Annotated in this window: 62 protein-coding genes (2 of these 62 running past the window's edge); 27 read left to right on the top strand and 35 right to left on the bottom strand. The window is 62.0% G+C overall.

Going from position 1 to position 54231, the window contains the following annotated elements:
• The 3 genes from smc to AC2A1F_RS01590 all read left to right on the top strand — a co-directional run.
• Positions 1-2048 carry the 3' portion of a chromosome segregation protein SMC gene (gene smc, locus AC2A1F_RS01600; RefSeq protein WP_484207027.1) on the top strand. It extends 1393 nt beyond the left edge of the window, so only the last 2048 of its 3441 coding nucleotides appear in the window; the start codon falls outside the window, past its left edge; its stop codon occupies positions 2046-2048.
• A 167-nt stretch (positions 2049-2215) separates the two neighbouring features.
• On the top strand, positions 2216-2488 hold the full coding sequence (locus tag AC2A1F_RS01595; protein WP_484207026.1) for a BrnT family toxin: 273 nt from the start codon (positions 2216-2218) through the stop codon (positions 2486-2488).
• Positions 2448-2729 carry a BrnA antitoxin family protein gene (locus AC2A1F_RS01590; RefSeq protein ID WP_484207025.1) on the top strand — a complete coding sequence of 94 codons (282 nt, stop codon included), beginning with the start codon at positions 2448-2450 and terminating at the stop codon, positions 2727-2729. The genes AC2A1F_RS01595 and AC2A1F_RS01590 overlap by 41 nt, the downstream gene beginning before the upstream one ends.
• On the opposite strand, the gene soxR is transcribed toward AC2A1F_RS01590, so the two are convergent.
• Positions 2726-3166, bottom strand: a complete 441-nt coding sequence (gene soxR / locus AC2A1F_RS01585) for a redox-sensitive transcriptional activator SoxR (RefSeq protein ID WP_484207024.1) — start codon at positions 3164-3166, stop codon at positions 2726-2728. The two genes, AC2A1F_RS01590 and soxR, sit on opposite strands and share 4 nt — an antisense overlap.
• Before the next feature lie 124 nt (positions 3167-3290).
• On the opposite strand from soxR, the gene AC2A1F_RS01580 reads away from it, so the two are divergent.
• Positions 3291-4136 carry an arylamine N-acetyltransferase family protein gene (locus AC2A1F_RS01580; protein ID WP_484207023.1) on the top strand — a complete coding sequence of 282 codons (846 nt, stop codon included), beginning with the start codon at positions 3291-3293 and terminating at the stop codon, positions 4134-4136.
• Here the strand turns inward: AC2A1F_RS01580 and ubiA are convergent.
• Positions 4115-5029 carry a 4-hydroxybenzoate octaprenyltransferase gene (ubiA, locus tag AC2A1F_RS01575; protein ID WP_484207022.1) on the bottom strand — a complete coding sequence of 305 codons (915 nt, stop codon included), beginning with the start codon at positions 5027-5029 and terminating at the stop codon, positions 4115-4117. The genes AC2A1F_RS01580 and ubiA overlap by 22 nt on opposite strands.
• Before the next feature lie 47 nt (positions 5030-5076).
• Between ubiA and AC2A1F_RS01570 the strand changes: the two genes are divergently transcribed.
• From AC2A1F_RS01570 to AC2A1F_RS01560, 3 genes are all read left to right on the top strand, one after another.
• Positions 5077-5826: a 16S rRNA (uracil(1498)-N(3))-methyltransferase gene (locus AC2A1F_RS01570; RefSeq protein WP_484207021.1), complete on the top strand. Its 750-nt coding sequence runs from the start codon at positions 5077-5079 to the stop codon at positions 5824-5826.
• A gap of 93 nt (positions 5827-5919) precedes the next feature.
• Positions 5920-7293 (top strand): glutamate--cysteine ligase, encoded by a 1374-nt coding sequence (locus AC2A1F_RS01565; protein WP_484207020.1) that lies wholly within the window; start codon positions 5920-5922, stop codon positions 7291-7293.
• Positions 7293-7592 (top strand): putative quinol monooxygenase, encoded by a 300-nt coding sequence (locus AC2A1F_RS01560; protein WP_484207019.1) that lies wholly within the window; start codon positions 7293-7295, stop codon positions 7590-7592. Before AC2A1F_RS01565 ends, AC2A1F_RS01560 begins: the two co-directional genes overlap by 1 nt.
• 4 nt (positions 7593-7596) lie before the next feature.
• On the opposite strand, the gene AC2A1F_RS01555 is transcribed toward AC2A1F_RS01560, so the two are convergent.
• The 5 genes from AC2A1F_RS01555 to AC2A1F_RS01535 all read right to left on the bottom strand — a co-directional run bounded on the left by AC2A1F_RS01555 (position 7597) and on the right by AC2A1F_RS01535 (position 13310).
• A complete protein-coding gene (locus AC2A1F_RS01555; RefSeq protein WP_484207018.1) occupies positions 7597-8931 on the bottom strand; it encodes a methyltransferase family protein in 1335 nt (444 codons plus the stop codon).
• Positions 8932-8973: 42 nt separating this feature from the next.
• Positions 8974-10332, bottom strand: coding sequence for an outer membrane protein assembly factor BamB family protein (locus AC2A1F_RS01550; RefSeq protein WP_484207017.1), 1359 nt, complete (start codon positions 10330-10332; stop codon positions 8974-8976).
• Between the two features lie 19 nt (positions 10333-10351).
• Complete coding sequence (locus tag AC2A1F_RS01545) at positions 10352-11122, bottom strand: tetratricopeptide repeat protein (protein WP_484207016.1); 771 nt, start codon at positions 11120-11122, stop codon at positions 10352-10354.
• A 158-nt stretch (positions 11123-11280) separates the two neighbouring features.
• Complete coding sequence (locus AC2A1F_RS01540; RefSeq protein ID WP_484207015.1) at positions 11281-12447, bottom strand: glycosyltransferase family 4 protein; 1167 nt, start codon at positions 12445-12447, stop codon at positions 11281-11283.
• Positions 12444-13310, bottom strand: a complete 867-nt coding sequence (locus AC2A1F_RS01535) for an alpha/beta fold hydrolase (RefSeq protein WP_484207014.1) — start codon at positions 13308-13310, stop codon at positions 12444-12446. Before AC2A1F_RS01535 ends, AC2A1F_RS01540 begins: the two co-directional genes overlap by 4 nt.
• A 74-nt stretch (positions 13311-13384) precedes the next feature.
• Here AC2A1F_RS01535 and AC2A1F_RS01530 point away from each other — a divergent pair, with 74 nt between their 5' ends.
• A complete protein-coding gene (locus AC2A1F_RS01530) occupies positions 13385-14794 on the top strand; it encodes a protein adenylyltransferase SelO (protein ID WP_484207013.1) in 1410 nt (469 codons plus the stop codon).
• Positions 14795-14921: 127 nt separating this feature from the next.
• Entirely contained in the window at positions 14922-16337 is a 1416-nt protein-coding gene (gene astD, locus AC2A1F_RS01525) for a succinylglutamate-semialdehyde dehydrogenase (protein ID WP_484207012.1), read from the top strand.
• Here the strand turns inward: astD and AC2A1F_RS01520 are convergent, their stop codons facing one another.
• Together AC2A1F_RS01520 and AC2A1F_RS01515 are read right to left on the bottom strand one after the other, a co-directional pair.
• Entirely contained in the window at positions 16338-16556 is a 219-nt protein-coding gene (locus tag AC2A1F_RS01520) for a hypothetical protein (RefSeq protein ID WP_484207011.1), read from the bottom strand.
• Positions 16557-16676: 120 nt separating this feature from the next.
• Positions 16677-17156, bottom strand: a complete 480-nt coding sequence (locus AC2A1F_RS01515) for a glycine zipper 2TM domain-containing protein (protein WP_484207010.1) — start codon at positions 17154-17156, stop codon at positions 16677-16679.
• A gap of 207 nt (positions 17157-17363) precedes the next feature.
• On the opposite strand from AC2A1F_RS01515, the gene rarD reads away from it, so the two are divergent.
• The gene (rarD, locus tag AC2A1F_RS01510; RefSeq protein ID WP_484207009.1) at positions 17364-18254 is read left to right on the top strand and encodes an EamA family transporter RarD; all 891 of its coding nucleotides are present in this window, start codon (positions 17364-17366) and stop codon (positions 18252-18254) included.
• 4 nt (positions 18255-18258) lie between these two features.
• Here the strand turns inward: rarD and pyrC are convergent, their stop codons facing one another.
• Positions 18259-19305 carry a dihydroorotase gene (gene pyrC, locus AC2A1F_RS01505; protein WP_484207008.1) on the bottom strand — a complete coding sequence of 349 codons (1047 nt, stop codon included), beginning with the start codon at positions 19303-19305 and terminating at the stop codon, positions 18259-18261.
• Between the two features lie 40 nt (positions 19306-19345).
• Here pyrC and ygfZ point away from each other — a divergent pair, with 40 nt between their 5' ends.
• A complete protein-coding gene (gene ygfZ, locus AC2A1F_RS01500; protein ID WP_484207007.1) occupies positions 19346-20092 on the top strand; it encodes a CAF17-like 4Fe-4S cluster assembly/insertion protein YgfZ in 747 nt (248 codons plus the stop codon).
• Here ygfZ and AC2A1F_RS01495 read toward each other — a convergent pair.
• Entirely contained in the window at positions 20076-20663 is a 588-nt protein-coding gene (locus tag AC2A1F_RS01495) for a TetR/AcrR family transcriptional regulator (protein ID WP_484207006.1), read from the bottom strand. The two genes, ygfZ and AC2A1F_RS01495, sit on opposite strands and share 17 nt — an antisense overlap.
• Positions 20664-20700: 37 nt before the next feature.
• On the opposite strand from AC2A1F_RS01495, the gene AC2A1F_RS01490 reads away from it, so the two are divergent.
• Entirely contained in the window at positions 20701-21585 is an 885-nt protein-coding gene (locus tag AC2A1F_RS01490) for a metal-dependent hydrolase (protein ID WP_484208145.1), read from the top strand.
• A 131-nt stretch (positions 21586-21716) separates the two neighbouring features.
• On the opposite strand, the gene AC2A1F_RS01485 is transcribed toward AC2A1F_RS01490, so the two are convergent.
• From AC2A1F_RS01485 to rplU, 3 genes are all read right to left on the bottom strand, one after another.
• Positions 21717-22286: a GNAT family N-acetyltransferase gene (locus AC2A1F_RS01485; protein WP_484207005.1), complete on the bottom strand. Its 570-nt coding sequence runs from the start codon at positions 22284-22286 to the stop codon at positions 21717-21719.
• A 233-nt stretch (positions 22287-22519) separates the two neighbouring features.
• On the bottom strand, positions 22520-22789 hold the full coding sequence (gene rpmA, locus AC2A1F_RS01480) for a 50S ribosomal protein L27 (RefSeq protein WP_292629892.1): 270 nt from the start codon (positions 22787-22789) through the stop codon (positions 22520-22522).
• 24 nt (positions 22790-22813) lie between these two features.
• A complete protein-coding gene (gene rplU / locus AC2A1F_RS01475; protein ID WP_292629893.1) occupies positions 22814-23110 on the bottom strand; it encodes a 50S ribosomal protein L21 in 297 nt (98 codons plus the stop codon).
• Between the two features lie 250 nt (positions 23111-23360).
• Here rplU and AC2A1F_RS01470 point away from each other — a divergent pair, with 250 nt between their 5' ends.
• Positions 23361-23891 (top strand): hypothetical protein, encoded by a 531-nt coding sequence (locus tag AC2A1F_RS01470; protein ID WP_484207004.1) that lies wholly within the window; start codon positions 23361-23363, stop codon positions 23889-23891.
• 40 nt (positions 23892-23931) lie between these two features.
• Here AC2A1F_RS01470 and AC2A1F_RS01465 read toward each other — a convergent pair whose 3' ends face one another.
• The 15 genes from AC2A1F_RS01465 to coxB form a co-directional block, all read right to left on the bottom strand.
• Positions 23932-24375: a molybdenum cofactor biosynthesis protein MoaE gene (locus AC2A1F_RS01465; RefSeq protein ID WP_484208144.1), complete on the bottom strand. Its 444-nt coding sequence runs from the start codon at positions 24373-24375 to the stop codon at positions 23932-23934.
• A 1-nt stretch (position 24376) separates the two neighbouring features.
• Positions 24377-24613 (bottom strand): MoaD/ThiS family protein, encoded by a 237-nt coding sequence (locus AC2A1F_RS01460; protein ID WP_484207003.1) that lies wholly within the window; start codon positions 24611-24613, stop codon positions 24377-24379.
• A gap of 4 nt (positions 24614-24617) precedes the next feature.
• Positions 24618-25622 (bottom strand): GTP 3',8-cyclase MoaA, encoded by a 1005-nt coding sequence (gene moaA, locus AC2A1F_RS01455; RefSeq protein WP_484207002.1) that lies wholly within the window; start codon positions 25620-25622, stop codon positions 24618-24620.
• Complete coding sequence (locus AC2A1F_RS01450) at positions 25619-26389, bottom strand: SDR family oxidoreductase (protein ID WP_484207001.1); 771 nt, start codon at positions 26387-26389, stop codon at positions 25619-25621. Before AC2A1F_RS01450 ends, moaA begins: the two co-directional genes overlap by 4 nt.
• Complete coding sequence (locus tag AC2A1F_RS01445) at positions 26389-26775, bottom strand: dihydroneopterin aldolase (RefSeq protein ID WP_484207000.1); 387 nt, start codon at positions 26773-26775, stop codon at positions 26389-26391. The genes AC2A1F_RS01450 and AC2A1F_RS01445 overlap by 1 nt, the downstream gene beginning before the upstream one ends.
• A gap of 51 nt (positions 26776-26826) precedes the next feature.
• Positions 26827-27786, bottom strand: a complete 960-nt coding sequence (locus tag AC2A1F_RS01440) for a class I SAM-dependent methyltransferase (RefSeq protein WP_484206999.1) — start codon at positions 27784-27786, stop codon at positions 26827-26829.
• Positions 27779-29197, bottom strand: coding sequence for a threonine synthase (gene thrC / locus AC2A1F_RS01435; protein ID WP_484206998.1), 1419 nt, complete (start codon positions 29195-29197; stop codon positions 27779-27781). Before thrC ends, AC2A1F_RS01440 begins: the two co-directional genes overlap by 8 nt.
• A gap of 163 nt (positions 29198-29360) precedes the next feature.
• On the bottom strand, positions 29361-29957 hold the full coding sequence (locus tag AC2A1F_RS01430; protein WP_484208143.1) for an SURF1 family protein: 597 nt from the start codon (positions 29955-29957) through the stop codon (positions 29361-29363).
• On the bottom strand, positions 29957-30328 hold the full coding sequence (locus tag AC2A1F_RS01425; protein ID WP_484206997.1) for a DUF983 domain-containing protein: 372 nt from the start codon (positions 30326-30328) through the stop codon (positions 29957-29959). The genes AC2A1F_RS01430 and AC2A1F_RS01425 overlap by 1 nt, the downstream gene beginning before the upstream one ends.
• Positions 30328-31149 (bottom strand): cytochrome c oxidase subunit 3, encoded by an 822-nt coding sequence (locus tag AC2A1F_RS01420; RefSeq protein WP_484206996.1) that lies wholly within the window; start codon positions 31147-31149, stop codon positions 30328-30330. Before AC2A1F_RS01420 ends, AC2A1F_RS01425 begins: the two co-directional genes overlap by 1 nt.
• Before the next feature lie 123 nt (positions 31150-31272).
• On the bottom strand, positions 31273-31860 hold the full coding sequence (locus AC2A1F_RS01415; protein ID WP_484206995.1) for a cytochrome c oxidase assembly protein: 588 nt from the start codon (positions 31858-31860) through the stop codon (positions 31273-31275).
• Between the two features lies 1 nt (position 31861).
• Positions 31862-32047, bottom strand: a complete 186-nt coding sequence (locus AC2A1F_RS01410; RefSeq protein WP_292629905.1) for a hypothetical protein — start codon at positions 32045-32047, stop codon at positions 31862-31864.
• A complete protein-coding gene (locus tag AC2A1F_RS01405; RefSeq protein ID WP_484206994.1) occupies positions 32047-32973 on the bottom strand; it encodes a heme o synthase in 927 nt (308 codons plus the stop codon). Before AC2A1F_RS01405 ends, AC2A1F_RS01410 begins: the two co-directional genes overlap by 1 nt.
• 165 nt (positions 32974-33138) lie before the next feature.
• On the bottom strand, positions 33139-34830 hold the full coding sequence (gene ctaD, locus AC2A1F_RS01400) for a cytochrome c oxidase subunit I (protein ID WP_484206993.1): 1692 nt from the start codon (positions 34828-34830) through the stop codon (positions 33139-33141).
• Positions 34831-34860: 30 nt separating this feature from the next.
• A complete protein-coding gene (gene coxB / locus AC2A1F_RS01395; RefSeq protein ID WP_484206992.1) occupies positions 34861-35898 on the bottom strand; it encodes a cytochrome c oxidase subunit II in 1038 nt (345 codons plus the stop codon).
• 269 nt (positions 35899-36167) lie between these two features.
• On the opposite strand from coxB, the gene pyrE reads away from it, so the two are divergent.
• The 9 genes from pyrE (at position 36168) to AC2A1F_RS01350 (ending at position 42601) form a co-directional block, all read left to right on the top strand.
• Complete coding sequence (pyrE, locus tag AC2A1F_RS01390; RefSeq protein WP_484208142.1) at positions 36168-36752, top strand: orotate phosphoribosyltransferase; 585 nt, start codon at positions 36168-36170, stop codon at positions 36750-36752.
• Positions 36752-37516 carry a pyridoxine 5'-phosphate synthase gene (locus AC2A1F_RS01385; protein WP_484206991.1) on the top strand — a complete coding sequence of 255 codons (765 nt, stop codon included), beginning with the start codon at positions 36752-36754 and terminating at the stop codon, positions 37514-37516. The genes pyrE and AC2A1F_RS01385 overlap by 1 nt, the downstream gene beginning before the upstream one ends.
• A 10-nt stretch (positions 37517-37526) precedes the next feature.
• Complete coding sequence (gene acpS, locus AC2A1F_RS01380) at positions 37527-37943, top strand: holo-ACP synthase (protein WP_484206990.1); 417 nt, start codon at positions 37527-37529, stop codon at positions 37941-37943.
• Between the two features lie 12 nt (positions 37944-37955).
• On the top strand, positions 37956-38903 hold the full coding sequence (gene lepB, locus AC2A1F_RS01375; protein WP_484206989.1) for a signal peptidase I: 948 nt from the start codon (positions 37956-37958) through the stop codon (positions 38901-38903).
• 7 nt (positions 38904-38910) lie between these two features.
• Complete coding sequence (locus AC2A1F_RS01370; RefSeq protein ID WP_484206988.1) at positions 38911-40005, top strand: AI-2E family transporter; 1095 nt, start codon at positions 38911-38913, stop codon at positions 40003-40005.
• A gap of 22 nt (positions 40006-40027) precedes the next feature.
• A complete protein-coding gene (locus tag AC2A1F_RS01365; RefSeq protein WP_484206987.1) occupies positions 40028-41164 on the top strand; it encodes a DUF3089 domain-containing protein in 1137 nt (378 codons plus the stop codon).
• A gap of 20 nt (positions 41165-41184) precedes the next feature.
• Entirely contained in the window at positions 41185-41628 is a 444-nt protein-coding gene (ruvX, locus tag AC2A1F_RS01360; RefSeq protein WP_484208141.1) for a Holliday junction resolvase RuvX, read from the top strand.
• A 68-nt stretch (positions 41629-41696) separates the two neighbouring features.
• Positions 41697-42200: a PaaI family thioesterase gene (locus AC2A1F_RS01355; RefSeq protein ID WP_484206986.1), complete on the top strand. Its 504-nt coding sequence runs from the start codon at positions 41697-41699 to the stop codon at positions 42198-42200.
• The gene (locus AC2A1F_RS01350) at positions 42197-42601 is read left to right on the top strand and encodes a PaaI family thioesterase (RefSeq protein WP_484206985.1); all 405 of its coding nucleotides are present in this window, start codon (positions 42197-42199) and stop codon (positions 42599-42601) included. Before AC2A1F_RS01355 ends, AC2A1F_RS01350 begins: the two co-directional genes overlap by 4 nt.
• Before the next feature lie 124 nt (positions 42602-42725).
• On the opposite strand, the gene AC2A1F_RS01345 is transcribed toward AC2A1F_RS01350, so the two are convergent.
• Genes AC2A1F_RS01345 through AC2A1F_RS01330 form a run of 4 tightly spaced genes read right to left on the bottom strand, consistent with a single transcriptional unit; the run spans position 42726 to position 45843 of the window.
• Positions 42726-43058: a DUF2794 domain-containing protein gene (locus tag AC2A1F_RS01345; protein ID WP_484206984.1), complete on the bottom strand. Its 333-nt coding sequence runs from the start codon at positions 43056-43058 to the stop codon at positions 42726-42728.
• A 35-nt stretch (positions 43059-43093) separates the two neighbouring features.
• On the bottom strand, positions 43094-43813 hold the full coding sequence (epsC, locus tag AC2A1F_RS01340; protein ID WP_484206983.1) for a serine O-acetyltransferase EpsC: 720 nt from the start codon (positions 43811-43813) through the stop codon (positions 43094-43096).
• A gap of 27 nt (positions 43814-43840) precedes the next feature.
• Positions 43841-44455 (bottom strand): HdaA/DnaA family protein, encoded by a 615-nt coding sequence (locus AC2A1F_RS01335; protein ID WP_484206982.1) that lies wholly within the window; start codon positions 44453-44455, stop codon positions 43841-43843.
• Between the two features lie 32 nt (positions 44456-44487).
• On the bottom strand, positions 44488-45843 hold the full coding sequence (locus tag AC2A1F_RS01330) for a heavy-metal-associated domain-containing protein (protein WP_484206981.1): 1356 nt from the start codon (positions 45841-45843) through the stop codon (positions 44488-44490).
• A 44-nt stretch (positions 45844-45887) separates the two neighbouring features.
• On the opposite strand from AC2A1F_RS01330, the gene purM reads away from it, so the two are divergent.
• Genes purM through AC2A1F_RS01315 form a run of 3 tightly spaced genes read left to right on the top strand, consistent with a single transcriptional unit; the run spans position 45888 to position 49083 of the window.
• On the top strand, positions 45888-47006 hold the full coding sequence (gene purM / locus AC2A1F_RS01325; RefSeq protein ID WP_484206980.1) for a phosphoribosylformylglycinamidine cyclo-ligase: 1119 nt from the start codon (positions 45888-45890) through the stop codon (positions 47004-47006).
• Complete coding sequence (purN, locus tag AC2A1F_RS01320) at positions 46999-47940, top strand: phosphoribosylglycinamide formyltransferase (protein ID WP_484206979.1); 942 nt, start codon at positions 46999-47001, stop codon at positions 47938-47940. Before purM ends, purN begins: the two co-directional genes overlap by 8 nt.
• A gap of 6 nt (positions 47941-47946) precedes the next feature.
• Entirely contained in the window at positions 47947-49083 is a 1137-nt protein-coding gene (locus tag AC2A1F_RS01315) for an MFS transporter (RefSeq protein WP_484206978.1), read from the top strand.
• Positions 49084-49178: 95 nt separating this feature from the next.
• On the opposite strand, the gene AC2A1F_RS01310 is transcribed toward AC2A1F_RS01315, so the two are convergent.
• Positions 49179-51521, bottom strand: coding sequence for a TonB-dependent receptor (locus AC2A1F_RS01310; RefSeq protein WP_484206977.1), 2343 nt, complete (start codon positions 51519-51521; stop codon positions 49179-49181).
• A 250-nt stretch (positions 51522-51771) separates the two neighbouring features.
• On the bottom strand, positions 51772-52194 hold the full coding sequence (gene ndk, locus AC2A1F_RS01305; protein ID WP_067908053.1) for a nucleoside-diphosphate kinase: 423 nt from the start codon (positions 52192-52194) through the stop codon (positions 51772-51774).
• 164 nt (positions 52195-52358) lie between these two features.
• Between ndk and AC2A1F_RS01300 the strand changes: the two genes are divergently transcribed.
• Positions 52359-53288: an SDR family NAD(P)-dependent oxidoreductase gene (locus tag AC2A1F_RS01300; protein ID WP_484206976.1), complete on the top strand. Its 930-nt coding sequence runs from the start codon at positions 52359-52361 to the stop codon at positions 53286-53288.
• A gap of 33 nt (positions 53289-53321) precedes the next feature.
• Positions 53322-54231, top strand: partial view of an acyl-CoA dehydrogenase family protein gene (locus AC2A1F_RS01295; RefSeq protein WP_484208140.1) — the 5' portion only. It continues 269 nt past the right edge of the window; only the first 910 of its 1179 coding nucleotides appear in the window; it begins with the start codon at positions 53322-53324; the stop codon falls past the right edge of the window.

The raw sequence follows: 54231 nt of genomic DNA, 5'->3' as shown, positions 1-54231 counted from the left end.
TGTCGGCTGAGCGTGACGCGGCAGGCAATGCCCTCGCACAGGCCCGCGCCGAGCTTTCAGGTGTCGAACGTGAGGCTGACGCTTTGGCCCGCGACAAAGCGGCGCGCGAGAAAGCCCGCGCCGCGAAAGGTTTGGGCCAATCGGCCATCGCCGGAACCCGCGCGGCACCCGGCTATGAATGGGCGCTCGCCGCCGTTCTGGGCCGCGATGCCACAGCCCCGGTCGGCCCTGCCCCGGCAAATGCCGAAGGCCGCTTTTGGACCGGCGCGCAATCACCACAAGTGCTGCCAGATTCGCTCGCCCACTACGTCCCGCAATGCCCGCCCGAACTTTCCGCAAGGCTCGCGCTGGTCCGCGTGGCAGACAGCGATGATGGACAAGTCCTTCAACCGGGTGAGTGGTTGGTCACCAAAGTTGGACGGCTCAGAAGGTGGGATGGATTTGTCGCGCGCGGTGAAGGTGCAGCTGAAGCGGCAGCACTCGAAGCCGAAAATCGGCTGACCGAACTTGAGGCAATTTTGCCCGCGCGCCTAGCCGACGTTAGCGCCGCGCTAGCGGCACTTGAAGGCGTGCAACAGCGGCTAGGTGCCATCTCGGTGCATCTAGGTGCAGTTCAGAAATCCATCACGCAAGCCGCCGATTCCGAACGCGCAGCACTGCGGGCACTGGATGCTGCCGAGGCAGCACGAGCCCGGCTGGAGCAAAGAAAGGCTGAAATTTCAAGGACTCTGGCTGATCTTGCTGACCAGCGCGAAGCCGCACAGGGCGAACTTTCTGCCGCCGAAGACAAACGCAACACCCTGCCAGACCCCGCCGCAGGCCGCGCGGCGCTCGAAGCTGCCCGCGCGCGCAATGATGCCGCACGCACCTCCCTTCAAGCCGCCACCGCCGCAGCGGCCTCGCTCGATCAGAATATTGCCGTTGGAAAAGAAAGACTTGCAGGCATCCGCGGCGATATCCGTGCGTGGCAGGCCCGCGCCGGAGACGCCGCCAAGCGCCTTGCCGAAATGACCGGACGGCGCGAGGAATTGGACACCGAACGCGCAATTTCTGCTGAAAAACCAAAGGGTTTGATCGCAGAGTTGGAACAAGGTGAAAGCATCCGCACCCGCCTAGCCACCGATCTCGCCACTGCAGAAGCAGCGCTGGCCACAGCAGAAACAGCATCAAAACAATCAGATAGCGCCCTTTCCTCCGCCAACGAAGCCTTGGCTACCGCCCGCGAATCCCGCGCCGGCGCCACCGCCCGCGCCGAGAATGAAGACGCGCGGCGGCAGGAAATGGCTGGAATCTCGGGAGAAAGATTCCAATGCCCACCCCCGCTTCTGCCCGAACGCTTCGGCTTCGGCAGCGCCGAAGTGGGCAGCGCGGGCGAGGAATCCGCCGCGATGGACCGCCTGATGGCAGAGCGCGAACGCATCGGCCCGGTCAACCTCGTCGCCGCTGATGAACTCGCTGAAGTAGAAGAGCGCCATGGCACGAGCGTCGCCGAGCAGGCCGAACTTACCGAGGCTGTTCATAGACTTAGAGGTTCCATCGGCAACCTCAACCGCGAAGGCCGCGAGCGCCTGCGCGCCGCTTTCGAAGCGGTGGATGGCCACTTCCGCCAGTTGTTCTCGCGCCTGTTCGGCGGCGGCGAAGCGCACCTCGCGCTGGTGGACAGCGACGATCCGCTCGAAGCAGGCCTCGAAATCTTCGCACAGCCACCCGGTAAGCGCCTGCAATCCTTGACTCTTCTGTCCGGCGGTGAACAAGCGCTGACAGCAGTAGCGCTGATCTTCGCCCTTTTCCTCACCAACCCCGCCCCGATCTGCGTCCTCGACGAAGTCGACGCCCCGCTGGACGACGCCAACATCGAACGCTTTTGCGACCTCCTCGACGCCATGGTCGCGCAAACCAACACCCGCTACCTGATCGTCACCCACAACGCGGTGACAATGAGCCGCATGCACCGCCTGTTCGGCGTGACGATGGTGGAACGCGGCGTTTCGCGGTTGGTAAGCGTGGATCTGGGCGGTGCGGTGGAACTGCTGGAAGCGGCGGGTTGACAATTTTTGTAGTTACATTAATTATTGCGGCCTCAAACCATTTGCCCCTTGGCTTCCAAACCCAAGAGGTGGTTTTCAGGCCGAATTTAAGGCGTCTCAAGTCAGTCGATTTCTCGGCATCTTGGGCACAACACCCCCGGCGTCCAAAAGCGAGGGATAAAAGCTAAATGCGGATTGAATACGACGAAGATAAGCGTCTCCTGACGTTACAGGTGCGGGGTCTTGATTTCGCTCGTGCTAACGAAGTTTTTGATGGCTCAGAGTTTAGTTGGATCGATGATCGGATTGAATACGGTGAAGTCCGGTACAACACGTTCGGCATGCTTGACGGTCGTTTGATTGCAATGACTTGGACCCGCCGAAGCGGCGCAATACGCATTATCTCAATGAGAAAAGCCAATGATCGAGAGCAAAACTATTACCGACGAACCTTGGACTGACCCTGACGATCCGCCTGAATGGACGGAAGAGCACTTCCGGTATGCGCAGCTCTCAATTGGCGGAAAAGTGATTCGTGAAGCTGTTGGCACATGGACCCATCCCGGCCGCCCCATCGCCGAAAACCCCAAGAAGCAGGTCACCTTGCGCCTTGATCCCGATGTGATCGAGAAGTTCCGTGCGACCGGCAAGGGCTGGCAATCGCGGATCAATGCGGAATTGCGAAAAGCGCTGGGGATCTAATCGAGCACAAACCTCGGCCCCGGCCCCGCGGCACTCGCCCGGTCTTCCTTGTTGTACAAGGCGCATCGGTCGAGGCTGAGGCAGCCGCAGCCAATGCATTCGTCGAGCTTGTTGCGGGTGCGGGTGAGCAATTGGATGCGGCTGTCGATTTCCTTGCGAAGCGAGCGGCTGATCTTTTGCCAGTCCATGATGTTGGGCGTGCGGCCCTGCGGCAGGGCAGCAAGCTCCCGCTCAATCTCGGCTAGGCCCAGGCCCAGTTTCTGCGCGATCTGAATGAAGCTTAGCCGGCGGATATCCGAGCGCAGGAAGCGCCGCTGGTTGCCGTTGGTGCGGATCGAGGTGACAAGACCGCGATCTTCGTAATAGCGGATGGCCGATACGGCGAGACCGGTGCGGCGCGAAAGCGTGCCGATGGGGATCAGATCATTGCGGTGCATTTGCACTCTCTGTGGCGACTGCAATCGAATGGCTTGATCTCAAGCTAGCTTGAGGTTGCATATTCGCAAGCACCGATTCGCAGACCCGCCCAAAAAGGATTCGCTTGATGCCCGAGACGCTCCCGTGACGATTGAACCGCTGACACAGCAGCAGCTTTCAGCCTATCTGGCGCGGATCGGATTTGAGAGTTCTGCAAGACCCGACCAGGCGACGCTGGAACGCGTTGTGCGTGCGCATGTTCAAACAATCGCTTTCGAGAACATCGATGTGCAACTGGGCCGCGCATTGACCACCAGTCCGGCCGCTGCATTTGCCAAGCTGATCGAAGCCCGCCGCGGAGGCTGGTGTTACGAGCACAATGGCGTGCTGGGTGCAGCTTTGGCAGCGATCGGGTTCGACGTGATGCGGATGAGCGCAGGCGTGATGCGGCAAGTGCGCGGGGACGAGAGCATGGGATCACACTTGTGCCTGCTGGTGCAGTGTGAAGATGCGTGGCTGGTGGATGCTGGGTTTGGCAGCTGGCTGGCAGCACCGGTGCCGTTGCAAACCGGATCATGGATGCAGCCACCGCTGCCGGTCAGCCTTGGTGCGCCCGAGGACGGATTGTGGCGCCTTTCCGTTGCGCTGGGTGAGAGCGCCATATCCTATGATTTCCGTGCCGAAGCTGCGAACGAGGATCAGCTATCAGCACTATGTCATTGGCAATGCAGCAATCCTGCATCGCTGTTCGTGCAGAACCTGTCAGTGCAGCGGCGCGATGCAGAACGCTATCTGATGCTGCGGGGCAAAGTGCTTTCCGATGTAAGCGCCATGGGTGAAGTGCGGCACGAACTGGCTTCGGCTGATGAACTGGTTGACGTTCTGCGCAATGTGTTCCTGCTCGATGTGCCTGAAGCAGCCACGCTGTGGCCTGCGATCTGCGCGCGGCATGAAGCGCTGTTCGGCGCTCAGGCGGCTCCGACAACATAGCAGGCAGCGGCCATCAGCAGGCCAGCCGTGCGGTTTGAGCGGAACTTGGTGAGCGGATCGGTGCCGTCTTCCTTCAGCGTCAGAACTTGCCAGCACAAGTGCAATGCGACCGGGAGCAGTGCCAACAAGGCCAGCGGATCGGGCCGGGCCAGCCACACGGCTCCCGCCCAGCTTGCCAAGGCCAGCGCGTAAAGCCCGGCGACTCCGGCCTTCACATAACTGCCAAACGACAGCGCGGACGATCCTATACCGACCAGCGCATCATCTTCGCGGTCTTGCAGCGCGTAGATCGTGTCATAGGCCATGCACCATGCCCAACACCCGGCATAGAGTGCGGCCAGCGGAGCGAGGTTTTCGAAGCCGGTCGCCTGAACCCAGCCGACGGGAGCGCCCCATGTGAAGACGAGGCCAAGCCATGCCTGCGGCCAGCCGGTGATTCGCTTCATGAAGGGATAGGCGGCGACCAGCGCAAGGCTGCCGAGCGCGACAAGTTGCGCCTCCCAGCGCAATTGCAGGAGCACGACGAGGCCAACGGCGCAAAGCGAGAGCAACCAGATCCACGCGGCGCGCTTGGTCACCGCGCCGCTGGCGATGGGGCGCAGGGCGGTGCGGGCGACGCGGGCATCAAGATCGGCATCGACGATATCGTTATAGACGCAACCTGCCCCGCGCATCGCAACGGCCCCCAGCAGCATCCACGCCAGAATAACCCAAGAACCTGTCGCACCGCCGAGGAACAGGCCCCAGGCGCAAGGCCAGAACAGCAGCCACGAGCCGATGGGCCGATCAAACCGCGCCAGCAACGCATAGTTGCGCCAAGGCTGCGGCAGGCGGGCGACGAGACCCTTGTGCTCGCTATCAGGGACGATTTGCGCAGGTGCCGTCTCGATCATGGGCCTGAGCCTTACCGGCCTGAACGAATTGCGCTAGTGGCCAAATCATGCCTGCTGTTCCCGCCTGGCCGCCAAAGTCGGCCCCTCGCCTGTTCGTTTCAACGCCGCTGTCCGATGGGCAGCGTGTGGCGATTGAGGGCGGACAGGCGCATTATCTGGGAAAAGTGATGCGCGTATCGCCCGGCGATGCGGTGATCCTGTGCGATGATGTGACCGGAGAATGGCTGGCGCGGGTGGCCGAAGCGGGCAAGCGCGAGGTGGTGCTTTACGTTGAACGGCTGCTGCGGGTGCGCGAGGAAGTGCCGGATTTCTGGCTTTGTGCCGCACTGCTGAAGAAGCCCAATTTCGATCTGGTGCTGGAAAAAGCGACTGAACTGGGCGTGGACCAAGTGGTGCCGCTGGTGACGCGGCGCTGTGTGGCCGACAAGCTGAACCCGGAACGCGCGCGCACGATCATGGTGGAAGCGGCTGAGCAATGCGCGCGCACCGCGCTGCCGGTGCTGGGCGAGACGGTGAAGCTGGACGCTATGTTGCGCGACTGGCCTGAGGGGCGTGTGCTGTTTTTTGCCGATGAGAATGGCGGCATGCCGGTGGGCGAGGCTTTTGGTGCGCATCGCGGACCGGCGGCGCTGCTGGTGGGACCGGAAGGCGGCTTTGACGAGGCGGAGCGGGCGGCTGTGCGCGCGCATCCGGCGGCTGTTGCGATTGCGCTTGGGCCACGCATCCTGCGCGGAGAGACGGCGGCGATTGCCGGAATGGCGCTATGGATGGGTCTGAACGGCGATTGGGTTTCTTGAGATTGCGGGCGTTGCGATTTCCGTCTGTTTTGCAACAAAGGTTCTCACGAATAACACTGGTATAAAGCTGTCTGGCACATTAACTCGGCGCGCATGAGCACGCGGCAAGTTTCAGATCGCAACGATCCTATCATCGAAAGCCGCGACATGCTCGTGGCCCCCATGCAGAAGGGCGAAAAGCCCAAGGCAGCGTGGCGCATCGGCACCGAGCACGAGAAGTTCGTGTATCGGACCGAAGACCGGCGCGCGCCGTCCTATGACGAGCCGGGCGGCATCCGTGATCTGCTGATGGCGCTGACCGAATTTGGCTGGAAGCCGGTCATGGAGGGCGGCAACGTGATCGCCATGTCCGGGCCGGACGGAGCGGTAAGCCTTGAGCCTGCCGGGCAGCTGGAGCTTTCAGGTGCGCCGCTGGTGAACCTGCACCAGACGTGCGCAGAAACCGGACGGCATCTGGCGCAAGTCAAGACAATCGGTGACAAGCTGGGACTAGCCTATCTTGGGATGGGCCTGTGGCCCGACAAGACCCGCGAAGAACTGCCGATCATGCCCAAGGGCCGCTACGAAATCATGCTGCGGCACATGCCGCGCGTGGGATCGATGGGCCTCGACATGATGCTGCGGACCTGCACCATTCAGGTCAACCTCGACTATTCGAGCGAGGCGGACATGGTGAAGAAGTTCCGCACGAGTCTGGCCCTGCAGCCGTTGGCAACGGCGCTGTTTGCCAATTCGCCGTTTCTGGAAGGCAAGCCCAACGGGTTGCTTTCCTATCGCAGCCACATCTGGACCGATACCGATCCGGCGCGCACGGGCATGCTGTCGTTCGTGTTCGACGAAGGCTTCGGGTATGAGCGATACGTCGACTACATGCTTGATGTGCCGATGTATTTCGTATTCCGCGATGGCAAGTACATCGACGCTTCGGGGTTATCGTTCCGCGATTTCCTGGATGGGAGGCTGTCGGTTCTGCCGGGTGAGAAGCCGACAGCTTCGGACTGGGTGGACCACCTTTCCACCGCGTTCCCAGAAGTTCGGCTGAAATCTTTCCTTGAAATGCGCGGGGCCGATGGTGGGCCTTGGAACCGGATTTGTGCGCTACCTGCGCTGTGGGTGGGGCTGCTCTACGATCAGGGCGCGCTGGATGCGGCGTGGGATCTGGTCAAGGATTGGGACATGGACGGGCGCGAGAAGTTGCGCGCTGAAGTGCCCAAGCTGGGGCTGAATGCTGCGCTGCCGGGTGGTGGCACCTTGCGCGATATTGCCGCCGAAGTGCTGGCGATTGCGCGTGGCGGGCTTTCAGCCCGGGCCATGCTGAACGAAGCGGGCGACAACGAGACCGGCTATCTCCAGCCGCTGGATGAAATCATTTCGACCGGCAAATCTCCGGCAGAGCGGTTGTTGGACCTCTATCACGGGCATTGGGGCGGTGATCTTTCGCAGATCTATGGCGAGAAGAGCTTCTGATGATCATCGTGATGGGAACCGTGCGGGTGCCGGTGGCAAACATCGAGGCGATCCGGCCGATGATGGCCAAAGTGATTGCGGCGACGCGAGCGGAGGACGGGTGCATCCAGTACGCTTATGCGCAGGATATGCTTGATCCCGAGTTGATCCACATTGCCGAAAAGTGGCGCGACAAGGCCGCACTCGACGCGCATTTCCAGATGCCGCACATGAAGGTGTGGGCTGAAGAGCGCGCAGCGTTGGGGCTGTTTGACCGCAATATCCGCGTGTTCGAAAGCGACGAGGGCGTCGAAGTCTGACGCCTTACTCGGCGGGTTGGGTTACCGGGCTTTTCGGAGTAATTGCGCGGGTCAGCTTGCGCAAAGTGCGGGTGATCGGGCCGTGCTCAGTCATCCACGCATGATATTCGCGGTACTTGGCGTCCTCTGCCAGCAGGTGTTTTTCCTCGGTGCGGGCGCGCCAGTAGTAGACGCCGCTGACGATGGCGAGCAGCGCGGTGTTGCGGATGGCATCGACCCATGATCCGCTGGTGGTGAGAAACGGCAGGCCTGCCAGCCACCAGTAGGCATTCTTTGAAAGATAGGCCGGGTGGCGGGTGAAGCGGTAAGGACCGTTGGTCAGGACGCCGCGATAGGTAAGGTTTGAAAAGCGCAGGCCGAAGGCGACGGTCGCCCAGGCGTAGATGCCGGTCAGGAACACCAGCGCAACTGCCCAGATCCATTGCAGCGTCACTTGGCCTTCAAGCCAGTGCGGCCATTCCGCGCCGTTGTGATGGTAATCGAGCACTCCGCCGCCGCCCATCAGGATGAACGGAGGATAGCAAATCAGCGCAGCGACCCATGCGGAAAGGTGGGGGTTTGCGGTGCGGATCTGTGCGTCGAGCGGCTTCATCGTGACGAGATAGCCGACCATCGCAATCTGCACGTCGATCATGAACATCGTTTCGATGAGAAGCGTGGCGAATTCCACCGGGCTGCCAAGCGCGTTCGACCAGTCAAACCGCACCACGGCCCCGAAGCCGCCGGGCACGATCGAGATCATGAAAGCGCAGAAGAAGCCTTTCACCAACCACGCGAGGGCGTGCTTCTTTACTTCGGCGGCGTCCCAAGGCTCGCGGCCGATCAGCATCGCGCCGAAGTGCCACGCGGCATCGCGCGGGTTGACCAGCACGCGATCGAGCCAGAGCACATAGGGAACGGCGCCGAGGAACAGGAACGGGACGATGGTTTCCAGCACTTCCATCGCGAAGACATATTGCCCACGCCAGTACCAGCGGCCGAGGCAATAGGCGAAGCCGATCAGCGCCCAGGTGGCCCAGAGGCCTGCGATCTTGGTGATCGAGATGTCGAGAATATCGCGGATCGGGCGCGGGGCGCTCCAATCTATGCCGGTGGACGGGCGCAAGTGCACCTTGTCGACCAGCAGCGACCAGCCGACCATGCCGGTTCCCGAAAAGAGCAGTGCCAGCATCGCCGCGCCCGGGCCGTCCATGACCTCACGCGGGGCATCGAAGCCGAACGTGTCCACGATCTGCGGCCAGAAGCGGCAGACCAGCACCCAGAAGGCAAGGCCGACAAGGCCAGCGAGGCCGACGCCTGCGGAGACGTCGGATGGCGGTAGAGAGGGACGCGCGGTCATGCGCGCAGGCTTAGCCCAGAAGCGTTAGGAAAGCGTTTGCGATCAACGGAACGCGGTGATCTTGCCCTTATCATCAAGGATATAGATCGTCTCGTTGGCGACAATCGGGGCGAGCGACACGCCGGTGCCCAGCTTGGTGAACAAGCTGGCGGTGCCATCGGTGACCGAAGCCGCCATCACTTCGCCGCGCGAATTGGCGACCCACAGGCGGTTTCCTGCCAGAATCGGCCCTGTCCACTGAATCGGGTTCTTTTTCTTCTTCTCGTTGCGGAAGCGCTGAAGCTGCGTCATCCAGCGGACTTTGCCGTTGGACTTGGCGATGCACAGCAGCTTGGCTTCATCGGTCAGCGCGAAGATCCAGTCTCCGGCGATGGCGGGGGTGGAAATGCCCGCAAGGTTGAGTTCCCAGATGCGCTGGCCGGTGACCAGTTCATAGGCGGCCATGCGCCCGCCCTGCCCAAGCGCATAGACGCGGCCATTTTCGATGATCGGATCGGCATCAATATCGGTCAGCGTGGACACCGAGGTGGCGATGCTGGTACGCGCCAAGGCATCGGCCCAGAGTTCGCGCCCGTTTTCATAGCGATAGGCGACCAGTTCGCCCGAGGAATACCCCGCCACGATGGTGCCCTGCCCAGCGGCCGGAGAGGCGACACCGAACACGTTGGTCTGCCCGACTGAGGCATTGGCATTCCACAGCACCGCGCCATCGGGGGCGTTCAGCGTGACGATCTGGTTGTCCTGCGTCATCACCATGACCTGCCCGAAGGCGACCGTGGGCGATCCACGCAAGGGACCAGCGGGCTTCACCCGCCATTTGATGCTGCCGGTGGCGGCATCGAGCGCCGCGACTTCGCCTACGCCGTTCGTGACATAAAGGCCGCCATCATCGAACGAAGCGCCACCGCCGAAGGTGGAGCTGGAGCTGTTCTTGTCCCCCTTGACCGAGGTTTCCCACACGCGGGCGCCGCTGATGGCATCAAAGGCGTGAACCGTGCCTTCGGTGTCCATCGCGAAAAGCTTACCTCCGCCGACGACCGGCGATGCCGCAAGGCGTTGGGTGGAGGATGTGCCGCGAATGCTGGCCGTCCACGCGCGCTTTGGCGAATCACCGATCAGCGCGTGGCCATAAGACTTGCTGGCATTGCCGCCGCCCTGTGCGAATTCGGTGTTTACGGCAGGCGCAGGCAGCACGACGGTGATCAGCGAGATCGAATCATCGACCTTGGTGCCCGCTTCGATCTTGGACAGGATCGGTTCGCGCTGGCCCACGGTGGGCGTGGTCTTGGCCTTGTCCTTGCCGCCGAAGATGCCGCAGCCGCCCAGCGCAAGCGTGAGGACCAGTGCGCCGGCAAGCGAGGCGCGCCGCAAGCCGGGGCGGAAAGTGGGTTCGGGCTTCATTGGCAATGCTTCCTAAAAATCATTTCGCAGCCGGTGCTGTTGCCGGGACAACCTTGATCGCGCCGGGATCTTCGACTGCATCAACGCCCAGCAGCCCGGCCATTTGCCGCGTACGGCGGCGCAGGGAGTCCGGGACGGTTTCATCCTTAGCAATCTGCGCGAACAGAGCGCCGGCCAGTTCATTCTTGCCCTGCTTCATATAGGCAATGCCGACCAGTTCGCCCGCACTGCCGAACCAAGCATTGCCCGGAATCGCGAGAGGCTTCAGCCGTTCGACCACCTTGTCCGCACCAATCTTGTCAAACGTGAGTGCGACTTCGCGGATGGTGGCAAGATCACGGAAAGGCTTGGGCGCGGCATCATCCGCAGCGATGGCAGCAAAGGCCTTTGCCGCTTCTTCAGGCTTGCCCTGTTCGGACAGGACGCCTGCCTGCAGCATCAGCGCCGACGCGCGAGAGCCATCGGTGCCTGCCTTGACAAGCGGCGCAACGTCTTCGCTTGCCGCCTTGAGATTGCGCACTTCCAGCTTGTCGATAGCCTGAGTCAGGACTTCGCCCTGTTCACCGGCGACGGTGTTCTGGTGATTTTCATACCACAGCCAACCGCCAAGACCGAGCAGCCCGGCAACAATGACCGCGCCGACCGGCTTGCCATAGCGCTGAAAGGCGGTGAGCACCTGATCTTCGCGCAGGGCATCGTCAACTTCGCGCAGGAATGCGTCACCTTGCGCGCCAGAGCGTTCGGCCAGTTGTTCAGAACGGGTTTGCGTACGATCAGGACGGAGAGCCAAGGCAGCGCTTTCAAATAATGCAGCTTAAGATTGCTAGCGTTTGTCTGGCGGGGTGTTTAGCGGATGGGTCCGCCTTTTCAACCGAATTGCTTCATTATGGCGCGCAGGTGAAATTATGGCGCGCAGGTGAACGCTGGCTGAAGCATAGGTGGCGCAGTTCAACCCAAACTGCCACGCCCCAGCGCCTGTGCGTATATTTCGGCATAGCGTTTTGCCATCACTGCTTCGTCAAATTCAGCCGCTGCTCGGACCCGGTTTGCCTTGCCGATGCGCAGGCGCAAGGTGTTGTCGGCGCAAAGCGTGGCAATGGCTTTGGCGAAGGCCTGCTCGTCACCTTGGGCTGAAATGAATGGTCGGTTTTCGTCGGCCACCATATCGGCCACATCGCCCACGTCTGGGCTGGCGACGGCAAGGCCAGCGGCCATGGCCTCGATCACTGAAAGCGGAGCCTGTTCACTGTCCGAAGACAAGGCAAACAGATCGAACAAGCCGATTGCGGCCGAAGGATCGACTACGTGGCCGGGCAGATGAACGCGATGACCGATTTCCAGCCGGATCGCCTCGGCAAGAATCGCCTCACGCTCTGGCCCTTCGCCCAGGATCACGAGGTGCCATTCGGACGGCAAGTCCTGAACGGCGCGCACCATGCGTGGCAGATTCTTGACCGCGCGCAGGCCTGCCAGCGTGCCCAGCCACTTTTCGCCAGCGCGCTTGACCAGACGGGGCAGGACATCAGGCCGCGGCTTTTTGGTGTAGAGCCCGGTGTCGATGCCGTTGGCAATGCGCTGCACCCGCGCGCGCGGCTGTTTCCAGACGTTGAGTGCGATCTGTTCAAGATTGCGCGATGGCACGATCAGGCTGTTCGCGCGTGAAAGGGCGATCATCCGATACCAGTTGCGATGGCGCTTCAGCCCGCCTGCTTCATCCGCGTTGAAGCCATCTTCGTGATGGATCAGCGGCGGCAGACCCATGCCCGGCGCAAAGACCGCATGAGCCATGGCGGCGTCCATGGCACCCCAATTGTAGGTCAGGACCAGATCGAAACCCTGCATCGCGCGGGCGAGCCGCTGCAAACGACCGATCCGCAACTTTCCGGCAAGTGGCGGGAAGCCGAAGGGGAAGAACGCAGCCACGCGCTTGTCGATCAGCGATTGCGCCCCCATCGCCGATGGGACGGCTGAGACTATATGATGTTCGAGTGCCTTTCCCGCTGGCCCTTTGCCCCACCGGTTCATCAGCGCAACGACGCGCCGCTCCTTGCCGCCTGCATCGAACGTCGAATGCAGGTGCAGCAGCTTCAACGGTCGCTTGGAATTATCGCTCATACTTTGGCGAGCAAGCGCTCTATTGCGGCGGCGCTTTCAGGTTCGTCGAGCGTGGGGGCATGGCCAATGCGTGGGAGGGTGACGAGTTCGACACCGGGCCGCGCGGCCATCTTTGCGGCAATTTCGGGGCTGAGAATGTCGGACGTTTCGCCGCGCAGCAGCAACAGCGGGCGGGTGGCCAGAGCATCGAACATCGGCCACATATCGACCTGTGGCGTAGCACCAGCGGGTGCTTCGAACGGTTCAGCGATCTTCATGTCATAATCGAACGCAATCCGGCCCCCGCTGCCCAGAACCATGATTCGCTTGGCATATTTAAGCCACTGTGTGATGTCCCAATCGGGGTACACATCGCCGCTGCTTTCCTGCAGCGCGCGGGCGGCGTGCATCCAGGTTTCGAAATTGCGCCCCTGCCCAACGTAGCCGCGAATCCGCTCAAGCCCGGCAGGCGACACTTCGGGACCGACATCGTTGAGTACGGCAGCGGCGATGCATTGCGGTTTGATCGCCGCCAGCAGCATGGTCAGCAATCCGCCGAGCGAGGTGCCGATCGATACGAAGCGGTCGATCCTTTCCTGCGCGAGCAAGGCCTGCACATCCTGCAGATATTGCAGCGGGGTGTAGGTCATCGGGTCCTTGGCATAATCGCTGTCCCCGCGCCCGCGCATTTCAGGGCACAGGACGCGCCATTCCCCGGCCAGCGCTGCAGCCAGATCCTCAAAATCGCGGGCATTGCGCGTCAGCCCCGGCAGGCAAATTACCGGCGGGCGGCCAAAATCTTTGGCTGAATCGCTTTCGTAGTAGCGAAAATGCAGGCGCAAACCGTCGCTGCTGGTCCAGTAGCGATCTTCGTAATCTGCCATGATCTTTCGATAATCCGCATGAAATCCGGTGGAGCCTGCTTGCAGGCAGGCCCTTGCTACCCCACTATTGCCGTATGCCAGCCCGCCTGCAAGACGCGATCTATCGCCCATCCCCCCGCATCATGGCGCTGGCCGACTGGATCGGCGATCCGGTGAAGGCGGCAGACTTCCCCGAAACCCGCCTGCGCTGGCGCAATGACCGCGCTGCGCAAGGGGTCGGGTTGGCCGGATTGAGCGATCAGGACTGGCTGAACCACTTCGGACGCTTTGTGCCTTTGCCCAACAATATGCCGGGCCCACTGGCGCTGCGCTATCACGGGCACCAGTTCCGCGTTTACAACCCCGATCTGGGTGATGGGCGCGGGTTTACCTTTGCGCAGATGCTCGATGCCGATGGGCGGCTGATGGATCTGGGCACCAAAGGTTCGGGGCAGACGCCGTGGAGCCGCGCAGGCGATGGGCGACTGACGCTTAAGGGCGCGATGCGCGAAATTCTGGCGACCGAGATGCTCGAAGCGCTGGGGGTGAACACCAGCCGCACGCTATCGGTGATCGAAACCGGCGAGAAATTGTGGCGGGGCGACGAGCCTTCACCGACCCGCTCTGCCGTGATGGTGCGGCTGAGCCATGGGCACATCCGCATTGGCACATTCCAGCGGCTGGGCGCGCTGGAACTGGAAGACGAAATGGCGCAACTGGTCAGCTATTGCCTGGCCAATTTTCCGGGCGGTGCATTTCCTGATGCGCCGCACCCTGCCGTGCGGTTTTTCAATCAGGTGGTTGAGCGGATGGCCGATATGGCGGCAAGCTACATGGTTGCGGGGTTCGTCCATGGCGTGCTGAATTCCGACAACATGAACGTGACGGGCGAAAGCTTCGATTATGGGCCGTGGCGCTGGCTGCCGCAGTGGGAGCCGGGCTTTACGGCTGCCTATTTCGACCATTCGGGGCTTTATGCTTATGGCCGCCAGCCCGAGGCGATACACTGGAACTGCGGGCAACTGGCCATCGCCTTGCGTTCGCTGGTGGATGCTGCGCCGCTGATCGAGGCGCTCAACCGCTACCCCGAACTTTACAGCCAAGCGATGACACGGCGCTGGTGCTGGCGACTGGGGGTGGAGCCGCGCGGGCTGGAAGAGGACACTGCGCTGATAGGGGCGTGCGAAAAGGCCATGGTGGCGCAGGGGATTGGGCCGGATGCATTCTTTTTTGCGCATCGTGGCGGGCGTGGGCCATTTGCCGATAGTGCCGAAGGCGCGGCGCTAAAGGAAGCGCTGGCGGCATACACGGCGTGCGACAGTAGCCATCCTTACTGGTCGGACGAGGCACCGCAGGCCATGCTGATCGATGAAGTCGAGGCGATCTGGCAACCGATTGCCGAGAGTGACGATTGGTCAGCGCTCCATGCCAAAGTGGCCGCGTTGCGCCGTGTGGGCGAGGCTTTGGGGCCAAAGCCGGTAGCCATGGGCCACTGCGCTGCCTGAAATCGTGTGGCAAGGGTGGCACGGAGGCAGATTGTTGTTTAATCGGTAACGTCTGAAGCGTTACGCTACGTGGCGGAAACCGCGACCCCTCGATTGCGAACATACCTTGGAAGAGCAGGCAATATCCGTGGCAGCTGCCGAAATCGTGTCCTATGAACCCGCCACCGGTGCCGAAGTATGGCGCGGCAAAGTGGGCGATGTCGAAGATATGGTCGCCCGCGCACGGCGCGCATGGCCAACATGGGCCGCACAGCCGCTGGCGACACGCATCGAACTGGTCCGCCGGTTCGCCAACGAAGTGCGCAAGGATGCCGACAAACTCGCCACGATGATCGCGCGCGAAACGGGCAAGCCGATGTGGGAGGCGCGTACCGAGGTTGAAAGCGTCATCAACAAGGTGGAGATTTCGGTCCGCGCCTATGCCGACCGCACTTCGCAACGGAAGCTGGATTCCGCGCTGCAAGGGACAGCGGCCCTGCGGCACAAGCCGCATGGCGTGATGGCAGTATTGGGGCCATACAACTTCCCTGCGCACTTGCCCAACGGCCACATCGTGCCGGCGCTGATTGCCGGGAACGTGGTGATCTTCAAGCCATCGGAAAAGACGCCAGCCACGGGCGAGATGCTGGCCCAGTGTTTCCACCGTGCGGGCATTTCCGCTGCCATCGTGCAGGTGCTGATTGGCGGGCCGCAAGAAGGCCAGGCGTTGGTGGCGCATGACGGAATCGATGGCGTGCTGTTCACCGGATCTGTCCATGCCGGGATCGCGATCAACCGCAAGCTGGCGTCGAACCCGGGCAAGATGGTTGCGCTGGAAATGGGCGGCAACAACCCGATGGTGGTTTGGGATACACCCAAGATTCAGGACGCGGCCACGCTGATTGTCCAGTCCGCCTTCACCAGCGCCGGACAGCGCTGCACCGCTGCACGGCGACTGATCGTCAAGGCTTCGATGTATGACGAGATCATGGGCGAAGTGAAGCGCTTGGCCGACCGCATCATCGTGGGGGCACCATTCGATGAGCCATCGCCCTTCATGGGCCCGGTAATCGACAACCGCACTGCCGATGGCCTGACCGAAAGCTTTGTCTATCTGCTGTCCTCGGGAGGACGGCCAATCAAGCACATGGTGCGATTGCAGCCGGATCTGCCGTTTCTTTCGCCAGCGATCATCGATGTGACAGGCGTCGCCGAACGGCCCGATGTGGAGCTTTTTGGCCCGCTGCTGCAGGTGGTGAAAGTCAACGATTTTGACGAGGCGATTGCCGAGGCCAACAACACCCGCTTTGGGCTTGCCGCATCGCTGATCGGCGGCGATCCGCAGGATTACAACCGTTTTTGGGCCAACATACGCGCTGGCGTGGTCAACTGGAACCGGCCCACCAATGGCGCTTCTTCGGCGGCCCCGTTCGGCGGTGTCGGCCTATCGGGCAATCATCGCCCGAGCGCCTATTACGCCGCCGACTATTGCGCCTATCCGGTCGCTTCGAGCGAAATGGACCAGCCGCGTGCGAGCATCGGCGTCGGGCTGCGCAGCGATTAATCAGCCCTCAGGGGTTGCGTCAGGAAGCGGGAGCGCTGGATCGACAGGGCCACCGGGCTTTATCGCCAGATTGCGCATATTCTGCTGGCTGAGATCAGGATCAACCATCAACTGGCCTTGCAATGCCTCGGCCATCACCGGATCAAGCGGCGCTCCATCTTGTTCAACTTGTGGCCCACCACAAGCAGCAAGGGTAAGGCTGAGGCCCGGAAGGATCATGCAAATCAGACGCATGCGATGGCCATACCAGCAGCGTGGTTAAAAAAGAGGAGCGCCCCACCGAAGTGGGACGCTCCTCTTGCCTACCGTTCAGTGCGACCCGAAGGGTGGGCTATTCCATTACCGGCAACGGCCGCCGCCACGATCAACTTCGCGGCCAAGCAACGCACCACCTGCGGCACCAAGCACGGCACCGAGCGTGCGGTCACCCCGGCGACCAGCAACTTCGCGGCCTACCAGTGCGCCTGCTACGCCGCCGATCAGAAGCCCGGTTGTGCCATCATTACGGCGGCAATAATACCTGCCATCATTGCCACGCCAGTAACCGCGATTGTCGTTCCAGTTGGCGCGGCGATCATAGCGGCGGTCGTCCCAGCGGCGGTTATCGCGGCCACGGCCATCGTTCCAGCCACGCCGATCATTCCAACGCCGGTCGTCGTCGTCCCAGCCGTTCCACTGCGTACCCAGATCAAGCTGGCTGGATGTTTCGATGCGGGTCTGCGGCAGAGCCGCCGCCGATGCGGGGATGGCGGCAACCAAGGTCGAGCCAGCGGTAAGGGCTGCAACAAGACCCAGTGCGGTGTTCTTCATTTTGAACATGGTCTTCTCTTCCAGTCAGTGGAGAGCAGCCCTTGATTGCGGCTGGTCCCGGTCTTCGTGATGGTTAAGGTTTAACCCTGCGAACCTGAACGGAGCGCAACTAGCCTGTCAGATTCTGCGTTTGCGACGAATCGATGAAATTGAGCGATGAAACGCAGCGCGAATAGGCACTTGGCCGCAGCAGCCAATGCTGGCAGGGCGGCGCGCATGACTTCTCCTGAGACTTTCCGCCGCGGCCTTGTGGCAGCGGTGTGCGCCTATATTTGCTGGGGCCTGTTGCCGCTCTATTTCAAGGCGCTCCATGCCGTGCCGCCGCTCGAACTGGTGGGCTGGCGTGTGGTGTTCACACTGCCGATTTGCATGATCATCGTGTTGGCACGTGGTCAGCTTTCGGAATTGCGCAGCGCCTTTGCCAACCCTCAAGTCCTTGGACTGATGGCGCTCAGCGCGCTGCTGATCGGATCGAACTGGCTGATCTACGTCATCGCGATCAAGAATGGCCATGTGCTGGCGACGAGCCTTGGATACTACATCAATCCCCTGATCAACGTGCTTCTGGGCACGGTATTTCTGGGCGAGCGGTTGAGCCGGGTGCAGTGGAGCGCGGTTGCACTTGCCGGGATTGGCATCGCGCTGCTGCTGGCTGGCGCGGTCGATACGCTGGCGATTGCGCTGACACTCGCATTCTCCTTTGCGTTCTACGGCTATGTGCGCAAGCGCGCGCCCGTTGGCGCAGTGCCGGGCCTGACGATTGAAACAACAGTGCTGTTACTGCCAGCGATTGCAGTGGTCGTTCTGGCCGCAGGATCGGCGGATGGCAGCAGCATCGCAATCGGCGGATGGACCACGCCGCTGATCATGGCATCGGGGGTCGCCACGGCAGTGCCGTTGTTGCTCTTTGCCGTGGCGGCGCGCAGCCTGCCGCTGTCGACGCTGGGCTTCGTGCAGTTCATTGCACCGACGATCAGCTTCATTCTGGGCCTGACCGTGTTCGGCGAAACGCTCGACACCACGCGGCTTGCCTCGTTCGCGCTGATCTGGGCGGCAATTGCGCTTTACAGCTGGGACATGGCCAAGCGCGCGCACGCGGCGCGGTGATAGTTCAGGCCAAACGCCAGTTCAGCGTTTCTCCGGCGTGGAAGGGCACGATCATGGTGCCGTTGCAGTCCAACACCTCCGGCACTTCGAGCGGAGCCTTTTCCAGCGTAATCGTGCCTTCGTTCACCGGCATGCGATAAAACGCCGGGCCATTGAGCGAGGCAAACGCTTCAAACCTGTCGAGGGCACCTTCCTCGTCAAACACCGTGACATAGCTTTCGAGCGCGAAGGGCGCGTTAAAGATGCCTGCGCAGCCGCAAGCAGTCTCTTTCAGGTGCTTGGCATGGGGCGCGGTGTCGGTGCCGAGGAACACGCGGTCACAATCCGATGTGGCGAACTCGCGCAGGGCCAGCCGATGCTTCTCGCGCTTGGCCACTGGCAGGCAAAAGGCATGCGGGCGAATGCCGCCCACCAGCATGGCGTTGCGGTTGATATGCAGGTGCTGCGGCGTGATGGTAGCGGCAATGTTTGGCCCGCCATCGCGGACGAAATGTGCGGCTTCTTCGGTCGTGATGTGTTCGAAAACGATCCGCAGATCGGGCATGTCGGCCACCAGCCGAGTCAGCGTGCGTTCGATGAACACGGCCTCACGATCAAAGATATCCACGTGGTTGTCGGTCACTTCCCCATGGATCAGCAACGGCATGCCGATCCGCTGCATCGCTTCCAGTACCGGATAGATGTTGCGGATATCCGTCACGCCATGCGCCGATCCCGTGGTGGCATGAGCCGGATAGAGCTTGGCAGCAACAAACACGCCTTGGGCGAAGCCGCGTTCAACTTCGCCGATGTCGGTCGAATCGGTGAGATAAAGTGTCATCAGCGGGGTGAAGTCGCTGCCCTCGGGCAAAGCCGCCAGAATGCGGTCGCGATAGGCCGCAACGCCTGCCACATCGGTCATCGGCGGAGCCAGATTGGGCATCACGATCGCACGGGCAAACTGGCGCGCGGTATAGGGCACGACGCCAACCAACACGTCCTTGTCGCGCAAGTGGGTGTGCCAGTCATCCGGTCGGCGGATCGTGAGAGTCGCAGGGGCTGTCGAAGTCATGCCCTTCCCCTTAGCCTTGGCTGCGCCTATCTACCAGCCCATGACCGATACACCTTCCCGTCTGTTCGAACGTGCCCTGATCCGCCTGTCCCCGCTGGACCCTGCTGAGGACGTCGCCGCCTTCCTGCAAGGACTCGTCACCAATGACGTAAAAGGCACGCTGCCAGAGTGGACCGCGCTGCTGACGCCGCAGGGCAAGGTGCTTTTCGATTTCCTCGTTTGGCCCGACGGCACTGATAGCCTGCTGCTCGATTGCGAGGCGGCGCAGGCCGATGCTGTGGCCAAGCGGCTGACGCTCTATCGCCTGCGCCGCAGGATCGGGATCGAGCGCGCTGACGACCTAGGCGTGTATTGGCAGGACCATCCGGGCGAAGGTGGCGCAAACGATCCCCGCCTGTCCGCGCTTGGCCAACGCTGGATCGGCACCGTGTCGGCAGAGGATGTCGCGGCTGACGATCTTTGGCGCGCGCACCGATTGGCACTGGGCGTGACCGAGGGGCAGGCCGAGCTTGGCAACGGCGAAGTGCTCTGGCTGGAATGCAACTCGGTGGACCTGAACGGCGTCAGCTTCACCAAGGGCTGCTATGTGGGGCAGGAGAACACCGCGCGGATGAACTGGCGGCAGAAAGTGAACCGCAGGCTGGTGGTGGTGCCGCTGGAGAAATCGGACACCGCGCGGCAGCGTGCGGTCTATCCTGATCTTGGCCTTGCGGTAGACCATCGCCGGATCGAGGACATCGCCGATACCCTCGCTCCGGCTTGGATGTCGCTTACGGCTCCTGAATGACTTCGGCCTGCACGATCCCTTCGATCAGCATCTGTTCGGCCCGGTCCCGCGCCGCATCGCGCGGCAATTCCAGAGCCTGCGCCAATGGCCCGCCCATCAAGGCATCGCCCAGCGCCATCAGCGTGAGCGCCAGCGTGGTGCTGCGCTGGGTGCCTGATTGATATTCGTCCAGATCGATCACCAGATCGTGAATCGTATCCACAATCGGATCGAGCGCATCCTCATTGCCGGAAAGCAGCATCCACGACGCAAGTGCGCCTGCGCCTTCCTTGTCAAAGGCATCGAAAGTCAGGTCCACCACATCGCGTGGGGAACCGATGCCTGAGCGGCTGGCGATGACCGCCTCGCGAATCGTCGCGCAGATGGTTTCGGCCAGATGCTTGGCCAGTGCCTTTTGCAGACCCGCCGCTGATCCAAAGTGGTGCAGCAGATTGGCGTGCGTGCGTCCGATTCGCCCCGCCACAGCCTTTAGCGTGACCGCCTGAGGCCCAGTTTCCACCAGCAATCCACGCGCGGCTTCAAGGGCAGCCATCCGACTTTCCTCGGGCGGGAGACGCTTTCTTATTGACATTGGTGTAAGCATGCCTAAATTTTGGCCCATGAACGCCATGACCCCTACTATCGCACTAGAGCGCAGCGCCCCAACCGGCAAGGCCGTGCCCACGCCCCCCGATCTGACGATCACGATACGTGACCGCCGCTTTGGCCGCAATGAACCTGCGGGCCGCTGGTGGCTGAACAACGATCCGATCGCCACCGCATGGCACAATGCGCTGTCGGCAACCTTCCCGCGTGGCGAGGCCTTCTTCATCGAAGCGGTCAAAGCGCACCGCGATGGTGTGCCGCCCAAGCTCGAAGCGGAAATCCGCGCCTTCGTGCGGCAGGAAATCAACCACACGCGCGAACACGTGGCGTTCAACCGCGCCGCCGAAAACGCGGGCTACGACATTGCCCGCATCGATAAGCGCGTTGAAGAGATGCTCGCGCTGACCAAGGATCGCCCGGTGATCCTGAACCTTGCCGCCACAATGGCGCTGGAACACTACACGGCCATGATGGCGCACGAATTCCTCGCCAACCCGGCCCATTTTGCCGGATCCGAACAGGAACCGGCCGACATGTGGCGCTGGCACGCAATCGAAGAGATCGAGCACAAGGGCGTGGCCTATGACACATGGAACCACGCCACGCGCGATTGGAGCCGGTGGAAGCGCTGGAAGATCAAATCGCTGATGATGGTGATCGTGACCAAGAATTTCCTGACACACCGGATCGAGGACACACTCGATCTGCTGGAACAGGATGGGCTGACCGGGGCGAAGTGGAAATGGAAGCTGGCAGCCTATCTGTTGTGGAAGCCCGGCGTTGTTCGGCGTATCTTCCCCGCGTGGATCAGCTACTTCCTGCCCGGTTTCCACCCGTGGCAGCATGACGACCGCGCGCTGATCAACAAGGCCGACAGCGAATTTCCCGATGCTGTGATGAAGCGCTGAAATGCCAAGGGCTCCCAACCGGGAGCCCTTTTTCTATCCACCAAACTCCACCACCCGCTCATGCTGAGCCTGTCGAAGCATCCTGCGTTGCGTGCGCATCCTTCGGCAGGCTCAGGACGAGCGGGGAAAACTCAAGCAGCGCGTCGCATTGGTGCAAAGCCACCGTCTTGCGGGCCGTCACAATCAGCGGGCGGAGCAAGATCAATCACATGGACAAGCGCCCCAACCGGCTCGCTGCGTGCGGGGCTGCGGATTTGGCGAACCTCGCCCGTCAGGCGGAACCCGGCCTTTGCCAGCACGCGCGCCGATGCGGGGTTATCCTCGAAAGGCGTTGCCACCACGCGCCGATGGCCCAGCGTGCGCGCAACGCTGAGCAAGGCACGCGTGGCCTCGGTGGCATAGCCCTGCCCCCAGTGCTGGCGCGCAATCCAGTAGCCCAGCTCGGTCTCGCCATCGGTAGTGGCCAATCCGACGCAACCGACCAGTCGGGAACCGTGCGCTCCGGGCAATGTCACAAAGAAATGCGGATGCCGCTTTTCCTGCGGCAGGGCGGCAAAACTGCGCGCATCATCGGGCGAATAGGGCCAGGGCGCGCGCGCCAGATTGCGCACGACAGCCTCATCATCGATCAGGGCATGGAGTTCGGCCCAATCCTCCGGCCATGCGGGCCGCAGGAACAGCCGTTCGCTGCGAATGAACATAAATCGTCTCCGTGCTCGGCCCCCGCCCCGCGCCGGTAGGCTGCGGACGTGACAAGGGTATTGCGCCCTGCGTTGGACCGAACGCGGAATGGGTCCGATTGCGAGGGAACGCGGTTTGCGTCCGAGGGAGACGTGAAAAGAGGGAGATGGGCGGGGCCCTCTCCCTCTATCGGCCAGCGTCTTAACGCTGGCGGGGCCACCCCATCGGGACGGCCCTTTGCATGACCATCCGGTTATTCTGCTGCTTCAGCCATAATGTCGACCGACACATACTTGCGGTCGAGCTTTCCGCCATGGAAGCGCACGCGGCCTTCGGTCAGCGCGAACAAGGTGTGATCCTTGCCGATGCCGACGTTGGCGCCCGGGTATACGCGGGTGCCGCGCTGACGGATGATGATGTTGCCGCCGATCACTTCCTGACCGCCGAACTTCTTAACGCCAAGGCGGCGGCCTGCTGAGTCGCGACCGTTGCGCGAAGAGCCGCCTGCTTTCTTATGTGCCATCTCAGATTACTCCGAATTCTGCTTTCAAGCGACCGAAACGATACGCAGCAGGGTAAGCTGCTGGCGGTGACCGTTGCGACGGCGATAGTTGTGGCGGCGACGCTTCTTGAACACGATCACCTTTTCAGACTTCGCCTGAGCGATAATCTCTGCCGAAACAGTGATCTTGGCGGCATCAGCCAGCGAATCACCTTCACCAGCGAGCAGGACATCACCCAGCGTGATCGTGTCGCCAGCTTCGCCTGCCAGCTTTTCGACCGCGATCTTGTCTCCGGCGGCGACCCGATATTGCTTGCCGCCCGTGCGCACGATTGCGAACATCGTTCTGTGTATCCGTTCCAAAAGCCATCGGTTGCCCGAGGCGATTCCAAATGAGGCGCCCAACGCCTGCGAATCGCTGACTGAGGGCAACATGCCGTTTCCCCGCTGGATGCAGGGTCCCGGAAAGAGTGGCGCGGATAGTCAAACCCAAGCCCTGTGTCAATGCGATCTTGCCTGAAATCAGGCAGGTTTGCAGTGTGAGCATCACGCGGACGCTGGCCACCGGTAAAGGTCATGCTATGGCGCGGGGATGATCAAGCGCAATTCCCGCTTCGCTGCAATGGCTATTGTGACCGCTGCCCTGCTTACATCCGGCTGCGCACCCCGCAGCGATTTCCCCTCGCTCGCGCGCCGCCCGGCCGAGGATGCCTATCGCGCAATGCCAGTAGCGCGGCCAGCGCCAATGCTGCCAGCGGTGATCAGCGAAGGTTTGCCTGACCGCCTTGCCGCGCTGCTGGCGCAGGCGAATGCCGCCCACGCAATCTTCGAATCGCGCCAGACTTCTGCGACGCGCACCGTCAACGCCGCCGTAGGGGCGGAAAAGGGCACCGAACGCTGGTCGGTCGCCTCGGTCGCGTTGGCGGGGCTTGAAACCGCTCGTTCACAGGCCGCCATGCCGCTGGCTGACCTTGACCGGCTAGAAGCCGACGCCAGCAATCGGGCGGTTGAAGGATCAGATGCCGATCTCAAAGTCGTGCGCGACACGCGCCTGAAAGTCGAAGCGCTGGTTCAGGCCGAAACCGGGGTGATTGATTCGCTGCGGACAAGGTTGGGTGCCTGACCCGATCCCGCTCACCTAAGCTGAGCGGGAGCTTGGGGGTTTAACCCCAGCGAGACAGGTCCTGCCGATCCTCAGGGCGCGGTTCAATCCAGCGCCAGCCCTTCGCGGTTTTCTCCCGCTTCCAGAACCACGATTCGCTTTTCAGGTGATCCATCGCGAAATCAGCCGCGGCAAAAGCATCGCGGCGGTGGCGTGCGGCGGCACAAACAAGCACGATAGCATCGCCCGGAACCATCACCCCGCTGCGGTGCACGATCATCAGGCCCTCAACTGGCCAGCGCGCTCGCGTGATGCGGGCGAGTTCTTCCATGCCGGGCAATGTCATGGGGGCATAGTGCTGCAATTCCAGGGCCTCTACCCCGCCAGAATCGCGCACTTGGCCCAGGAACGTGACGATCCCGCCGGCGTGGGGATGGCGCGCGTTAAAAGCAGCGATTTCAGCAACCGGATCGAACGGCTCCAATGCCAGCCGCACGTCCTGCATCTCAGCCTCCGCTGACCGGCGGCAGGAACGCCAGTTCATCGCCCTGCCCCAACATGACGCCGCCCATATCGGTCAGCAACTGTCCGTTAAGCGCCATGCGCACTTTTTCGCCCAGCAATTGTACAGCCAGTGCGGGATCGAGAGTCGCAAGCACCTGTTCGACAGGTCCCGGCGAAACGGACATTTCGCCAGTTCCGGCCACATCTTCCAGCCGCCCCATGAACACCAGCCGTGCCATCGGATCAGCCCCCGGTGGTCGACATGTGGCGCGACACGGCTGGCGCACCGCCCGGCTTGTCGATCACGAAGCTGTGCCGTTCCTGCTTTTCGCCCATCGCCCGGGCAAAGCATTCGGCCAGCGCACCATCGGGATCATCGGAACGCAGCGCAGCGCGCAGATCTACGCGGCCTTCCCCACCCAGACACATGTAAAGCTGCCCGGTGGCGGTCACCCGCACGCGGTTGCACCCTTCGCAGAAGTTGCCCGTTAGCGGTGTGATAAAGCCCAGCCGCCCGCCGGTTTCGGCAATATCGACATAGCGCGCAGGCCCGCCCGAGCTTGCGTTGCTGTGCGTCAGCGTCCAGCGCTGTTCCAGATCGCGGCGCACCGCATCGAGCGGCAGGTAATGGTCGAACCTGTCGCCCTCAACCTCGCCCAGCGGCATGACCTCGATCAGCGTCATGTCATGGCCTTCGCCATGCGCCCATGCGATCAGCGAGGGCAGTTCAGCCTCGTTGATGTCTTTCAGCGCCACCGCGTTGATCTTGACCTTCAAGCCCGCCGCTTTGGCCGCCGCAATTCCTTCCAGCACCTGCGGCAACATGTCGCGCCGCGAAAGCTTGGCAAAGGCCGCCCGGTCCAGCGTATCGAGCGATACGTTGATGCGCTTGATCCCCGCAGCGGCCAGATCATCGGCAAATTCCGCCAGCCGCGTGCCATTTGTGGTCATGGTGAGCTCGTCCAGCCCATCTCCCAGCTTGCGCCCCAGCGCGCGGACCAGATCAACCATGTCCCGCCGCACCAACGGTTCGCCCCCGGTCAGCCGGATCTTGCGCACGCCGCGCGCAATGAAGTGCAGCGACAGGCGGTGCAGTTCCTCAAGGCTCAGCACATCGGCCTTGGGCAAAAACGTCATGCGTTCAGGCATGCAATAGGCGCAACGCAGGTCGCAGCGGTCGGTCACCGAAAGCCGGAGATAGGTGATCCGGCGGGCAAACCGATCAATCAGGGGCAAAGGCGCGTTCACTTGCCCATGTATACGAAGTCTCGCGGATAAGATTCAAGGCTTGCGCCTGCATCCACAAACAAAGTTTGCCCGGTCACCGATCGCGCGGTGGCGAGGTAGTGGACGGCATCGGCAATTTCGTCCGCCCCAGGCAAGCGCCGCAGCGGCATCATGCCCTCAAGCCGCCGCCATTGCTCGGCATCATAATCGGCTGTCGGCAGGATCAGACCCGGAGCGACGCCGTTTACCCGCACCTTTGGCGCCATCGCGCGCGATAGGGTGCGCACCGCTGCGTGCAGGGCCTGCTTGGACAGGGTGTAGCTGATCTGGTCCGGCACCGGATTGATAACGCGCTGGTCGAGAATATTCACGACCGACCCTTCCCGCTCCCCCAGCGCGGCTGCAAAAGCGCGCGTCAGCAGCAATGGCGCGAACAGGTTCACGCGAAAGTGCTGCTCCAGCTCGTCCAGCGTGATCGTTTCAACCGTATCGTCATGAAACAACGATGCGCAATTGACCAGCAGGTCGGGCGAACGCCCCGCCGCTTGCGTTACTTCAGCCAGCATCTGCGCAGGGAATGTGGGATCATCAAGATCGCCTGCCAGCGGAAAAACCGCCGCCCCCAGCCATTCCAGCTGTGCCTTGAACTCTGCATCAAAGGTCGATGCGCGGTGTGCGTGCAGCGCCAGATCCCAGCCCTCACCGGCCAGCTTGCGCGCAATCGCCCCGCCAATCCGCCGCCAACCGCCTGTGACCAGTGCCAGTGGCCGGTGGAGCGGAAGGGCCATCAGGCAGATGCCTCGCTTGCCCGCTCACGCTTCAACGTTATGCCGATTTCTTCGCCATTTTCGCTGATGGCCAGCTTCACGATCTTGACCTCTACCCACATCACCCGATCATCCTGCAACAACAACGTTTCGATGATGTGGTCTGCCACGGCCTCGATCAGCTTGAAATGCACCCCCTTGGGCAAGCCGTCGGTGGCGGCAAACTTCAGGTCCATGTAATTCTTGCTGGCGGCCAGCGGGCAATCGGGTGTGTAGCGATCCTGATGCTTCAGCCCCACGCGCATGGTGATGCGCAGCGGCTGCGGCCGCCCGGTCTCTTCGGAATAGATCCCGGTGAGCACGTCGGTTTCAAGATTGGCAACTTCTAGGATCAGGCTGTCGGTCATGGCGGGCCTTTGGCACCGGCGCGCGGGCGTGTCCACCGCGCTTCAAGGATTTCAGTTTTTCCAGCGTGCGAAGATCGCCGTGGGCAGCAGGCGAGCGTCCGGCCCGCTTTCGCGAATCGCCAGATCACCATGTTCTATTGTGCCGCCAAGACCTTTCAGCGCCTCAGCCAGCAGTCCGGCGATGGCAAGCGAGGACATGCGCACGGCATAGACCGTCAGGAACAGGAACCGGCTGTCGGCGTCCAGCAATTGCGCGCAATCGGCAACAAGTCCGGGCAGGCTTTCCTCCAGCCGCCACACTTCACCATCCGGGCCACGTCCGAATTTGGGTGGATCGAGGATGATGCCGTCATAGCGCCTGCCCCGGCGCACTTCGCGTGCGGTGAACTTGGCCGCATCATCGATCATCCAGCGCACCGGACGTTCGGCCATGCCCGAAAGCTGGGCATTGGCACGGGCCTGCGCCACCGACTTCTTCGACGCATCGACGTGAGTGACCGGGCCATATTCCGAAAGCGCCAGCGTCCCCACGCCGGTGTATCCGAACAAATTGAGCGTCTGTGCGTCCCCGCGCAGGCGGGGACCTCGTGCGTCCAAAGGCGCGCTCTCCGGCCTGAGGTCCCCGCCTTCGCGGGGACACGCTGCACGCGGAGCCAGTTGCTCCCCCATCCAGTCCCACACCGGGGCCATATCGGGAAAGAACCCCAAGTGCCGGAACGGCGTGCACGATGCGGTAAAGCGCACATCGTTCCAGCCCAACTCCCAGCCATCGCGCGGCACGGGGCGGTCAAACATCCAGCGCCCACCGCCGTCCTCGTCAGAACCGGGCACGAATTCCGCATCCGCCTGCCAATCGGCCAGACGCGGCGTCCACATCGCCTGAGGTTCCGGCCGGATGAAGCGGTGCGGCCCGTATTGCTCCAGCTTCCGCCCGTGGCCGGAATCGAGCAGGGTAAAATCTGCCCAGCCCTCGCCCACCATCAGTTTGGGCTGGAGATCCAGCTCAGCCATGCGTCGGGTGCTGCCGGGGCGTGGCGCGCTCGGCCACATAAGCGGCGACAGCGTCGTAATCGCCCGGCAAGCGGTCGCAGCGCTCTTCGCGATCAAACAGATCACCTACGCGCGCGGGCAAACCGGGGCGCAGTCCGGTAGCCCGCTCAACCGCATCGACGAACTTGGCCGGATGCGCCGTTGCCAGCGTCACGATCGGCACCCCTGCCGGAATACCTTGCGCCACGCGCGCCGCGTGCAGGCCAATAGCCGTATGCGGATCGAGCACCTCACCGCAGGCCTCAAACGCCCAGCGCATGGCGTTGGCCATATCACCTGCATCGGCGCGTTCCGAGGTGAACAGCGCCGCTGCCGATTCGCGCTGCGCATTGGTCAGTTGCATCGCCTTGGTCGCTTCAAACTGCTTCATCTGCGCCGCCATCGCCGCGCCATCGCGCCCGCAGCCATCAAACAGCAGGCGTTCAAAGTTCGATGACACCTGAATGTCCATCGATGGCGCTGCTGTGACCGTCACCGTGCTGGCCGAATAATCGCCGGTTGAAAGCGCGCGGTGGAGAATATCGTTGACGTTGGTCGCCACGATCAACCGCTCGATCGGCAGGCCCATTTGCGCTGCCACATAGCCTGCGAACACATCGCCGAAGTTTCCGGTCGGAACCGAGAACGCCACCTTGCGCTGCGGCGCGCCCAGTTGCAGCGCGGCGTAGAAATAATAGACCACCTGCGCCATCAATCGCGCCCAGTTGATCGAATTGACCGCAGCGATCCCGAAACGGCTAGTCATCGCATTGTCATTGAACATGCGCTTCACCATCGCCTGCGCATCATCAAAGCTGCCGTCGATGGCGATGTTGTGCACATTCGGCGCGATCACCGTGGTCATCTGGCGGCGCTGCACATCCGAAACGCGCCCATGCGGGTGAAGCATGAAGATATCGATCTTCGCCCGCCCCGCCACACCATCAATAGCAGCAGAGCCGGTATCGCCCGACGTTGCCCCGACGATAGTGATGTGATCATCGCCTTTTGCCAGAAACTCCTCGAACAACAAGCCCAGCAATTGCAGCGCCACGTCCTTGAACGCCAGCGTGGGGCCGTGGAACAGCTCCAGCACCCACTGCGTCTCGTCCAGTTGCTTTAGCGGCACCACAGCGGCATGGGCAAAGCGGCCATAGGCCTGCTCACACAGTTCCAGCAGCCGCTCGGGCGTCAGGCAATCGCCCACGAAAGGCAGCATGATCTTCTGCGCCAGCTGGGCATAGGGCAGCCCCGCCATGCCTGCGATCTCGTCCGAGCTGAACTGCGGCCAAGTCTCGGGCACATAAAGCCCACCGTCCGAGGCAAGGCCTGCGAGCGTGACGCCCTGAAAATCGAGCGAGGGTGCCTGCCCCCGGGTGCTGACGTACTTCATGGGATTGGGCGGTTAGCGGCCACAGGACGGTGTGGCAAGGATTCTGGGGTGTAAGGAAGCTATTCCTGAGCCTCCCTCTCCACACCGCTCACCCTGAGCCTGTCGAAGGGTGCCGGAACCGCGCACTGCACCAGCGTCCTTCGACAGGCTCAGGACGAGCGGGTTAAACGGAACCAGCCCGCTCTCGCCAGCGCTTGCGCAGGGCCAGCCCGTAAATCACCAGCGCCACGAGTGCGAAGAAGAACCACTGAACCGCGTAAGCCAGATGGTTGTTCGGCACATCAGCCGGATCAGGCCGCGCACTGGCAGCAAAGCCGGTGACCGGCGGATCGGCAATCAGCCGCGCGGCTCCATCGGTATAGGGGGCAATCAGCCCCGTGATCTTGCCACCAGTCCATTCAGGGTGCTTCGGCCCTTTGCTCCAACCAGCTTGCACTTGCGCGGTGCGGCCTTCGCCAATCGCGCAGTTGGCCAGATGCACATACCCGGTTTCGCCCTTGGCATTGCGGCCTGCGATGGAATTCCACGGCTGCGTGATCGACTGGCAATCCACCTGGGAGCGATGGAACAGCGCCTTCTCCACCGCCGCCACATCGGCATCGGGAAAAGCCACGGTTGCTGCATCGGCAATCGCCGTCGCGTACCGCGCCAGCATGACCTGCTTTTCATCCATGCGCTGCAACTGCCACACGCCCAGCGCAATCATCGTGGCGACCGCTGCGGCCACGATCACCGTCGAGATAATCGGCACGCGCCGCATCACAGCAAACCTTCCTTGTCGAGTCGCGCCATCAGTGCCGCCGCCTTGGCAAAGCGCAGCGCCACCGTCACCACCAGCGGAACGACAACGCCCCAAAGGGCAATCAGCGCCCACACCGGCAATTGCACCACCTCGTCCAGCTTTAGCGCGGCCAGCACCAGCAGCACCGTTACCGGCAAAACCACCAGGTACATGCCGCGCCCGCGCGGCTCATGCCGCTCAAGCTCCAGCCCGCAGGCCCCGCACCGCTGCGCCAGTGCGCCCGGCGTTGACCACGCGCCCTTTGCCCCGCAACGAGGGCACAAACCGAAAAGGGCAGTCGCGGTAACCCCGGACTGCCCTTTCTGGTGATGACTTTCGCCTTCAGGCATCAGTGAACCGGCGCACCCCAGCTGCCCCACACATAGATGGCGACAAACAGGAACAGCCATACCACGTCAACGAAGTGCCAATACCATGCAGCCGCTTCGAAACCGAAATGCTGGCGCGGGGTGAAGTGACCCTTGTAGACGCGGGCAAGGCAGACGATCAGGAAGATCGTGCCGACGATCACGTGGAAGCCGTGGAACCCGGTTGCCATGTAGAACGACGAACCAAAGGTGTTGGTGCCGAACGCAAACGGAGCAGCCGCATATTCATAGGCCTGAATGGCCGAGAATACCGCGCCCAGCAGGATCGTGGCCCACAGACCCTTCTTCAGGCCATCGCGGTCACCATGGATCAGCGCGTGGTGCGCCCAGGTGAGCGTGGTGCCCGAGCACAGCAGGATCAGCGTGTTGAGCAGCGGCAGATCGAACGGGTCCATGACCGCTTCGATCGCCTTTGGCGGCCACTGGCCAGCCACAACCTCAGCCAGTTCCGAAGGGAACAGGGAGAAATCAAAGAAGGCCCAGAACCAGCCGACGAAGAACATCACTTCCGAAGCGATGAACAGGATCATCCCATAACGCTGATGCAGCTGCACAACCGGGGTGTGATCGCCCGCATGCGCTTCCTTGATGATCTTGCCGAACCACGAAAAGAACGTGACGATCACGCCCAGCAGGCCAAGCGAAAATACGGCCGTGCCGCCAGCCATGTCGTGCATCCAGAAGACGCCGCCAACAGCCATGGTCAGCGCCGACATGGCACCGGCAAAGGGCCAGATGTCGGGCGGCAGAATGTGGTAATCGTGGTTCTTAGCGCCGGCCATGATCGTTGAAATCCCCAAGTCAGGTCTGGTCATCTGTATCGTGCTGGGCACCAAGGCCCGGCACGTTGTTCGCGTTGGCCTTTATCGCCGGGTTTGCTTGCGGTCCAGAGGCTTTTCCATCGTTTACAAAACCGGCTTGCCCGCGCGCGTTGCAGCGCTTTCCAGCGTTTCGTTGAAGGTATAGCTCAGCGTAATCTCTGCAATGTCCTTTGCCGCCGGATCATCGAGAATCGCTGGATCAACGTAATAGATCACGGGCATCGGGATTTCCTGCCCCGGTTGCAGCGTCTGTTCGGTAAAGCAGAAGCACTGGATCTTGTTGAAATACTTGCCCGCCTGTTCGGGCGAGACGTTGAAGATTGCCGTGCCCGTCACCGCCTGACCAGAAAGGTTGCGCGCCTGATACCGCGCCATCTGGCGCTGCCCGATGCGCACCTCCTGCTTGACCTGCATGACCTTGAATTCCCAAGGCATGTCGCGCGCCACATTGGCATCGAAGCGCACCGTTACAGACTTGCCCGCGATCTTCACCCCTGCCGCCGTGGTCGCATCGGCGCGCTGCGTCGTGCCGCCATAGCCGGTCACTTGGCAGAACAACTGATAGAGCGGCACCGAGGCATAGCCCAGTCCAAGCATGGCCAGTGCCCCGCCAGCTGCCAACATACCGACTTTGCGATTCTTGGCAGAATTGGAAACGACGGTGGTTGCCACGTCAGTTGGCTCCTTCGATCTGCGCCGCAATTTTCACGATCGAAATCGCAAAGAACAACACAGCCAGGGATCCCAGTACGATGCCCAAAACCTTGTTCCGCCCGCGTTGCCGCGCGCGATAGAGATCGGATTGCGCTTTTGACAGGTGCTCGGGCTGCGGCGTCTCAAACTTGCTCGGTTCGTTCATTATTGCCAGCCTTGCACCGTGGCGAGCCGGTCAAACGCCAGCATGCCGAAAAGCACGAAAAGATAGAGGATCGAATACCCAAACAGCCGCTTTTCCGGCAGCATCTTGTCATCCGGTCCGGTGTCCCGCATCCCGACTTTGGCCGATAGCGCCACGAAGATCAGGCCGAGAACCAAAGCTGACATACCATAGACCCAGCCCGTTCCGCCTATGAACCAAGGGGCCAATGTCACCGGGAGGAGCAGGACCGCGTAGATCAGGATCTGCCGCCGCGTGGACTTTTCACCAGCCACCACTGGCATCATCGGAATGCCGACCTTGGCGTAATCAATCTGCACAAACAGCGCGAGTGCCCAGAAGTGTGGCGGCGTCCACATGAAGATGATCAGGAACAACAGCACCGGCATCAGCGTGATGTCGCCGGTCACCGCCACCCAGCCGATCAACGGCGGAAAGGCTCCTGCACCGCCACCAATCACGATATTCTGCGGCGTGCGCGGCTTGAGCCAGACGGTGTATATCCATGCATAATAGAAGATCGAAAAGGCCAGAATGGCCGCCGAGAGCCAGTTCACAGCAAGGCCCATGACCACGACCGAAGCGCCTGAGAGCATGAAGCCGAAATCGCGGGCTGATGCGCGGTCCATCCGGCCCGAAGGCAGGGGCCGCGCTGCCGTGCGCTTCATCCCGGCGTCAAGATCGGCTTCCCACCACATGTTGAGCGCGGCGGCCCCGCCAGCGCCCACCGCGATGCATAGGATCGCGGTAAATGCGATGACAGGGTGGATGGTCCCGGGCGCGGCCAGCAGGCCGCACAAGCCGCTGAAGATGACCAGCGTCATCACGCGTGGCTTGGTCAGCGCGAAGAAATCGCGCCACTCTGCGGGCAGAGCCACAGTCGAACGTAGGGGTGTTGCAGAATCCATGATTGGCCGCGCCTATACGCTCGCTTTACGTTCATGGAAAGCGAAAGGGGACGAGCCGAGCAAGCGCCCAAAAGGGCTGTTCATCGAGCAAAGCACCAGCAACGAAAAAGGCCCCCGGATCGATCCGGAGGCCCTATCGTTTCAGCCTTCAGGCCGACAACTTGCTCAGTGTGCGTGAGCCGCGTCGTCGATCACCGGCAGGGTTTCGAACTGGTGGAACGGCGGCGGCGAGGACAGGGTCCACTCCAACGTCGTTGCGCCTTCGCCCCAGTAGTTGGCTTCGGCCTTCTTGCCCGCCAGGAACGCGTAGGCGATGTTGATGAAGAAGATCACCATCGAACCTGCCATGATCACGTAGCCTAGCGAGGCGATCTCGTTCCAGTAGGTGTAGGCCACCGCATAGTCTGGATAGCGGCGCGGCATGCCCTGAACGCCCAGGAAGTGCATCGGGAAGAAGATCAGGTTCACACCGATGAAGAAGATCACGAACTGCAGGTGGCTGAGGAATTCCGAGTGCATCCGGCCGCTCATCTTCGGGAACCAGTAGAAGAACCCGGCGAAGAGCGAGGTTACAGCGCCCAGCGACAGTACGTAGTGGAAGTGCGCGACCACGTAGTAGGTGTCATGCAGGTTGTCGTCCACACCACCGTTGGCCAGCACGACGCCAGTTACGCCGCCAACAGTGAACAGGAAGATGAAGCCAAGCGCCCAGATCATCGGTGACTTGAACTCAAGGCTGCCGCCCCACATCGTTGCGATCCACGAGAAGATCTTGATGCCGGTCGGCACCGCGATCACCATCGTTGCGGCGGTGAAATACATCTTCGTGTTTACGTCGAGCCCGGTGGTGTACATGTGGTGTGCCCACACGATGAACCCGACCACGCCGATGGCGACCATCGCGTAAGCCATGCCGAGGTAGCCGAACACTGGCTTCTTCGAGAAGGTCGAGATGATCTGGCTGATAATGCCGAAGCCCGGCAGGATCATGATGTACACTTCGGGGTGGCCGAAGAACCAGAACAGGTGCTGATAGAGGACGGGGTCACCGCCGCCCGCAGGATCGAAGAAGGTCGTGCCGAAGTTGCGGTCGGTCAGCAGCATGGTGATGGCAGCAGCCAAAACCGGCAGTGCCAGCAGCAGCAGGAACGCGGTTACCAGCACCGACCACACGAACAGCGGCATCTTGTGCAGGGTCATCCCCGGCGCGCGCATGTTCAGGATGGTGGTGATGAAGTTGATCGCACCCAGGATCGAACCTGCGCCCGAAAGGTGCAGTGAGAAGATCGCGAAATCGACCGCAGGACCGACCGAGCCCGAAGTGGAAAGCGGTGCATAGACCGTCCAGCCCGTGCCAGCGCCTTGCCCCGTGCCGCCCGGCATGAAGGCCGAGATCATCAGCGACATGAAGCCCACGAACGTCAGCCAGAACGACACGTTGTTCATGCGCGGGAACGCCATGTCCGGCGCGCCGATCATGATCGGCACGAACCAGTTGCCGAAGCCGCCGATGATGGCAGGCATGACCATGAAGAACACCATGATCAGGCCGTGTGCCGTGATCAGCACGTTCCACAGGTGAAGCTGTTCATCGAAGCTGGGGTTGGCCGTGCCCAGCAACTGCGCGAAATAGCCCAGATACTGGATGCCCGGCTGCGCCAGTTCAGCCCGCATCATGCCGGAAACGGCGCCACCGATGATCCCCGCGAAAATCGCGAAGATCAGGTACAGCGTGCCGATGTCCTTGTGGTTGGTGGACATGAACCAGCGGGCAAAAAATGCCGGCTTGTGATCATGATCGTGTTCGTGCGCATGATCATGCGCATCATAACCTTCGTTTGCGGGAATGGTAGCCATATCGCTCAAACCTTGTCCATAAACGTCGCGTCAGGCGGCCGGAGCCGCGGGGGCTGCAGCTGCGGGGGCTGCGGCCGCTTCCACGGCCTCACCCACAGTGCCGCCCGGCTGAGTCTTCACCCAAGCTTCGAACTTGTCGCGCGGCAGAGCTTCCACCGCGATCGGCATGTACCCATGACGGGCACCGCAAAGTTCCGAGCACTGGCCGTAATATACGCCCGGCTCCTTGATCATCAGCACCTTCTCGTTGATCCGGCCGGGCACTGCGTCCAGCTTGAACCATAGCGAAGGCACGGCAAACGCGTGGATCACGTCCGAGCCGATGGTCTGGATGCGGATCGGCTCACCCGCAGGGACGACCATGCGGTTGTCCACCGCCAGCTGGCCCGGCTCACCGCGCTTCAGCGCTTCAGCGTCTGGCAGCATATTCGAAATGACTTCGAAACCGCCGTTATCGGGATAGGTATAACCCCAGTACCACTGATAGCCCGTCACCTTCACGGTCACCGCACCCTTGGGCGCAGGATCATATTGATGGGCAAGCAGGCGGATCGATGGAACCGCGATCACCACCAGAATCAGCACCGGCACCAGCGTCCACACCACTTCGATCAGCGTGTTGTGGCTGGTCTTCGAAGCGACCGGATTGGCGCGCTTGTTGAACTTGGCAACCACCACAACCAGCAGGATCAGCACTAGCAACGAGATCGCCACGATTACCGGCATCAGGATCACATCGTGCATCCACAATGCTTCTTCGCCAGTTGGGGAGTACTGATCCTGGAAGGTCCAACCCTTGTCCACCGGCATACCCTTGCCCGGAGTCGGGGCCATTGGCGTATAGGAACCGGCGTCGACTGGTGCAGCTTCGGCCGCCACAGCAGCAGCACCAGCATCGGTTGCAACCGGCGCAGTTGCTGCTGGAGCAGCTGCCACTGGTGCTGTTGGTGCCACAGGCGCTGCAGCCATAGCGTTTGCCCCGAAAATCAGCGCAGCAGCAACGCCAAAGGTCCGGCCAAAAGTCCGGAAAGCTGTGCCCGCTTGGCGGGCAGTATCGGCAAGACTCATCGTCAAAGTTTCCGCTTTTTACCTGTTTGCGCGCGTGTTGCGCTGCATCAGGAAGGTGCGTCTGCACCCTCCCTACGTCCCTCGAACGGACCGGCCTATACGCGCGGTTGTGCCAAGCCTCAAGCGGCGGTGCGCATATTTTTCAACCCTCTCCCACACCCCTTCGGGCAATGTGGCAATGCATCGAAACACATCTGCGGAAAAGGGTTGCCCGCAAGGCGACCAACCGCCATTTGCAAGGCTCCAACCGACCTGATCAGGCTGTCATGATGCTCGAAGACGAGATTCTTTCCGAATTCCGCGCAAGCCAAGCTTTGCTTGAAGGGCATTTCCTGCTCTCGTCCGGCCGTCACAGCGCACACTATTTGCAGTGCGCGCGGGTCTTGATGGACCCGATGCGCGCCTCGCGCCTTGCCGCAGCCATCGCTCAGAAGATTCCGCGTGAGGTGCGCCAGAACATTCAGAAAGTCGTATCGCCTGCCATGGGCGGGGTCATCATCGGCCACGAAATGGGACGCGCACTGGGCGTAGAGGCGATGTTCGTCGAACGCCCCACCGGCACATTCGAACTGCGCCGGGGCTTTTCGCTGAACCCGGGCGAAAAAGTGCTGATGGTCGAAGACGTAGTTACCACCGGCCTGTCCAGCCGCGAGGCGATCAAGGCCATCGAAGATGCTGGCGGCGAAGTCATCGCGGCAGCGGCACTGGTTGACCGCTCTGCAGGCAGCGTCGATCTGGGCGTGCCATTTTTCCCGCTCGTCGCACTGAATTTCCCGACTTATGCGCCCGACGAATTGCCGCCCGAGCTTGCCAGCACCGAAGCGGTGAAGCCCGGCAGCCGGACCAAACCCTGATGAGCGCCCCGACCTCGGGCCTGTCGCAGCACCGCCTGCGTTTGGGCGTCAATATCGATCACGTGGCCACGATCCGCAACGCGCGCGGCGGGGACCATCCCGATCCTGTCCGCGCGGCTGAAATCGTCGCAAGCGTGGGCGGGGATGGCATCACGGCGCATCTGCGTGAAGACCGTCGCCACATTCGCGATGAGGACCTTGCCCGCATTCAGCAAGCCACCAACCTGCCGCTGAACCTTGAAATGGCGGCGACTCCAGAAATGCTCGCCATCGCGCTGCGCCACAAACCGCACGCCGCGTGCATCGTGCCCGAAAAGCGCGAAGAGCGCACCACCGAGGGTGGCCTGGACGCCGCCGGAATGCACAACACCCTCGCCCCGATTGCCGAGGAACTGCGCGCCGCAGGCATCCGCGTCTCGCTGTTCATCGAAGCGGACGAGCGGCAGCTTGACGCGGCGCTGCGCCTTGGCGCGCCGGTGGTCGAATTCCACACTGGTGAATATGCCCATGCCTTTGCAGATGGCGATATGGCAAAAGTAGAGCGCGAATTGCGCCGGATCAGTGATATGGCCGCACTCGCCGCCAAAAACGGGATCGAGCCGCACGCAGGCCACGGCCTCACCTTTGAAAACGTCCAGCCCATCGCCGCCATCCCGCAGATCGCCGAACTCAATATCGGGCACTATCTGATCGGCGAGGCAGTGTTTGTCGGCCTCGAAAACGCCATCCGCCGAATGCGCGATCTGATGGACGAAGCGCGGTAAGGCCCGGGCAGTGATCATCGCCATCGGCTCTGACCTGTGCAACATCGAGCGTATCCAAAACTCGCTCGACCGTTTCGGTGACCGCTTCATCAACCGCGTGTTCACCGATGTGGAAAAGGCCAAGGCCGCGCGCCGCCCCTATACGATGGCCGGAACGCTGGCGAAGCGCTTTGCCGCCAAGGAGGCTTTTTCCAAGGCCGTCGGAACCGGGTTCAAGGCAGGCGTGTTCATGAAGGACATCGGCGTGGTCAACGCCCCGTCTGGCGCGCCAACGTTGGCGCTGACCGGTGGGGCCGCTGCCCGGCTTGCCGCAATCACACCCCAAGGTTACGAAGCTGTTGTCCATCTGACCTTGACCGACGATCATCCTTGGGCGCAGGCCTTTGTCGTGATCGAAGCTCGCCCCGTTCTCGGCCCCCTTTCCTGAAACGCCCGCTGCTTGACCGACCAGATTTTCCACGATCCGGCCACTGAACAGGTGCCGATAGAGCCGCTTTCCCCGCCCCCGCCGCCGCCCGAAAGCGGTGTCGACTGGTGGGCCGAAATTCGCGGCCTCGCTTTGATGCTTGCGGCAGTGGTCGTGTTCCACAGCTTCATAGCCAAGCCGTTCTATATTCCATCGATCTCGATGATGCCCAATTTGCTGGTGGGCGATCGGCTGATCGTCTCGAAGTATCCCTATGGCTGGTCGTGGGTTTCGGCCTCGTTCCATGTGCTGCCCCGCGGAACCACGCGCGCATTGCCCAAAACGCCGGAATATGGCGATATCGTGATCGCCGTGCCGCCTGATCGCGACGAGGATTATATCAAGCGCGTGGTCGCCCTGCCCGGTGATCGGATCGCTGTGATTCATGGCCAGATCATCCTGAACGGCAAACTGGTGCCGCAACAGGCCGAACCGCCGGTGCAGATTCCGGTCGATCCGCAGCTCTCGTGCGATGGCGCCCCGTGTTACGACATGTTCGAACGCTTCCGAACCCGTCTTACGAACGGGCGTGAAGTCTATGAATTACCTGCTTTTCGGGAAACGCTTCCTAAAGGGGCCAGCTATGTGGTGATCGATCACATGGACCAGATGCTCGACAACTATCCCGCAACGCTGGTCCCCCCCGGCCATGTGTTCCTGATGGGCGATAACCGCGATCATTCGGCTGACAGCCGCGCGCCTGTTGAAGAGCGCGGTCTTGGCGGCCCGGTGCCGCTGGCCAATGTTGGCGGGCGGGCAGAGTTCGTTACCTTCTCGCTCGATGGCAGCGAGGCGCTCAATCCCCTGACATGGTGGTCGTCCTTGCGCGATGGCCGCGCGTGGACCAGACTGCGTCCAGAGATACGCCGGCAGTCCGGATCTGCCCCGGCAAATTCGAACGAGGCACAAGCGAAACGTTGATCAGTTCATGAACCAGCCGCCGCCTCCCGCCCCGTCAGGCCAATCAACGCGCCCCGGCCCGGCTGACATCCGCGACAGTTTGGTGCGGCAGGAGGCAAAGAGGGCAGCGGTGTGGCTGGGCGTGGCTTCGCTTTTCGCGCTTGTCGTGCTGCTTGCTCAACCGATCATGGTGATTCTTGGCGGCATCGTGTTTGCCGCGATGATCGATGGCGGGCAGCGGCTGATCGCAAAGGTAGCGCCATGGTTGCCACGGGGCCTGCGGATCACGGTCATCCTGCTAAGCGCATTTGCATTTCTTGTCTGGCTCGTGATCTTTGCCGGTGGTGAAATTGCCGCTCAGGCCGCGCAATTGCCCAATGTGATAGAAACCCAGCTCAGCCGCTTGACGGCATGGGCGCAAAATCACGGAATCACTACGCAGGACTTCAACCTGCAACAGATCGCCAGCCAGGTGCTGGGCAGCATCGGGCAAGTGACCCGAGCCCTTGGCGGCATATTTGGCGGCTTTACCACCGGCTTCCTGATCTTCATTCTGGCAATCTACTTTGTACTGGAACCGCACCTTTACCGGCGCGGCCTTGGCTGGATGCTTCCGGGAGAAAGCCGCGAGCATTGGGAAGGCACTGCCCTTCGCATGGGCAAGGCGCTGCGCATGCTGCTATTCGGTCGGCTGCTTGGCATGGCGGTGGAGGGCATTGCCACATGGGCCTTGCTGGCGTGGTGGGGCGTGCCGATGGCCGCGCTTCTTGGCCTGCTTACGGGATTGCTCGCCTTCCTGCCCAATATCGGCGCGCCGATCTCTGGCGTTCTGATGGTCCTTGTCGGGTTTTCAGTCAGCAACGAGACCGGGCTGTTCTGCCTCGCGGTCTATTTTGTAGTGCAAACCGTGGACGGCAACATCATAGTGCCGATGGTGGCCAAACGGACGGTTGACCTCGCCCCGGCGCTGGTGTTGGGCGCACAGCTGATGTTCGGGTTGCTGTTCGGCATTCTCGGGCTGATGCTGGCTGATCCGATCGTTGCAATGATCAAGATCGCGCTGGAACGTCAGGCCGAACGGAACGATGCCCGCAACGCCGAACGACCAGAACCAGCCACCTGACCACCAACCGCAGAGACCCACGATGGCCCGCAAGTTTCTCTACATGATTGCTGTCCTTGCCGTTCTGGTAATCGCGGCCCTGTTTATCCTGCGCATCTGGTCTACCGAGCTGACCCGCTTCGCCTTCGTCCCGCGCGCCGATTATGCAAAGCTCGACCCTCTCCCTTCAGGCGCTTACGCCGGGAACAAGATGTGGTTCTCGCGGCCTGACATCGGCAAGGATGATCCGTCGCAGTGGCTGCCTGCCGGGATCAAGAAAAATCAGGGTCCAGCTGCGGTGTTCTTCATCCACCCGACCAGCTATCTGGCGCGTGAGGCGTGGAACGGGCCGTTGGACGATATGGATACCAACCGCCGCTCGGCGTATTACCTCCAAGGAATGGCTTCGGCCTTCAACGGGCAGGCGCAAGTCTGGGCACCACGGTATCGGCAGGCGGCATTCGGCGCGTTCCTCACCGATAAGCCTGAGGGGCAGATGGCCCTGGATGCGGCCTATCTCGATGTCCGCCAAGCCTTTGACACCTTCGTTGCCAGCGTGCCTGCCGATGCGCCGATCGTGCTGGCTGGCCACAGCCAAGGCGCACTGCATTTGATCCACCTGCTGAAAGACCGCGTTGCCGGAACGCCACTGGCCGCGCGCGTGGTTGCCGCCTATCCGGTGGGCTGGCCGATTTCGGTGGAGCACGATCTGCCCGCCATGGGCCTCAAAGCCTGCACCGCCGCCGATCAGACAGGCTGCATCATGACATGGGCCAGCTTTGCCGAACCGGCAGAGCCCGGTCTCGTGCTCGAAGCCTATCGCACCCGCCCCGGCCTTGATGGCAAGCCCAAGGATGCGCGCCCGGTCCTGTGCACCAACCCGCTCAATGGCGGGGCCAGCGCATCGGCGCCTGCCAGCGCTAACCTCGGCACGCTCAAGCCCTCGGAAGACCTCAAGAGTGGTGAACTGATCGTCGGCGCAGTCCCCGCCCGCTGCGATCCGGCCACCGGCATTCTGCTGATCGGCGATCCGCCCGAAATCGGTGCCTATGTGTTGCCGGGCAACAACTACCACATCTATGACATCCCGCTGTTCTGGTCGAACTTGCGCGCCGATGTGGGCCGCCGCGTTGCCGCTTGGCAGGCCGCGAAAAAGCCTGTCCAGAAGCCTACGATGTGATCACGCAATCTGCGCTGCTGATGCGCGATGCCCTGCCCGAAGGCGGCGCGCTGATGGGCCTTGATACCGGCACCAAGACCATCGGCATCGCCCTGTGCGACAGCGACTGGCGCTTTGCCACCGCAGGCAAAACACTACAGCGCAGCAAGTTCACTGCCGACAAGGCCAAGCTTGCAGCATTGGTCACAGAGCGCAGCGTCAAAGGCCTCGTCATCGGCCTGCCGCTCAACATGGACGGGTCCGAAAGCCCCCGCTCGCAAGGTGCGCGCGCCATCGCCCGCAATCTGGAGGACCTTGGCCTGCCGATCCTGCTGTGGGACGAACGCTGGACCACGCAGGCCGCCGAACGCGCGATGATCGAGCAGGATTTCAGCCGCGCCAAACGCGCCACCCGCATCGATTCGCACGCCGCCGCGCTGATTCTGCAGGGCGCGATCGATGCGCTGGCCGGCAGCGCGTTCTGAGCCCTGCGCGTTTTAACCGCGCACTTAAGCCGCTTGTCAACGTCGCCCGGCTGCGGCAGGAATATCTCATGAACATCAACCCCGAAAATACGGGCGGACGCCCGGCCATCCCGCCAGACATGGCCTTCGAACCTTCGCGCATGGGCAAATTCATGATGAAGCACGGCCACACCGGCTTCGTCGGCATGGAATACCGCACGCATGGCAGCAACTGGATCGAACTTGGCCTACCCTGGCGTGAGGATCTGGTGGGTGACCCTGAAACTGGCGTGCTGGCCTCCGGCCCGATCATCAGCCTGCTCGACAATGCCACCTCGATGTCGGTCTGGGCCCTGCGCGGTGGCTTCCGTCCGCAAGTGACGCTCGATCTGCGCATCGATTATGTGCGCGCCGCAACGCCTGGCAAAACGATCATCGCCTGGGCCGAATGCTATCAGCTTAAAACGTCGATGGCCTTCGTGCGCGGCATTGCCCATGATGGCGACATCGCCGATCCGGTCGCCCACGCGGCGGGCATCTTCATTCAGGTCGACGCCGATGGCTGGTCAAGGGAACCGGGGGCCAAGGCATGAGTGACCTTGTCAACCGCCTGCCGCCCTATGCCCGCGCCATGGGCATGCGCATCGAAGGCCTGCTCGATGGCGCACCGCTCCTCGCCATGGACTTTTCCGACCGCGCGATGGGCCGCCCCGGCTATCTCCACGGCGGCGCGATTGCAGGGCTGCTGGAAATCGCCGCAATCATGGCGCTCCACGCCGAACTGGGCGAAGAAGATGCAAAGGTACGCTTCAAACCCGTCAACATCTCGGTCGAGTATCTGCGCGGCGGCATCACGGTGGAAACCTTCGCCCGCGGCGAAGTGATCCGCGCCGGCCGCCGCATCGCCAACGTCCGCGCCGAGGCTTGGCAAGCTGACCGCACCAAACCACTGGCCAGCTGCTGGATGAACTTCCTTATCAAACCGAAGGTTTGAAAAGCCCGCTTATTGCTCCCATCCCGCCCTTTGTTCCGTTCGTGTCGAGCGTAGTCGAGACACTACGAGCGCCCCGCTTGGTGTCTCGACTACGCTCGACATGAACGGGCTTATTCAAACGGGCTCAATCCTCCACCACCTTCATCAACCGCCGCTCCAGCGGTGATAGCACGCCCGCCAGATCGTGCCCGCGCTTGAGCACCTGCCCTGCCTCGCCAAACAGCGCCCACATGCCCTGCTTGCCGCGCAGCGCGGGCCGCTTCTCGATCCGCGCCGAAGGCCGCTCTGCCGTGCGTTTGAACGCGGCGAACACGGCGGCATCCTTGCCAAAATCCATCGCATAATCGCGCCAGAACCCAGCGGCGACCATGCGGCCATAGATATCCAGGATTTTCAGCAGTTCGAGCCGCTCAAACCCCACTTGCTGGGCCGCGCGCACGTTGGGAAAGGGCAACACACTGCCGGGTGTCCCCGCATCAGGGCCGGTCCCGCTCAGCGGCGAGTCCTCCGGCCAACGCTGGTCGGTGTCGGTGCAGGCGTCTCGCCATCACCCTGCGCTGCAATCAGCGCGGCAACTTGTGCCTTGAGCACGGCCACTTCGGCCTCCAGATCATCCACCCGGCTCCCGCCATTGGGCTCGCACGGCTCCTTGCAGGGTGTGCCATAAGGGATGAATTCCTTCAGCCACGTTTCAGCCGGAACCAGCGTAGACCGCGCCTTAAGCCCAACCATCGTCGCGCCCTCGGGCACATCGTCGGTCACCACCGCATTGGCTCCCACGCGGGCGCGCGGCCCCACGGTGATCGGCCCCAGAATCTGCGCGCCCGATCCGATGATCGCATTATCGCTCAGTGTCGGGTGACGCTTGCCGGGCACGCCATTCGCAGGATTGGTGCCGCCCAGCGTAACGCACTGATAGATCGTCACATTGTCGCCAATCTCAGCCGTTTCGCCGATCACGGTAAAGCCATGATCAATAAACAGATGCTTCCCGATCTTGGCACCGGGGTGAATGTCGATGGCCGTGAAAAAGCGCGAAAGGTGGTTCACCGTACGCGCCAGAAAATACAGGCGCGCTTCAAACAGCCAGTGCGCCACGCGGTGGAACCCCACCGCCCACAGCCCGGGATAGAGCAGGATTTCCCAGCGGGATCGCGGCGCTGGATCGCGCGCCCGGATCGAATCCATATAGGCTATCAGGCCGTTGAACATGCCCCTGATTCTCTCTCTAAACCTGCGCTAAAGCAAGCGCGGCTGAAACTCCCCGCTACGCTCAGCCAAAGCATCGCGCACGAGGGATATGGTGACGGGTGCTTTACGCTCAAGAGACAACCGGTCAAGAGTTTCAATCAGCAACTCGATTTCCGCATGGGACCGTTCCAGCCGGGGCAGCAAATAGCCAAGCACCTGTTCTCCCAGCACAAGTCCACGCCGGGCAGAAAGTTCCGCCACCAGCCCCGCCATCAACTCATCATCGGGCGCTGCAATCTCAATCAAAAGCGCCGCTCCCAGGCGCGATGCCAGATCGGGCAAGGCGATGTTCCAAGACCCCGGCGCGCGGTTCACTACCAGAAGCAGCGGGCGGCCATCTGCTTGCGCGCGGTTCCAGCGATGGAACACCTCATCCTCGGGCAAGCCATCGGCCCCGTCGATCACCACGCCCGCCCCGCTTTCGGCAAACCAGCGGGCCAGCAGGCTTTTGCCCGAACGCGGCGGCCCGGCCAAAATCGCGGTGCGAAAGGGCCAGCGCTCAGCGCTGCGCAATGCCTCAACCACGGGCACAAGGCTTGGTCCCATCACCACGGTTTCGGCACCGCGCGCCGTCACCAGCGGAAGGGCAATCTGCGTCGACATCAGCTGCTTATACGCTCGATTCGCCGAAAAAGTTACTTGCGGATCGAAAGCGCGCCTGCGCCCACGGTCACCCGCCACCCTTGCGCGCGCAGCGCCGCTGCCAAAGCATCGAGTTCGCCTGCATAGGTCACGCGCATCACCGATGTGCCGCCGATGGCAATCGATGTGGTGCTGGCGCTCTTTACGCCTGCAGCACCCCGCACCGCGGCCATGCCTGCATCCACGCCCGCGGCATCTTCGGTGGCAAACTGGATGGTGAACGTATTGATCGCCGCGGCCGGTGCTGCTGTGACCGCACCGGCTTCATCATCAACCGATTCGGCCTCCATGGTAACCGGCGCAGGTCCCAACTTCTGCATGGTCTGGTCAATCAATGCCTGATCGATCTGCGTCACCATGTTCAGCGTGGGATCTGGCTTGAGCACGCCATTGGCCAGCGCTTGTGAGAAAATCCGGTCTATCTGGCCGATCGCCTGCTCCAGCATCTTGGGCACCTCAGCTTCGGTCTTTGCGTTAAGCGTGAAGCTGCCAAGAAACCGGTTGTCCGGGCCATAACGCGCGGTGAACGTGCCTTTCACCGGCCCGCCGGGATATTCCCGCTCCAGCCGCGCAATCGGCATGATCACATCCGATGCGCCGAATTCGTCAAGGATAACTCGCCACCAGTTGCGGCTGCGCCGGTCAAGCTGGCCTGCGGTCAGCAGTAGCGAATCCGCCCCCGCCCCAATCGGCCGCACATAATCAATGGCGCTGTTGCCCGTGCGATATTCGGCCCAGGCCTTTTGCCAAGCATTGCGCGTCTCGAACACAGTCGCCACGCCACCTTGATGCAGCACCGGGATCACCAGCAGCGGCGCTGATCGCGCCCTCGCCCCGGTCATCCCCAACCGCTCTGCTGTCCGCGCACGGTCAAAGATCACGCCAAGCGTGGCAATATACCGGCGCGGGCCGATCTGTTCGCGCTCCACCACCACGGCCGAAACCAGCGATTCGATGGTATTGTCGTCCAGCCCCGGCGCGGCCCCGCCGCTGCCGTTCGATTCCCACAGCTTCACCCAAGCCTTGCGCTGCGCCTCACGCCAGCCATTGATCCGCGCGTCCTCGGCATTGTCGCCGCTGACATTCACTTCAATCCCGCGAATCTCGAAATCGCCATTGCTGGCAATCGGCGGAATCCCGCGATCACCCTCAATCTGTGCCACAAGCGCGGCCCCGCCCGCTGCCAGCAGCAGGGCAAGACCAAGGGCTAAACCCTTGCGCTTCTTGGTATTGTCGTGGGGCAGGCGCAGGGCGACCAATGGAACTCCGAACATATGTTGGGCCGCAGCGCTGGCCAGAAATGTGCCCGGAATGCGAATTCCGGTGGTTGCGGCGGTGCTTTTGCCCAATGGCAAGTGGAAATCCAAGCAAGAAAGCGCTAGGCGCGCGCCCTATGAGCGAACAGGATCAAAAGCCGCCCCAAAAGCCGCTGGGCTACAGCTACGCCCAAGCCGGCGTGAACATCGCCGCGGGCAACGCGCTGGTAAAGGCCATCGGCCCGCTGGCCAAGTCCACCGCCCGCCCCGGCGCGGATGCGGAACTGGGCGGATTCGGCGGCTTTTTCGATCTGAAGGCTGCCGGATACAAGGACCCGCTGCTGGTCGCAGGCAACGATGGCGTGGGCACGAAGGTAAAGCTCGCTATCGATCATGACCGGCATGACCGGATCGGCATCGATCTGGTTGCCATGTGCGTCAACGATCTGATCGTGCAGGGCGCAGAGCCGCTGTTCTTCCTCGATTATTTCGCCACGGGCCGTCTCGACAATGGCGTGGCAGAGCGTGTGGTTGCAGGCATCGCCGAGGGCTGCCGCGTTGCCGGCTGCGCGCTGATCGGCGGCGAAACCGCTGAAATGCCCGGCATGTACGCCGATGGCGATTATGACCTTGCGGGCTTCTGCGTCGGCGCGGTGGAGCGCGGCGAACAATTGACCGGTGATCGCGTGGCCGCAGGCAACGTGCTGCTCGGCCTCGCCTCCTCGGGCGTCCATTCCAACGGTTACTCGCTCGTCCGCCGCCTTGCCGCAGACAAAGGCTGGAAGCTGGATCGCCCCGCCCTGTTCGACAACGAACGCCTGCTGATCGATTGCCTGATCGAACCGACGCGGATTTACGTGAAGACGCTGCTGCCCTTCATCCGCTCGGGCCGCATCAATGCGCTGGCTCACATCACCGGCGGCGGGTTGCTCGAAAACGTGCCGCGCGTGCTGCCTGCGGGACTCCATGCGCGCATTGATGCCGATAGCTGGGAACAGAGCCGCCTGATGGCCTTCCTGCAGGCGCAGGGCCATATCGAACCGGCTGAAATGGCCCGCACCTTCAACTGCGGCATCGGCATGATCCTCGCGGTCGAACCAGAGCAAGCCGATTCGCTCACCGCCGATCTCACTGCAGCAGGCGAAACCGTCTACCGCGTGGGCGAGATCGTGGCGGGCGAAAAGGGCTGCACTGTTACGGGCAGCGTGGAAACATGGTCCGCGCGTGAGGCGTGGGAAGCTGTCCACCTTGGCTGAGCGGACGCCCGTCGCCGTCTTCATATCCGGCAGCGGCACCAACATGGCCGCGCTGCTCTACGCCTCGCGCGCTGATGACTGTCCTTACGAAATCGTTCTCGTTCTCTCCAATAACCCGGAAGCTTCGGGCCTTAAGCTAGCGCAGGCTGAAGGCATCGCGACCTTCGCCCTGCCCCACAAGGGTATCCCCCGCGCTGAACATGATGCGCTGATGGAGGCGCAAGTGCTGGAACACGGCGCGCGCTATATCGCGCTGGCAGGATACATGCGCATTCTCAGCCCCGAATTCGTAGGCCGTTGGGAAGGCAGGATGCTCAACATCCACCCGTCATTGCTCCCGAAGTACAAGGGCCTGCACACGCACGACCGCGCCATCGAAACAGGCGATTCGCACGGCGGCTGCACCGTCCACCTCGTCACTGCCGAACTCGATGATGGCCCGATCCTCGGCCAGACTCCGGTCGCCATTATCCCCGGCGATACCGGCGAAAGCCTCGCCGCGCGGGTCCTGTTCGCCGAACACCAGCTCTATTCCCGCACCCTGTCAGCCTACATCGCCCGCGAGGCCAGCGCGGACTGGCTGCTGGAGAAAGTCCGCGCCGTTGCCACCGCGCTTCCCGAAGTGGAGGAGCGCGAGAGCCACGGCTCTCCCGGTTGGCGCGTGGGCGGCAAATATTTCGCCTATTTCAACGATCAGCACCACGGCACGCCGCACATCGCCCTCCTGGTCAAAACCAGCGGGCAGGATGAACTGGCCGCGCTAATTGAGCAGGACGAGGACGTGTGGTTCCGCCCTGCCTATTATGGCGCAAGTGGTTGGGCAGGCATGATTCTCAACCGGTCAGACGTCGATTGGGATCACGCCGCAGACTGGCTCCGCCGCAGTTGGGCCACGGTCGCCCCGCGCCGCCTTGCCGCCATGTTGGACTTTTAACGCACCATGACGTTCACCACTATCCGCCGCATCTACGCACATGCCGGACTGCAATCGTTTGTAGAGGCCAGCGGCGGCCTGTTCGTCGTCGGCTTTCTGGTGACTCAAGGCCTTAGCCCCTCCTTCGCATTGGCCAGCTTCGCGCTCGTCCTGCTCTCGCGCTTCGCCCTGCGCGCGGCCGTTTTGCCGCTCGCCCATGCTTATGGTTTGCGCACGGTGCTGCTGCTGGGTGTGGCGATCCGCGCCGCATCGTACATAATGTTGCCGTTTGTCAGTGGCTTAGGCCCGATGCTGATGGCATACATTTTGGTCTCCGGGTTTGGCAGCGTGCTCTACTGGACCGGCTACCATGCCTATGTTTCCGCCGCTGGAGACAACGCTGTGATGGGGCGGCAGGTTTCGATCCAGCAGGCGGTGACCGCCACGGTCGGGATTGTGGCTCCGGTGGCCGGTGGATTCCTGTTGGGTTGGGCCGGAGCCACGGTTGGCTTTACGATTATCGCTTCAATACAATTGCTTGCAGGCCTACCCCTGCTGGGCGCGCCGAACCCTACGATCGACCCGGCATCGCGCGCAGACCCGGACATCGTCCGCTTTGGCCGCCGCATCTATTTTGCCGAAGGGCTGCAATCGGGCTGCAGCAATGTCGTCTTCAACCTCGCGCTGTTCGTAACCCTAGGGCAAAGCTTCGAAAACTTCGGTGGAGCGCTGGCGCTGGCAGGCCTTGGGGCCGCCGCTGGGAGCCTGCTGATCGGCCGGATGATCGATGGCGGTCGCACCACCCACTCGCTCGCGCTGGCCTATGGCCTCGGCGCAATCATCACTGGAATCAAGGCCTTGGCCTGGAGCACCCCCCTGCCCGCAGTGGTCGCCACGGCGCTCGGCGCGCTGGTCGCACCGATGCTCGCCACCGCCATGCTCTCGCCGCTCTATGCGATGGCGCAGCGATCACAATGTACGTTGCGGTTCAACATGGCGACCGAAGGCGGATGGGATTTGGGCTGTTCGGTGGCCGCGCTGGTCGCTGCCATCATCCTTGGAACAGGATTTGGATACACCCTGCCGATCCTTCTGGGGCTTGGCGCAATTGCGGCCATTTGGCGGGGCCTTATGCAGTGGTATCGGCAGTCTGCTACCGCTTAGGTGCATTTAGGTGCATCTAGGTGCACTTCAGGATTGGCACAAAAAAAGGCCGCCGGAGTGATCCGGCGGCCCTGATTTTCGGCACTCTGGCTTGCTCAGAAATCGTAGCCCAGCGTCACGCCATACGTGCGCGGTGGCAGCAGTGTGCCCCCGATGGCGCGGCTGGTCGATACCGAGAAGCTGCCAGCATAGACCAGTTCGTTGGTGATATTGCGGACCCACGCGTTTGCCGAGAAGCGGCTGTCTGGTGCCTTGTACATAATGTTCGCATCCCACTGGATGTAGCCATCCTGCGCCAGACGATCATCGTTGAACTCGGTGTGGAACTGCTTGCTCTTGTAGGCAAAGTTGGTGCCCAGACGCACGGTGCCGCCATTCGATACTCCGATATCATAGGTCGGCGCGACATTGATGCTCCACTTCGGCGACATGCGCGTGGCGTTGCCCGACAGGTCTTTGACCAGCAGGGCTTCGTTGGCGCCCGGCGCGAAGAGGCGCGGATCGAGCGGGTCAGATGCGGTGAAGTTGGTGAATTCCGAATGCAGGTAATTCACCGAAGCCGACAGCGTGAACGCATCGGTTGCGCGCCACAGCACATCAAGTTCCGCACCATAGGCCTCGGAAACGGCGGCGTTGGTCAGCGTGCTGGTGAAGAACGGCGGGGCCGGGATAGGACGGGTCAGCGAGAACTGGCCGTTCTTCAGACGCTGGAAGAACACGGCGAGGTTGGCGCTGAGGCCGCCTGCCGAATACTTCGCACCGACTTCAAACGCTTCGACCTTTTCAGGATCGACGAACGGCAGCGGCTGCGTGGGCGACAGGCGACGGGTGGAGCCGATTTCGGCCGTCCCGCTCTTGAAGCCGCGCGACCAGTTACCGTACATCATCAGATCATCGTTCGGGCGGAATTCGATGCCAAGTGACGGTGCGAAATCATCCCAGCTTTGCGTGTTGTTCCACTGCAGCGGATCGAGCACGAGGCGGTTTTGCGCAGGCACACCAAGGCCGGTGTTGTTGCGCAGACGGCGCTCTTCCCAGCTATAGCGGGCGCCAGCCTTGACCGTAAACTGTTCGGACAGATCATAGGCCACGTTGGCAAATGCGGCATAGGCCCGAATGTCCAACTGACCATCGAACTGGATGCGGAACGGATCGGTGTTGGTCAGCACGTCCAAGCCGATGTGGTTTTCGGCGCGGACGTTTTCGTTCAGATAGAACAGGCCGAAGACACCGTGGAACTTGTCGGTATCGACGTTGGCCTGGAATTCCTGGCTGAACTGGTGCTGGAACACCGGCTGCCAGTGGTTGGCGCTGCTGCGCAGGGCGTTGGTTTCAGCCAAGGCATAGCCGAGGTAGGTCGACATGTCGAAATCGTGAAAGAAGATCGCGTCAAAGCTACGATAGCTGGTCAGCGACTTCAGCGATACGGCGCTGCTCACATCAATCGTGGCGATGGCGGTCAACGCCCACTGTTCACGATCGTTGATCGGATCGAAGTTGGTGGCGATATTGCGCGGGTTCGTGGCGAACCGTGCCTGGCTGCCATCCTTGTTCTGACGCTCGCCGAGGGCGCTAAGACCATCGTTGGTGGCGATATTGTCGGTCAGCACGCCGGGGAATGACACTTCGCGGAACTTGATCGCCAGCGAACGATCATCTTCGCTGTGATATTCGCCGGTCAGCAGGATGTTCACCGTTTCGGTGGGCTGCAGATCAAGATGGGCACGGGCTGACCACTGGTTAAGGTTGTCGATTTCGTTGCCGGTGAATTCGTTGACGCCAAAGCCATCGCGCTTGATGCGCTGCACGGCCAGACGGCCCCGCACGCCTTCGGCAATCGGGCCACCGATGGCAGCATCGGTCTGGATCAGCAGGGCATCGCCACCGATGGTCTGGCGGATATAGCCATCAAGGCGGTCCGTGGGCTTGGCGGTGATCAGGTTTACCGCGCCGCCGGTGGCATTGCGGCCATAAAGCGTGCCCTGCGGGCCACGCAGCACTTCAACGCGTTCAAGATCGAACATCGAGCCGAGCTGTGCCTGAGCAAGGCTGACCACGACGCCATCGACATGCAGCGCGACTGAGGGATCGACGCCGGGAAGCGAGCTGGAAAGGCCGATGCCGCGGATGAACAGTTTGGCGAAGTTGAAGTCATTACCGAAGCTGATTGAGGGAACCAGCGCCTGCAGGCCTTCAAGAGTTACGGTATTGTTGGCTGCCAGCGCTTCGGCGCCGACGGCCGAAACCGAAAGCGAAACGTCAGATAGCGACTGGGCGCGCTTTTGCGCTGTAACGATGATTTCATCGCCGACCGAACCTTCTTCAGCCTGCGGCTGATCGGCATCCTGCGCGAGTGCGGGCTGGGCAATGGCGAAAGCGGCAGCAGCAACAAGGCTGGTGCGCGCGAGCAGACGCGCAGAAGCGCGGTTGATAAACATCAGGTATCCTCCCTGGAAAGCCGACATGGCTTCAAACGTCCGTATTTCGGAACTGTGTGCGCGTTACCATTTGTAAGCGGGGCCTACAATTATGGCTATCGGTCATAACAACCGATTGGCAAGAGAGCGTTGCCAAGACGCAACATTCCACCAAAGGACAGGTTTACGGTGGCTGTGCCTGACTGGCTCACATGCAAAAAGGGCCGGAGCATTGCTGCTCCGGCCCTTCGCAATCGGTCAGGCGACTAGATCAGCCGACGATTTCTTCCGGTTTGAAGAAGTACGCGATTTCGATCGCGGCGTTCTCGTCCGAATCCGAACCGTGGACAGTGTTGGCTTCGATCGATTCTGCCAGCTCCTTGCGGATCGTGCCGGGTTCGGCATTGGCAGGGTTGGTCGCGCCCATGATGTCGCGGTTGCGCTGCATCGCGTTTTCGCCTTCGAGCACCTGCACGACAACCGGGCCGGAGATCATGAATTCGACCAGATCGTTGAAGAACGGGCGTTCGCGGTGAACGGCGTAGAAGCCTTCGGCCTGTTCACGGCTCATGTGGATGCGCTTTGAAGCAACGACACGCAGGCCGGCTTCTTCCAGCATCTTGGTGACGGCGCCGGTCAGGTTGCGGCGCGTGGCATCGGGCTTGATGATCGAGAAAGTGCGGGTAACCGCCATGAGACTTGTCCTTATTGCATGTGCGAATTCGTTGGGCGCGCCCCTAACCCGGATTGCCGGGAACCGCAAGACAGGCGTGATTTGGCGAAAAGTGCATTGGGACAGTTGAAGCAATTTAATCGGTCGCTTAACGTCCGGTCAGAACAGACAGTTGGGAGATTCGGATGGCTGGCGTGCTTGCCGGGATGCTTGAAGGCAAAGTCGTTGCCGTGACCGGTGCGGGGCGCGGGATCGGGCGCGAGGTGGCCTTGCTCTGCGCGCGTGAGGGCGCGGCGGTGGTCGTCAACGATCCGGGCGTGGCGCAGGCGGGCGATGGCGGGGATGCTGGCCCGGCGGAGGCGACGGTGGCCGACATTATCGCGGCAGGCGGCAGAGCCTGGGCCAATCTGGCCAGTGTGGCCGATCCGGCAGGGGCCGCCACGATCATCGAGGATGCGGTGCAGCGTTTTGGCCGGATCGATGCGGTGGTGAACAACGCAGGGATTCTGCGCGACACGATCTGGCACAAGATGAGTTACGAGGACTGGACGAGCGTCATCGACGTGAACCTGACCGGTGCGTTCAACGTGTCGAAGGCGGCGACGCCATACTTCCGTGAGCAGGAATCAGGCAGTTTCATCCACTTCACATCAACCAGCGGGCTGATCGGCAATGTGGGGCAGGCCAATTATTCTGCCGCCAAGCTGGGGCTTGTGGCGCTATCGCATTCCATTGCGCTCGACATGGCGCGTTGGGGCGTGCGGTCAAACTGTGTCGCGCCATTTGCGTGGAGCCGGATGACCGCTTCGATCCCGGCGGAAACGCCCGCGCAAAAGGAGCGGGTGGAACGGCTGAAAGCGATGAGCGCCGACAAGATCGCGCCGCTGGTGGCATTTCTGGCATCGGATGCGGCGAAGGACGTGAACAACCAGATATTCTCCGTACGCAAGAACGAGATCGTGCTGTTTTCCAAGCCTCGCCCGGCGCGCTCAATGGTCAAGCTGGAGGGGTGGACGCCTGCCAGCATTGCCGAGGAATTGATGCCCGCGTTCAGGGCGAGCTTCGCGCCCGCCGATGAAGTGACGGCGCACGTTTTCCCTTATGATCCGGTCTGAGGAAGTTTCGATATGGCCACTGTAAACCCCGGCATGACAAACCCCGGCATGGACCCGGAAATCTTCGACCAGTTCATCGGCCAGTTGCGCCGTTATGTGCGCGAACGGCTGATTCCGGCCGAGGATGACGTGATCGCCAATGATCGCATTCCCGACGATATCCTGAGCGAAATGCGCGAGATGGGGCTGTTTGGCATCACCATTCCCGAAGAGTTCGGCGGGGCGGGCATGAATGTCAGCCAGTATATCGAAACGGTCAAGCAGATGAGCTATGCCGCGCCTGCCTATCGCTCCACCATGTCGATCAACATCGGCATGACCGGCAGCGCAATCAAGAATTTCGGCACGGCAGAGCAGAAAGCCGAATGGCTGCCGCGCATCGCCAGTGGCGAGATTGCCTGCTTTGGCCTGACCGAGCCGGGATCAGGATCGGACAGCGCGGCGATGCAGACGATGGCTGTGCGGGACGGCAATGGGTATCGGCTGACCGGCACCAAGCGGTACATCACCAACAGCCCCAGCGCCAAGATCGGGCTGATCATGGCGCGCACATCGAAAGAGGCGCTGGCGAAGAACGCCCATGTATCGGCCTTCATCGTGGATATGACGACGCCGGGGATCACCATCGGCAAGCCCGACAAGAAGATGGGTCAGGCAGGCGCACACATTGCCGATGTGATCATGGAGGACGTGCATGTTCCGGGGTCCGCGCTGGTGGGTGGCGAGGAAGGGCGCGGTTTCCAGATTGCGATGCAGAGCCTTGATAACGGGCGGCTTTCGGTGGCGGGCATGGGCGTGGGCATGGGCCGCCGCGCGCTCGACACCGCGCTGCGCTATGCCACCGAGCGCAAGGCCTTTGGCGAGCCGATTGCCAATTTCCAGCTGATTCAGGCGATGCTGGCCGATAGCGAAGCCGAACTCTATGCGGCGGAATGCATGATCG

This window comes from Novosphingobium sp. HNCC26BN242 (genome assembly GCF_057180525.1).
This window is presented reverse-complemented; position numbering and strand designations above follow the sequence as displayed.

Excerpts from the sequence above, each read along its gene's own strand:
- AC2A1F_RS01485 (WP_484207005.1), bottom strand. The coding sequence starts at position 22,286 with ATGTTCATTCGCAGCGAACGGCTGTTCCTGCGGCCCGCATGGCCGGAG.
- AC2A1F_RS01560 (WP_484207019.1), top strand. The coding sequence starts at position 7,293 with ATGATCATCGTGATGGGAACCGTGCGGGTGCCGGTGGCAAACATCGAG.
- AC2A1F_RS01490 (WP_484208145.1), top strand. The coding sequence starts at position 20,701 with ATGACCCCTACTATCGCACTAGAGCGCAGCGCCCCAACCGGCAAGGCC.
- AC2A1F_RS01355 (WP_484206986.1), top strand. The coding sequence starts at position 41,697 with ATGAACATCAACCCCGAAAATACGGGCGGACGCCCGGCCATCCCGCCA.
- rplU (WP_292629893.1), bottom strand. The coding sequence starts at position 23,110 with ATGTTCGCAATCGTGCGCACGGGCGGCAAGCAATATCGGGTCGCCGCC.
- thrC (WP_484206998.1), bottom strand. The coding sequence starts at position 29,197 with ATGAAGTACGTCAGCACCCGGGGGCAGGCACCCTCGCTCGATTTTCAG.
- AC2A1F_RS01385 (WP_484206991.1), top strand. The coding sequence starts at position 36,752 with ATGAGCGCCCCGACCTCGGGCCTGTCGCAGCACCGCCTGCGTTTGGGC.
- AC2A1F_RS01365 (WP_484206987.1), top strand. The coding sequence starts at position 40,028 with ATGGCCCGCAAGTTTCTCTACATGATTGCTGTCCTTGCCGTTCTGGTA.
- AC2A1F_RS01520 (WP_484207011.1), bottom strand. The coding sequence starts at position 16,556 with ATGATCCTTCCGGGCCTCAGCCTTACCCTTGCTGCTTGTGGTGGGCCA.
- AC2A1F_RS01550 (WP_484207017.1), bottom strand. The coding sequence starts at position 10,332 with ATGAAGCCCGAACCCACTTTCCGCCCCGGCTTGCGGCGCGCCTCGCTT.
- AC2A1F_RS01405 (WP_484206994.1), bottom strand. The coding sequence starts at position 32,973 with ATGGATTCTGCAACACCCCTACGTTCGACTGTGGCTCTGCCCGCAGAG.
- purM (WP_484206980.1), top strand. The coding sequence starts at position 45,888 with ATGAGCGAACAGGATCAAAAGCCGCCCCAAAAGCCGCTGGGCTACAGC.
- AC2A1F_RS01370 (WP_484206988.1), top strand. The coding sequence starts at position 38,911 with ATGAACCAGCCGCCGCCTCCCGCCCCGTCAGGCCAATCAACGCGCCCC.
- AC2A1F_RS01425 (WP_484206997.1), bottom strand. The coding sequence starts at position 30,328 with ATGCCTGAAGGCGAAAGTCATCACCAGAAAGGGCAGTCCGGGGTTACC.
- AC2A1F_RS01420 (WP_484206996.1), bottom strand. The coding sequence starts at position 31,149 with ATGGCCGGCGCTAAGAACCACGATTACCACATTCTGCCGCCCGACATC.
- rpmA (WP_292629892.1), bottom strand. The coding sequence starts at position 22,789 with ATGGCACATAAGAAAGCAGGCGGCTCTTCGCGCAACGGTCGCGACTCA.
- AC2A1F_RS01440 (WP_484206999.1), bottom strand. The coding sequence starts at position 27,786 with ATGGCTGAGCTGGATCTCCAGCCCAAACTGATGGTGGGCGAGGGCTGG.
- AC2A1F_RS01565 (WP_484207020.1), top strand. The coding sequence starts at position 5,920 with ATGAGCACGCGGCAAGTTTCAGATCGCAACGATCCTATCATCGAAAGC.
- AC2A1F_RS01590 (WP_484207025.1), top strand. The coding sequence starts at position 2,448 with ATGATCGAGAGCAAAACTATTACCGACGAACCTTGGACTGACCCTGAC.
- ctaD (WP_484206993.1), bottom strand. The coding sequence starts at position 34,830 with ATGGCTACCATTCCCGCAAACGAAGGTTATGATGCGCATGATCATGCG.
- ndk (WP_067908053.1), bottom strand. The coding sequence starts at position 52,194 with ATGGCGGTTACCCGCACTTTCTCGATCATCAAGCCCGATGCCACGCGC.
- ygfZ (WP_484207007.1), top strand. The coding sequence starts at position 19,346 with ATGACCGATACACCTTCCCGTCTGTTCGAACGTGCCCTGATCCGCCTG.
- AC2A1F_RS01465 (WP_484208144.1), bottom strand. The coding sequence starts at position 24,375 with ATGCAGGACGTGCGGCTGGCATTGGAGCCGTTCGATCCGGTTGCTGAA.
- AC2A1F_RS01570 (WP_484207021.1), top strand. The coding sequence starts at position 5,077 with ATGCCTGCTGTTCCCGCCTGGCCGCCAAAGTCGGCCCCTCGCCTGTTC.
- coxB (WP_484206992.1), bottom strand. The coding sequence starts at position 35,898 with ATGAGTCTTGCCGATACTGCCCGCCAAGCGGGCACAGCTTTCCGGACT.
- AC2A1F_RS01430 (WP_484208143.1), bottom strand. The coding sequence starts at position 29,957 with ATGCGGCGCGTGCCGATTATCTCGACGGTGATCGTGGCCGCAGCGGTC.
- AC2A1F_RS01335 (WP_484206982.1), bottom strand. The coding sequence starts at position 44,455 with ATGTCGACGCAGATTGCCCTTCCGCTGGTGACGGCGCGCGGTGCCGAA.
- AC2A1F_RS01460 (WP_484207003.1), bottom strand. The coding sequence starts at position 24,613 with ATGGCACGGCTGGTGTTCATGGGGCGGCTGGAAGATGTGGCCGGAACT.
- AC2A1F_RS01310 (WP_484206977.1), bottom strand. The coding sequence starts at position 51,521 with ATGTTTATCAACCGCGCTTCTGCGCGTCTGCTCGCGCGCACCAGCCTT.
- AC2A1F_RS01535 (WP_484207014.1), bottom strand. The coding sequence starts at position 13,310 with ATGGCAGATTACGAAGATCGCTACTGGACCAGCAGCGACGGTTTGCGC.
- AC2A1F_RS01595 (WP_484207026.1), top strand. The coding sequence starts at position 2,216 with ATGCGGATTGAATACGACGAAGATAAGCGTCTCCTGACGTTACAGGTG.
- AC2A1F_RS01495 (WP_484207006.1), bottom strand. The coding sequence starts at position 20,663 with ATGTCAATAAGAAAGCGTCTCCCGCCCGAGGAAAGTCGGATGGCTGCC.
- AC2A1F_RS01350 (WP_484206985.1), top strand. The coding sequence starts at position 42,197 with ATGAGTGACCTTGTCAACCGCCTGCCGCCCTATGCCCGCGCCATGGGC.
- AC2A1F_RS01540 (WP_484207015.1), bottom strand. The coding sequence starts at position 12,447 with ATGAGCGATAATTCCAAGCGACCGTTGAAGCTGCTGCACCTGCATTCG.
- ruvX (WP_484208141.1), top strand. The coding sequence starts at position 41,185 with ATGCGCGATGCCCTGCCCGAAGGCGGCGCGCTGATGGGCCTTGATACC.
- AC2A1F_RS01530 (WP_484207013.1), top strand. The coding sequence starts at position 13,385 with ATGCCAGCCCGCCTGCAAGACGCGATCTATCGCCCATCCCCCCGCATC.
- AC2A1F_RS01515 (WP_484207010.1), bottom strand. The coding sequence starts at position 17,156 with ATGTTCAAAATGAAGAACACCGCACTGGGTCTTGTTGCAGCCCTTACC.
- soxR (WP_484207024.1), bottom strand. The coding sequence starts at position 3,166 with ATGCACCGCAATGATCTGATCCCCATCGGCACGCTTTCGCGCCGCACC.
- AC2A1F_RS01555 (WP_484207018.1), bottom strand. The coding sequence starts at position 8,931 with ATGACCGCGCGTCCCTCTCTACCGCCATCCGACGTCTCCGCAGGCGTC.
- pyrE (WP_484208142.1), top strand. The coding sequence starts at position 36,168 with ATGCTCGAAGACGAGATTCTTTCCGAATTCCGCGCAAGCCAAGCTTTG.
- AC2A1F_RS01410 (WP_292629905.1), bottom strand. The coding sequence starts at position 32,047 with ATGAACGAACCGAGCAAGTTTGAGACGCCGCAGCCCGAGCACCTGTCA.
- AC2A1F_RS01315 (WP_484206978.1), top strand. The coding sequence starts at position 47,947 with ATGACGTTCACCACTATCCGCCGCATCTACGCACATGCCGGACTGCAA.
- AC2A1F_RS01300 (WP_484206976.1), top strand. The coding sequence starts at position 52,359 with ATGGCTGGCGTGCTTGCCGGGATGCTTGAAGGCAAAGTCGTTGCCGTG.
- pyrC (WP_484207008.1), bottom strand. The coding sequence starts at position 19,305 with ATGACTTCGACAGCCCCTGCGACTCTCACGATCCGCCGACCGGATGAC.
- epsC (WP_484206983.1), bottom strand. The coding sequence starts at position 43,813 with ATGTTCAACGGCCTGATAGCCTATATGGATTCGATCCGGGCGCGCGAT.
- AC2A1F_RS01445 (WP_484207000.1), bottom strand. The coding sequence starts at position 26,775 with ATGACCGACAGCCTGATCCTAGAAGTTGCCAATCTTGAAACCGACGTG.
- AC2A1F_RS01450 (WP_484207001.1), bottom strand. The coding sequence starts at position 26,389 with ATGGCCCTTCCGCTCCACCGGCCACTGGCACTGGTCACAGGCGGTTGG.
- ubiA (WP_484207022.1), bottom strand. The coding sequence starts at position 5,029 with ATGATCGAGACGGCACCTGCGCAAATCGTCCCTGATAGCGAGCACAAG.
- rarD (WP_484207009.1), top strand. The coding sequence starts at position 17,364 with ATGACTTCTCCTGAGACTTTCCGCCGCGGCCTTGTGGCAGCGGTGTGC.
- AC2A1F_RS01470 (WP_484207004.1), top strand. The coding sequence starts at position 23,361 with ATGATCAAGCGCAATTCCCGCTTCGCTGCAATGGCTATTGTGACCGCT.